General features: G+C 47.3%; 43 protein-coding genes and 1 pseudogene. 6 read left to right on the plus strand and 38 right to left on the minus strand.

The genetic code is table 11. From position 1 onward, the window contains the following. Nucleotides 1-356 (minus strand): hypothetical protein (locus J4G07_13070; protein MCE2414925.1); only part of this gene is annotated, 356 nt, incomplete at its 3' end. A gap of 74 nt (nucleotides 357-430) precedes the next feature. After that, entirely contained in the window at nucleotides 431-2,347 is a 1,917-nt protein-coding gene (locus J4G07_13075; protein MCE2414926.1) for a WD40 repeat domain-containing protein, read from the minus strand. Nucleotides 2,348-2,689: 342 nt separating this feature from the next. Here J4G07_13075 and J4G07_13080 point away from each other — a divergent pair, with 342 nt between their 5' ends. The 4 genes from J4G07_13080 to J4G07_13095 all read left to right on the plus strand — a co-directional run bounded on the left by J4G07_13080 (nucleotide 2,690) and on the right by J4G07_13095 (nucleotide 6,052). Beyond that, nucleotides 2,690-3,658 carry an amidohydrolase gene (locus tag J4G07_13080; protein ID MCE2414927.1) on the plus strand — a complete coding sequence of 323 codons (969 nt, stop codon included), beginning with the start codon at nucleotides 2,690-2,692 and terminating at the stop codon, nucleotides 3,656-3,658. Between the two features lie 27 nt (nucleotides 3,659-3,685). Further along, complete coding sequence (locus tag J4G07_13085; GenBank protein ID MCE2414928.1) at nucleotides 3,686-4,531, plus strand: phytanoyl-CoA dioxygenase family protein; 846 nt, start codon at nucleotides 3,686-3,688, stop codon at nucleotides 4,529-4,531. A gap of 102 nt (nucleotides 4,532-4,633) precedes the next feature. Beyond that, entirely contained in the window at nucleotides 4,634-5,512 is an 879-nt protein-coding gene (locus J4G07_13090; protein MCE2414929.1) for a phytanoyl-CoA dioxygenase family protein, read from the plus strand. 126 nt (nucleotides 5,513-5,638) lie between these two features. Then, nucleotides 5,639-6,052 (plus strand): DUF420 domain-containing protein, encoded by a 414-nt coding sequence (locus J4G07_13095; protein ID MCE2414930.1) that lies wholly within the window; start codon nucleotides 5,639-5,641, stop codon nucleotides 6,050-6,052. 35 nt (nucleotides 6,053-6,087) lie between these two features. On the opposite strand, the gene J4G07_13100 is transcribed toward J4G07_13095, so the two are convergent. The 12 genes and pseudogenes from J4G07_13100 to guaB form a co-directional block, all read right to left on the minus strand. Beyond that, nucleotides 6,088-6,945 (minus strand): phytanoyl-CoA dioxygenase family protein, encoded by an 858-nt coding sequence (locus tag J4G07_13100; GenBank protein ID MCE2414931.1) that lies wholly within the window; start codon nucleotides 6,943-6,945, stop codon nucleotides 6,088-6,090. A gap of 116 nt (nucleotides 6,946-7,061) precedes the next feature. Beyond that, nucleotides 7,062-7,283: pseudogene (locus J4G07_13105) on the minus strand (PIN domain nuclease). Nucleotides 7,284-7,603: 320 nt separating this feature from the next. Beyond that, entirely contained in the window at nucleotides 7,604-7,834 is a 231-nt protein-coding gene (locus J4G07_13110) for a hypothetical protein (protein ID MCE2414932.1), read from the minus strand. A gap of 16 nt (nucleotides 7,835-7,850) precedes the next feature. Beyond that, entirely contained in the window at nucleotides 7,851-8,393 is a 543-nt protein-coding gene (locus tag J4G07_13115; GenBank protein ID MCE2414933.1) for a hypothetical protein, read from the minus strand. Nucleotides 8,394-8,477: 84 nt separating this feature from the next. Further along, nucleotides 8,478-8,726 carry a hypothetical protein gene (locus J4G07_13120; GenBank protein MCE2414934.1) on the minus strand — a complete coding sequence of 83 codons (249 nt, stop codon included), beginning with the start codon at nucleotides 8,724-8,726 and terminating at the stop codon, nucleotides 8,478-8,480. Beyond that, a complete protein-coding gene (locus tag J4G07_13125) occupies nucleotides 8,713-9,063 on the minus strand; it encodes a hypothetical protein (protein ID MCE2414935.1) in 351 nt (116 codons plus the stop codon). The genes J4G07_13120 and J4G07_13125 overlap by 14 nt, the downstream gene beginning before the upstream one ends. A 6-nt stretch (nucleotides 9,064-9,069) precedes the next feature. Then, complete coding sequence (locus J4G07_13130; protein ID MCE2414936.1) at nucleotides 9,070-10,176, minus strand: XdhC family protein; 1,107 nt, start codon at nucleotides 10,174-10,176, stop codon at nucleotides 9,070-9,072. An 83-nt stretch (nucleotides 10,177-10,259) separates the two neighbouring features. Then, on the minus strand, nucleotides 10,260-11,171 hold the full coding sequence (locus J4G07_13135) for a hypothetical protein (GenBank protein MCE2414937.1): 912 nt from the start codon (nucleotides 11,169-11,171) through the stop codon (nucleotides 10,260-10,262). Between the two features lie 26 nt (nucleotides 11,172-11,197). Next, nucleotides 11,198-13,924 (minus strand): hypothetical protein, encoded by a 2,727-nt coding sequence (locus J4G07_13140; GenBank protein ID MCE2414938.1) that lies wholly within the window; start codon nucleotides 13,922-13,924, stop codon nucleotides 11,198-11,200. A 443-nt stretch (nucleotides 13,925-14,367) separates the two neighbouring features. After that, a complete protein-coding gene (locus tag J4G07_13145; GenBank protein MCE2414939.1) occupies nucleotides 14,368-14,982 on the minus strand; it encodes a transcriptional regulator in 615 nt (204 codons plus the stop codon). Between the two features lie 149 nt (nucleotides 14,983-15,131). Continuing rightward, a complete protein-coding gene (locus J4G07_13150) occupies nucleotides 15,132-15,692 on the minus strand; it encodes an NADH-quinone oxidoreductase subunit I (protein MCE2414940.1) in 561 nt (186 codons plus the stop codon). A gap of 178 nt (nucleotides 15,693-15,870) precedes the next feature. Continuing rightward, nucleotides 15,871-17,370 carry an IMP dehydrogenase gene (guaB, locus tag J4G07_13155; protein MCE2414941.1) on the minus strand — a complete coding sequence of 500 codons (1,500 nt, stop codon included), beginning with the start codon at nucleotides 17,368-17,370 and terminating at the stop codon, nucleotides 15,871-15,873. A 472-nt stretch (nucleotides 17,371-17,842) separates the two neighbouring features. Between guaB and J4G07_13160 the strand changes: the two genes are divergently transcribed. Both J4G07_13160 and J4G07_13165 read left to right on the plus strand, forming a co-directional pair. Then, complete coding sequence (locus J4G07_13160; protein ID MCE2414942.1) at nucleotides 17,843-18,109, plus strand: helix-turn-helix domain-containing protein; 267 nt, start codon at nucleotides 17,843-17,845, stop codon at nucleotides 18,107-18,109. Between the two features lie 404 nt (nucleotides 18,110-18,513). After that, nucleotides 18,514-19,557, plus strand: coding sequence for a Gfo/Idh/MocA family oxidoreductase (locus tag J4G07_13165; protein ID MCE2414943.1), 1,044 nt, complete (start codon nucleotides 18,514-18,516; stop codon nucleotides 19,555-19,557). Here J4G07_13165 and J4G07_13170 read toward each other — a convergent pair whose 3' ends face one another. The 24 genes from J4G07_13170 to J4G07_13285 all read right to left on the minus strand — a co-directional run bounded on the left by J4G07_13170 (nucleotide 19,558) and on the right by J4G07_13285 (nucleotide 40,690). Beyond that, nucleotides 19,558-20,142: a hypothetical protein gene (locus tag J4G07_13170; GenBank protein MCE2414944.1), complete on the minus strand. Its 585-nt coding sequence runs from the start codon at nucleotides 20,140-20,142 to the stop codon at nucleotides 19,558-19,560. Further along, a complete protein-coding gene (locus J4G07_13175) occupies nucleotides 20,124-20,768 on the minus strand; it encodes a threonylcarbamoyl-AMP synthase (protein MCE2414945.1) in 645 nt (214 codons plus the stop codon). The genes J4G07_13170 and J4G07_13175 overlap by 19 nt, the downstream gene beginning before the upstream one ends. A 109-nt stretch (nucleotides 20,769-20,877) precedes the next feature. Continuing rightward, the gene (gene tsaD, locus J4G07_13180; GenBank protein ID MCE2414946.1) at nucleotides 20,878-21,966 is read right to left on the minus strand and encodes a tRNA (adenosine(37)-N6)-threonylcarbamoyltransferase complex transferase subunit TsaD; all 1,089 of its coding nucleotides are present in this window, start codon (nucleotides 21,964-21,966) and stop codon (nucleotides 20,878-20,880) included. Then, the gene (locus J4G07_13185) at nucleotides 21,963-22,202 is read right to left on the minus strand and encodes a DUF2283 domain-containing protein (GenBank protein ID MCE2414947.1); all 240 of its coding nucleotides are present in this window, start codon (nucleotides 22,200-22,202) and stop codon (nucleotides 21,963-21,965) included. Before J4G07_13185 ends, tsaD begins: the two co-directional genes overlap by 4 nt. Before the next feature lie 11 nt (nucleotides 22,203-22,213). Next, nucleotides 22,214-23,476, minus strand: coding sequence for a DNA-processing protein DprA (gene dprA, locus J4G07_13190; GenBank protein ID MCE2414948.1), 1,263 nt, complete (start codon nucleotides 23,474-23,476; stop codon nucleotides 22,214-22,216). Nucleotides 23,477-23,611: 135 nt separating this feature from the next. Next, nucleotides 23,612-24,199 (minus strand): hypothetical protein, encoded by a 588-nt coding sequence (locus J4G07_13195; protein ID MCE2414949.1) that lies wholly within the window; start codon nucleotides 24,197-24,199, stop codon nucleotides 23,612-23,614. Between the two features lie 104 nt (nucleotides 24,200-24,303). Then, complete coding sequence (locus J4G07_13200) at nucleotides 24,304-24,942, minus strand: hypothetical protein (protein MCE2414950.1); 639 nt, start codon at nucleotides 24,940-24,942, stop codon at nucleotides 24,304-24,306. An 11-nt stretch (nucleotides 24,943-24,953) separates the two neighbouring features. Continuing rightward, nucleotides 24,954-26,369, minus strand: coding sequence for a cysteine--tRNA ligase (cysS, locus tag J4G07_13205; protein MCE2414951.1), 1,416 nt, complete (start codon nucleotides 26,367-26,369; stop codon nucleotides 24,954-24,956). Nucleotides 26,370-26,555: 186 nt separating this feature from the next. Beyond that, nucleotides 26,556-27,029: a 2-C-methyl-D-erythritol 2,4-cyclodiphosphate synthase gene (locus J4G07_13210; GenBank protein MCE2414952.1), complete on the minus strand. Its 474-nt coding sequence runs from the start codon at nucleotides 27,027-27,029 to the stop codon at nucleotides 26,556-26,558. A gap of 194 nt (nucleotides 27,030-27,223) precedes the next feature. After that, the gene (gene ispD / locus J4G07_13215; protein MCE2414953.1) at nucleotides 27,224-27,925 is read right to left on the minus strand and encodes a 2-C-methyl-D-erythritol 4-phosphate cytidylyltransferase; all 702 of its coding nucleotides are present in this window, start codon (nucleotides 27,923-27,925) and stop codon (nucleotides 27,224-27,226) included. Beyond that, nucleotides 27,885-28,913: a PIN domain-containing protein gene (locus J4G07_13220; GenBank protein MCE2414954.1), complete on the minus strand. Its 1,029-nt coding sequence runs from the start codon at nucleotides 28,911-28,913 to the stop codon at nucleotides 27,885-27,887. Before J4G07_13220 ends, ispD begins: the two co-directional genes overlap by 41 nt. A gap of 375 nt (nucleotides 28,914-29,288) precedes the next feature. Continuing rightward, complete coding sequence (gene radA / locus J4G07_13225) at nucleotides 29,289-30,650, minus strand: DNA repair protein RadA (protein MCE2414955.1); 1,362 nt, start codon at nucleotides 30,648-30,650, stop codon at nucleotides 29,289-29,291. 161 nt (nucleotides 30,651-30,811) lie between these two features. After that, nucleotides 30,812-32,374 carry an MCE family protein gene (locus tag J4G07_13230; protein MCE2414956.1) on the minus strand — a complete coding sequence of 521 codons (1,563 nt, stop codon included), beginning with the start codon at nucleotides 32,372-32,374 and terminating at the stop codon, nucleotides 30,812-30,814. Nucleotide 32,375: 1 nt separating this feature from the next. Then, a complete protein-coding gene (locus tag J4G07_13235; GenBank protein ID MCE2414957.1) occupies nucleotides 32,376-33,155 on the minus strand; it encodes an ABC transporter ATP-binding protein in 780 nt (259 codons plus the stop codon). Between the two features lie 150 nt (nucleotides 33,156-33,305). Further along, entirely contained in the window at nucleotides 33,306-34,130 is an 825-nt protein-coding gene (locus J4G07_13240) for an ABC transporter permease (GenBank protein ID MCE2414958.1), read from the minus strand. A 134-nt stretch (nucleotides 34,131-34,264) separates the two neighbouring features. Beyond that, complete coding sequence (dnaB, locus tag J4G07_13245) at nucleotides 34,265-35,596, minus strand: replicative DNA helicase (protein MCE2414959.1); 1,332 nt, start codon at nucleotides 35,594-35,596, stop codon at nucleotides 34,265-34,267. A 2-nt stretch (nucleotides 35,597-35,598) separates the two neighbouring features. After that, nucleotides 35,599-36,045 (minus strand): 50S ribosomal protein L9, encoded by a 447-nt coding sequence (gene rplI / locus J4G07_13250; GenBank protein ID MCE2414960.1) that lies wholly within the window; start codon nucleotides 36,043-36,045, stop codon nucleotides 35,599-35,601. 221 nt (nucleotides 36,046-36,266) lie between these two features. Beyond that, nucleotides 36,267-36,467: a 30S ribosomal protein S18 gene (gene rpsR, locus J4G07_13255; GenBank protein MCE2414961.1), complete on the minus strand. Its 201-nt coding sequence runs from the start codon at nucleotides 36,465-36,467 to the stop codon at nucleotides 36,267-36,269. 164 nt (nucleotides 36,468-36,631) lie between these two features. Further along, nucleotides 36,632-37,105, minus strand: coding sequence for a single-stranded DNA-binding protein (locus tag J4G07_13260; GenBank protein ID MCE2414962.1), 474 nt, complete (start codon nucleotides 37,103-37,105; stop codon nucleotides 36,632-36,634). Nucleotides 37,106-37,189: 84 nt separating this feature from the next. After that, entirely contained in the window at nucleotides 37,190-37,642 is a 453-nt protein-coding gene (gene rpsF, locus J4G07_13265; GenBank protein ID MCE2414963.1) for a 30S ribosomal protein S6, read from the minus strand. A 428-nt stretch (nucleotides 37,643-38,070) separates the two neighbouring features. Further along, on the minus strand, nucleotides 38,071-38,934 hold the full coding sequence (locus tag J4G07_13270; GenBank protein MCE2414964.1) for a methyltransferase domain-containing protein: 864 nt from the start codon (nucleotides 38,932-38,934) through the stop codon (nucleotides 38,071-38,073). Between the two features lie 12 nt (nucleotides 38,935-38,946). After that, a complete protein-coding gene (locus J4G07_13275; protein MCE2414965.1) occupies nucleotides 38,947-39,783 on the minus strand; it encodes a class I SAM-dependent methyltransferase in 837 nt (278 codons plus the stop codon). Nucleotides 39,784-39,859: 76 nt separating this feature from the next. Then, nucleotides 39,860-40,300, minus strand: coding sequence for an ABC transporter substrate-binding protein (locus J4G07_13280; GenBank protein ID MCE2414966.1), 441 nt, complete (start codon nucleotides 40,298-40,300; stop codon nucleotides 39,860-39,862). A gap of 216 nt (nucleotides 40,301-40,516) precedes the next feature. Then, a complete protein-coding gene (locus J4G07_13285) occupies nucleotides 40,517-40,690 on the minus strand; it encodes a transposase (protein ID MCE2414967.1) in 174 nt (57 codons plus the stop codon). Nucleotides 40,691-40,692 lie beyond the last annotated feature (2 nt).

The raw sequence follows: 40,692 nt of genomic DNA on the forward strand, positions 1-40,692 counted from the left end.
TGTGGGCAGCCACAAGGGACTGCCCCTACAGGGAAAATCCCTTCAACCCAACTTACAATACTATCAAACTCAACTTGACGCAGCACTAGTGCTCGTTCCAAATCCAGAGCGTCTACAACAGTCAAATCTTCAATCGCTTGTAACCTATCTGCTGCTTGGATTCTGTCACCAATTGATATTTCAGCAATAACAATATCTGATAAGATGAATTCAAAACGGTTATCATGCCAAAATTCATGGGTAATCTTTTGCCATTCTGCGGTCTTAGGGTGCCGACTCGGTTTAGAAACCAGATAACTCGGAATCGTTGCGTCAATGTAAACTCGGTAAGTCGTTTCTTGAGAATCAGTTGTCATATTCTATAGGATAACACAAACTATTTTGAAAGGCAAGAAGTTTCAAAGCAATGCTCTACATATCTGGTTAAGGATTATCGAACGGGATGGATTTTATGCCAATCCCACAGCAGAATTGTACCGTCAGCACTCCAACTGGTGAGCGTTCTGCGATCAGGTGAAAATGCTAACACATTTATTGCCTCTGTATGTCCTGTGAGTGTTGCGAGGTGGAAAGTAGTGGTGGTATCCCACAACTGCAACTTGCCATCAATGTTCCCGCTTGCCAACGTTTGGCCGTCTGGTGAGAATGCCAATGCCTGTATCCGAGCGTCTTCCTCTCGGAAAGTTCGTAATCTACGATCCCGCCCCACATCCCACAACGTGAGGTCATCCCATCCACCACTCGCAAGTAGAGCACCGTCTGGAGAAAAGGCGATCGCCTCCACATTGAAATGACCCGAAACGAAGGTGGACACCAACTTACCATCCCTCACATTCCATAGCCGAATTGTGTTACGCAGCCCGACAGTCGCGAGGATTGTGTTATCTGGCGAAAACGTTCCTATTTTGGAAATTTCTCCATCAATTTTAAGGGTTGCCTGCAACTCGCCGCTTTTTACATCCGCCCACCATATTTCATGGCGGATCCCCGCTCCGATGAGGACAGTCCCGTCCGGTGAAAATATCAAAGTCCTGGGAGCCGCCATGCTTATACGACGAATCAACGAAGGTTTTCCAGTTCCTACATCCCACAAACGGATTGTATCATCCGAGTGTCCACTGACAAGCACCTGACCCTCCGGCGAAAACGCCAAGGCTGTCGGTGCCCAAACACTTTTATAGCGAATGGGCACACCTCCCCGTGTCTGAATATCCCACAAATAGATCGTATCGTCGGCACTCCCACTGGCAAGCATCCGACTGTCTGGTGAAAACGCTAACACAGTTCCAACCCGCTTATGTGCGATGGCTGGAAACCGTTGATCGCCATTCGTGATATTCCAAAATCGGATGACTCCATTCCGACTCACAGTCGTAAGTGTTTTGCCATCCCGCGAGAATGCGAGCGCACTTACCCACCCGGGATGCTCTATCGGAAAAATATTTTTTGGAACCATAGAAATACCAATTTCATCCGCCTCTAACCGCTCAACTGCATCTATATCCAACCACTCCACTGCATCTGTATCTCCGCCTATAGCAAGTTTGGTCCCATCGGGTGAGAACGCCAACGCATCGACCGACCAGTTATGCGAATGGTGTGTAAGCCGCACTTTACCGGTCTTTATCTCCCATACCAGAAGCTCGGGCCACTCAATCCCGCCACTGGCAATCATTTTCCCGTCCGGCGAAAACGCCAATTCAGTGATAAACGTGTTAACATCCTTATGTTCACGGAAGGTCTTCCAGGGTTCGTTGGTTTCTGGATCCCATAGACGCACCGTTCTGTCCGAACTTCCACTCGCAAGGGTTCTTCCATCGGGTGAAAACGCCACGATGTTGACAGTATCCGTGTGTCCACTGAGACGGCTACGCAGCTTACCCGTCTCTGGATTCCATAAGCCAATCGTTTTATCAGAACTCCCACTGGCGAGGGTTTTACCATCGGGTGAAAACGCCACGGAAAGAATCTCCCGTGTATGCACGGAAGAAAAATGTCTAATTTCACCTGTATCTATACGCTGTAGCCAAATCGTCCCTATACTACTGCCACCCACAAGTGTCTTGCCATCCGGTGTGAACGCGATTGCAGAAACATCAAACGGTGTTGCAGGCTCCAAAGCGGTTTCCCGACCCGTAGCAGCCTCATAAAGCCAAACACCCATACGACTTGCGATTGCGATTCGAGTGCCATCGGGTGTGATCGCTATGTCGCTGATTGCACCTTTATCCATACCGAATCTGTCTTTGGCACCGAAAGGTAGTTGCTGCTGGCCATCGGCAATTTGATATCCTACAATGAGCATCAATAGACAGATGCATACAATGAAACGCTTTCGGTTCGGCATGTTTCTTCCTCCGCACTACGTCCGAATGCTAATTGGAAATTAGATATTACATTTACATGATAACGCAAAACGCCTTGAAGCACCAAATTTTTCCACAACAGAATATCTGAATTAGGATTCATAGTAAAGCCTATAGCAACCTATACACATTAGGGTTGGCGAGGTTAGGAAACCTCGCCAGCGAGGAGGGAGGCCACCAAATCCTCTGTGTTCACATATTTTCAAACTTTACTACAAATGAAAAAATAACGGGACTGTTGGCTAAAAAGAGTCCTTGATAAAAAAGGGTTAGATATGGCATACTAAAAAACATAGAAAAATAAAATATCTTTGACCCAAAAAATGCGAATCGATTGTCAGAGCCACATATTTCCAAACACCTATACCGAAATCCTCGCGCAGAATCCACACCCACCGCAAGTTATCCGTCGCGGGAACGAGGCTGTCGTTACGTACGGCGATGTCCAAACATTTCGTCTACAAGACGAAGCCTACGATCCGAAACGAAAACTCAAGGATATGGATGAGGCGGGGGTCGATATGGCACTGCTCAGTACCAATATACCGCCCCCCTGTATGCTCGCGCCTGAATTAGGAAACAAGGGTGCGCAAGCGATCAACGATGCCATTGCCGAACTCGTGGATACATATCCACATCGATTCGCAGGACTGGCATGCCTTCCATGGCAAAATATAGATGAAGCCATCACAGAAATGGATAGAGTGAAAGAACTCGGTTTTCGCGGGATCATGCTCTATTCCCATATCGGCGGAAAACCTGTTGATGCACCGCAATTTGAACCCGTCTATACGCATGCTGAAACATTACGAATGCCGATTGTGATGCATCCTACCGTCCCAACGTGGGGTGAGGCAATCAAAGACCACTGGATGATCGGGATGATGGGGTTACAGGTGGATAACAGTTTCGCACTGTTGCGACTGATTCTGAGTGGAATTCTCGAACGGCACTCCGATCTGCAAATCGTGATGCCGCACGTTGGCGGCATTCTCCCCTATATGAGCGGTAGGATCAATCATCAGACGGAAGTATTGGGAAGAGCCAGAGAGAACATCACACAACCACCGAGTGCGTATCTGCAACGCATTTATCTGGACACTGTGTCGCCATCGGTGCAAGCACTGCAGTACGCATATCAATATTCCGGCGCGGACCGTCTGCTCTTCGGGACAGATCATCCGTGGGTGGATATGCCACGATTCGTCGGTTTAATTGAGGAGATGTCGATCTCTGAAGCAGATAAAACTCGAATTTTCAGTGAAAACGCCATAAAATTGTTCGATTTGTAGTAAAATACGAGAGACTGAGAAGCAATCTTGAAAATATGGAAAGATGTGAAAGAGAAGAGGATTGACAACATGCCACATGAACTGACTGATGCCGAAAAGTTTTTCTTTGAAAATAACGGTTACCTCGTCTTGGATAATTTCCTTGCTCCGTCACACGTTGAAACGCTCAGGAGTGCTCTCGCTGAAGTCATTGAGCAGCGACGGGAATGCGAAGAGAAAGGGTTAACCGAAACCGGTATGACACACATCCACGGCGAGAAAAGCACTCGTATCTTCTATATCCTCGGTGACCATCCAGCGTTTTTGGAACTCTTAGATTGGCAACCGATCCTGCCGTATGTCACGGGGCTGCTGAATAAAATGCCACACCACCACGCTTCAGATGCCATTGTCGAGCACGCTTCGGATTTAATGGAACGTTCGATGGGTTGGCACATCGATGGGCACGATGAAGGCTATCGTAACCTACGTCCGATCCCGTTTTTGCAACTCAAAATCGGCTATTACCTGACCGATATGACAGAAGGTGGACAGGGGAATCTGTGGCTCATACCGGGGAGCCATACAGCAATGTATGATCCGAGCCACGAAGATCTACGACACCCTTACGAATATCCGGGTGCGTTGGAGATCTGTGCCCCGCCAGGGAGTGCGATTCTCTTCCATAATGCCGTTTGGCACTCCGCTGGCATCTTCACAAAATCGGAGGGTTCTCGCGAAATGCTCTATTACGCTTATGAACATCCGTGGATGATCGCCTCACAAGAACATTGGGGGTATCCCAAAGACTTTTACAACAAGGAACTCTCACCGGAACAGCGGAAGTTCTTCCACGGATTTGTCTTCGATCCACCAGAACAGCGATGGGGATAGTGCCATAAGGGAAACCTGCAAACCAAGCCTTACAATACAACTCGGAGGTCACGCGATCACGATCATCGTGACGGCGCGCCTCCGTGCAAGGAGGACGCAATCATGCGTTTAACCGAATCTCAAGTTTCCTTCTTTCACGACAACGGATATCTACTACTCGAAGATGCACTTGATGAAAACGACCTGGGTCCCGTCATTGGCGAATATAAGGGGATTATCGCGGAACGTGCCGAGAAGTTGCACGCGGAAGGGAAGGTTACAGATACGCACACCGATAAATCCTTCACGGAACGGTTGCTTCATCTCGCGAACGAGGCACCGGAGATAACGGCAGATTTGGACATCATGCGGGCACGCGGCGAAGCGACGTTCAACTTCCTCAAGAACCCGAAAATCCTTGACATCGCGGAGTCTTTCGTCGGTTCGGAAATTATCTGCAATCCGATCCAACATATTCGTGCCGTCCTGCCGAAAAAGAGTTCACAGCGGGCACCGACACCTTGGCATCAGGACGCAGGCGTATGCTGGCCCGACACCGATCCCTACTTTATGTTAACTGTTTGGGTTCCGATTGTAGACGCGACACTGGAAAACGGGTGCCTACAGGTTATGCCGGGCAGCCATAAGATGGGACTTTACAAGCACGACTGGTCGTCAGCTGGACTCGCCGTCCCACCGGAACATCAACCCGATAACCTCACACCGAAACCTCTACCGATTCGGGCGGGTGGTGTAATTCTGTTCCATAACTACACGCTCCACAGCGCGAAACCGAATGAATCGGAGAGCATCCGATGGAGTTTCGATTTGCGGTATCACGATGTCTATCAACCAACAGGAAGACCCTTCTATCCAGCATTTCTGATGCGGAGTCGTTTGCGACCGGAAGCCGGTAACACGAAATATGAAACGTGGTGTCAACGATGGGAATTTGCGTTAGAGAATTCTAAGGGAGCGCAAGCCTACCGGTGGCCCCGGTAGACAGAAAGAGAATAGCAACGAAACCGTAGCACGTAATGAAATGGAGTGCGACTCGAACATGAAGAACCTAAGAGACAGGCAACCGATACTTATTCGCAAGGTAAAATTAAAAAAGGGGAAAATGTGATTGAGATCTCAGATTTGCCGACGGTCAATGCGACGCTGAACACAATCAGCGGTATCCTACTGACGATCGGATATGTGCAAATCCGACAACGAAGAATTACGGCACACAAAAACTGTATGCTCGCGGCTTTTGGTGTGTCCGTTCTTTTTCTGGTTTGCTATGTTATCTATCACTACCACGCTGGATCGAAGCCGTTTACAAAGCAAGGATGGATTCGTCCGGTCTACTTTACCATTCTGATCACGCACATTATTTTGGCGTTCGTCATAGTTCCCTTGGCGTTGCGGACCCTCTACTTGGCATGGCGTGAGCGGTTCGAGAATCACCGACGTATCGCAAAGATTACTTTCCCAATTTGGCTATACGTCTCAGTAACAGGTGTGATTATCTATCTCATGCTTTATCAGTTATAGGGCGGAATATGATTCGCCCTATTTGCTCCTTTTTTCTATGAATCAAAGGGACGGAACCCGCGTAACATCAAACCTCGATCACTATTGGATTTCTTCGCTTCTTCAGCGGCGGCGGCACGTTTTTCTGCCTCTGCGCGGTTCGTCGTGGTCGTCCCACCGATAATCACGAAATCATCTGTTCGACGGTAGCGGTTGATGAAAATCGGACGGGGTTTATCCGACATATTCTGCTTGGAACCGTGCACTGTCTTGACATTAAAGAAGATCGAATCACCGGCTTTGCCAGAAACGGGGAGCGCACTCTCCCAGGGCCATTCATCCTCCTCCAAACCGAGGTGTGAGAAGGTATCAATATGTTTGAGTTGTCCGAGTTTGTGTGAACCCGGCACAACATGTAACGCCCCATTCACCAAGTCCGTATCCACAACATAACTCAAAATACCGACGGGTCCCTGATAGCGATGTTCAAAATAGGCAGAATCCTGATGCAGGTGCTTTGGATGCCCGCCAACCGGCTCTTTATAGAGGCACTGTCCGTTCCCAAAGATCTCCACATTCGGTCCTAAGATCGCCTCTACGATATTGACTGTCGTTTCATCGAGAGCGGATTGGAAGAACGCCGCGCTCGTCTGATAGCCTATAGACAGGACCATCATCTGTTTGTCGCGTTCGTAGCCTTCTGGTGCTGGCAGGAATAGTGTGCCGTTGGGGGTGCGCCATCCTTCGACGATCCGTTCTGCTTTGTCAAGCAAGGATATGGATTCCGCCGCGGCAGCCTCAATGTCCTGATGGAGTGCCTCAATATAGGGTGCCATCAGACCGCGCACGACAAGACACCCGTGTTCCTCAAAGATGTCTGCGGCTTTTTGGACATCTAAGGCATCCACAGACATCTCAATATCTTCAACTGTTACCTTAGGTTCTGGGTTCACGAAATATTCTCCTTAATTTATTTTTTATTCAGTTTGGCTATAACCTTGAACATCCCACATTTACTGAGGACATATATCTAAACCGTTGCTGGATCAACAGCAATAATTCCTTCGGGTGCGTAACGATTAAAGTCTGCTGTATTGAAAGTCAAGATATGTGTCAGGTCATGAACAATCATTGCCGCAACCAAGCGTGCATCGTGAACTTGAACACCTGACACATCATAATCCACAACAAGCCGTCTCCATACGCGGTACACAGCCGGCGAATCCGGCAGCATAGGAAAAAGTAGTTCCAATTCTTGCAAGAGTCGGTTTGTTTCAAGTAGCGTGCGTCCAAAACCATTTATGGTAAACTATAGAATTAATTGTACACGCTGCACCGGCGAGGTTAGAAACCTCGCCTACTCGGGGAGGGGAGAATGTCTGCTTATTTTTCTGGTTTACCATAGATTTGCAGGCCGAGTTGAAGCGTTCCAAAATTCTGCCAGATTTTGCAATGTAGTCTGTAGTTGATGACCTGCTGCCTCTAATTTACGCACCACATTCTGAGCGATTTGATAACTTGGATCCGCATGATGTGAAAATCGCAACAAAACATTGGTATCAACCAGATAAATCATAATTTTGGATGATTTTCATATATGCTTTCGCGACTCATCGCGTAATCAGATAATGGCTGGGCGTCCGGTCCGTCAAATTTCATAGATAGATCGGCTAATCTCTGTAATGCGGCTTCAAATTCCTCATGTGATAAGTGCGAATCGTTATCTGCTAAGTCTCTATCGATATCGTCAGGGATTTCCAGAATCAAACGATCATTCGGGTAGATATAAACTGGAACTATCACTTATTTTATCTCCTTCTCATGATAAATCTGCGTCCGGGTCCGTTTTCTCATCTTGCTCTTTTTTCACAACCTCTTGCTCCCGTTTGCTGATAAAAACGTTCACTTCCTGTAAAACTTCTTGTTGAACTTCTTTTGGGAGTTGTTCTATTCGTCTTTCCAAGAAATCGGCACGCTGCCCGAGGCGATGCTTAGACAGCGGTTCTGTAAGAATTATAGGTTTATGAAAGCCAGTGATAATACGGTTTAAATCTTTTTGGATTTCTTTTGTAGCCTTGGCTATCTCGTAAAGTGGAGGGCTGCCAATTTGTGAGAAGCCTACACCTTCGCTAAAATCCAAGTGAAAAATCTGTTCACGTTTGTGGTCAGTTGTATCCTTATATGTAACAGTGATCTTAATCTGCGTTTGCTTTAATTCATCAAACTTACCTATCACACTTACCAGAAACTGCCCAATCTTCCCTCCAGATTCAAAATAGCGAATTCCACTCTTAAGAAAACCAATCTTCTCAAATGGTATGTCAAGACTTGGGACAGAAGCGGGATCTGTTGTGAACTTCACATCATGAGCTGCTCCGGTCCCCACATTCTCTATACATAGCATTACAAGATTCAGGACTTACGCAAAATCAAAGAATTAGGCTTATCATGACGCAATCGGTGCGGTTAGGAAACCGCACCTACCCGGAAGTGCGTAAGTCCTAACAAGATTAACAGATATCTCGTGAGGACGTAAGGAGATTGCAATTTCAGGTGTATCGTTAGCTTTCAGCAGTTGCCGCGTCAGATAAGCATAATAAGCAGTAATGCCCATGAGAAAAATCGTAGCAACTCCAATGATAGCACCATCATTTGTATTTAGCCAATGTATGACTTCCATTTTACTCTTTTTCACCCCATGATGGTTTCCTGCCTGTCAATTCTTCAAGATAACGCGCTGTTCGGTTTACCTCCGTTTTGAGGTTCCTATCCGATTTCTGTTTCGCAGCACCTTCATCTGCATACGTCACTCGGTAAATCCCTTTTTGGGTCTGCAGCAGGGTAAATTCACCTGGGATATTCCGGTTGACATACCGAAGCATATCATGTAGTAACCAATAAACATCAGTGGACGAATATCGTAGTGGATCACGGGTGGACTTTTCGCTAACACGGTCTAACGTCTGCTTTACAAAGTCTATAACTTCCGAAAGCGTATAGGTCTTGTCCTCTGTTATCTGAATGTCATTCATCTTTTATCACCCCACTATTTTAACGGTCGGCATTCGCGCCGGTTGGGCATCAAACGTGCCAACAGTATCAGCGACGTTACGGATCTGAATGAGCTGCGATGCGATGCTGACTGCGATCTCCGGTACTGTTTTCGAGTTAATATCGAGCCCGATGGGTGCGTACACCCGCTGAAGTCTGTCCTTGGAAATCCCTGCCTCCAGCAAATCGTCAAATATTAGTTTAATCTTGCGGCGACTGCCGATTAAACCGATGTAACCAGCATCCGATTCAACAACACTATGGAGTGCCGATTCATCGTGCTGATGCCCCCGGGTGACTATCACGACATACGTCAGTGGTGTGATCGGGTATTTTCGGAGTTCCGTTGCGATATCTCCGATGATAATTTCGTCCGCCTCTGGCAAGCGTTCAGCAGAGGCAAAGTCGGCGCGGTCGTCAACAATAGCAATGTCGAAATCCAACCAATTTCCAATATGACAGAGTGCTTGACCGACATGCCCTGCGCCTGCAATGAGCAACGTCGGTCTCGGTTGTAGTGGCTCTAAGAAGACCGAAGCCGTTTCGTTCTCCTGAAATAAGCCAGCTCTGTTCCGCGCAAGCACCTTCGCCGTCTCTTCTTCCACTGCCGTTTCTAAAGCCGGATCGCCTAACGTGCCGATGTGCTCACCTGTGTTCGCAAAAATCATCTTCATGCCAACATCAACGCCCTGCTTCTCACTCGCTACAACCGTTGCACAGACGAGTGGGATTTTTTCGGCGTTCAACGTTTGAAGTCGCTCAAACATCTCGGCTTCGTCGGGGGTCTTCGGCAAATCGATAAAGATCTTCATATTCCCGCCGCAGATAAGCCCATCGTCCCAACCGTAATCGCTATCCAATTGAAACTCAAGCAGCCGCGGCACACCGTCTTGCATGAGTCCGATCGCCTGTCGCCGCGCTTCAGCTTCAACGCAACCTCCGCCGAGCGTCCCAATGTTCCGCAAATCTGGAAGAATCAAAAGCTTCGAGCCGGGTTTTTGTGGAGTTGAGCCTTTCGTCTCTACAACCGTGCAATACGCTCCGACTTGAGAAGATTCAATGAGTTCTGGAATTTTTTGGTATATTTCTCTCATTTTTTAGTAGTCATCAGTCATCAGTTGTCAGAAGAATAGCCACCAGCAGTCAACAGAAGAAGCATCACACTGTCCACGAAAATTTATAGGGCTTGGTCTTCGGCACTTTGTCCAACCAATTGTCTAAACTGTTCGCGTTGTTGCTCGGTCAACTCAAGTGGGACAATAGCCGCGATACCATCGTGTCCGATTTGTGCAGGAACATTCAGGTAAACGGATGTTGTCCCCGCTGAAACATGTGTCCCGACACTCATGACTCGCCTTTTATCAAGCGCGATCGCCGAAACGACCTGCAAAATATGACTTATCAATGTCCATTCGCCACTCACGGTATACGGGGAACGCTGCGCAACGGCTCCACAGAGACTTTCAATACCAGTTTCGGAGATGAGTTGTGCAAGCGGAATGCCGTTCACTCGGCAGTATTGTGGAAGCGGATACGTCTCCTGATCACTTCCGATCGCCAGAGCCATCACGTCTTTCACAGAGACATCAACACGTTTTGCGATTTCAGAGGCTAAGTGTGCTGTAGCAGCCCCGTTTCCAAGCCCGATAATCTGTCCACCGCCGAGTGTCTGATGTATCCATGAGGAGATGTAATTCGTGGGTGATATGGCTACCAGAATTTTGGCATCCGAGGCATATTGCTGGATTCCAGTTACAAACCTTCGAGCGAGGGCGATACCTGTTGTCTTCGAGGCTTGAGGAGACCGAAAAATAGGTTGCCCCGTCGGTGGTAACAGAACAACGATGTCCGCACTCGCTAACCCCTCCAATGAATCGAAAACGGAAATCGCGGTGTCACTTGCGCTCAAAGCGTTTGCTTCCACCAGATCTCGGATGTCTGCCGGTGTGCCGTCTTTTGGATGAACAAATCTATTCTTGTTCGACGTCGCATCCGACACAAAGGCAAGTTCACGCGCCGTCTCCGATTGACACAAGCCCCAGGCAGTCGAGACGGCTAACTGACTGTTGCCTAATAAAGCTACTTTCATTTTTTAATAGTTTTCAGTTTTCAGTTTTACACTAAAAGGGTTTCAACGATTGCCTGAAATTGTTCCTCAATATATTGACGGTGGTTGTCCATTTCTGAATCTGCCGATAGTTTTGTAGATACCAGTTCATCGTAACGCTCAACGTATTCGAGCAAACTATCAACCTCTTTTTCATAACAGATCGCCGATGCAAGCACTTTTTCCTTCAGCAAAAGTGGGAGTTCGGACTCTGTAATCTGTGTCAACTCCCATCGCCACACCTTCTCGGAGATATAGGTAACAAACTGATTGAGTAGATCGCCTTTAAAATCATCGCTTTGGAGTGCTTTGACCTCCTGGATGAGTCCTAAGACGTGATTGAAGAGCTCATCTGGAAATTGCTGCCGCAATTCCATAAGCAATCTCCCGGTCGTCGATATCGGGAGTTGATTTTGCAGGAGGAACACCCGCAAATTTGGATAATCTTCGACGCTCTTACTATCCCCGAGCCATGTTTCATCTATCGCGGGTAAATCACTTACATCGAAACTGAGGACCTGCTGTTTGCGAATTTCTTCAAGGTTAATGGCACGCGGGTCAATACCGGCAGTCGCTAAAGTGGTGATAACTTCATCTTGGCGGTAGGGTCTGAGGAAAGTCATGAGTTCCTGAACTTTTTGCTGTTCTGCCTCAATCTCCGTAGCGTTGGCAGCACCGTTATTTCGCGATTGCCCACGCTTCCGCTTTTTCCCTTTTTGAGGGGCATTCGCGAGTCGACCTGCCCGTTTTGCCAAAGTATCATGATATCCGAGCAATTCCTCGTACAGTATTGCCAGTAGGGTATCCCCATGGACAGCGAGCATCGCCGCCGTTGTGACATTTGCCAATTCGTGTCCGGTCTTTGAGATAATCGCCCGGTTCAGGTTACGCTCTATCGACTTTCGGTCTTTCTCAGCTTGAATAATAAGTGCGCTTTCCAACATGAGGTTGATTAACCTTTTGGTCTGGTCGGGCACACTCAGGTTAATATCACAAGTCGGTTGAATACCGACAAGCAGCCGCTCACGGAGCCTACCATCAAGCACCAACGCCCACAAAGTTGCGTAATGCTGTTGCTCGTCAACGGATGAAGGCATATTCTGCAACCATTGCTTAATAGTCGGTAAATGCAGTTTTACATGATCAAGGATTTGCTCAACAGTTTTATCAGGAATCTCAAAACCAACGAAGTTGGTAGTCCCACTCCGATGCTGTGTCTGTTGACTCCGTCGCTGCGTTGGCTTCCCTGTTTTCGGTGCTAATAGGAGATTGACTAAGGGCTGAATAACGGTTTCAAAATCCTGCTTGTGTTGACTCGCGAAGTTCGCGAGTTCCAGCAATTCCAACCAGATAGTCGTCAAACGTTCAACTTGTGTGGGATGTAAAGTTGAACGCAGTGCAATACCCGCCATTTTCTCACGCACCGTCCCACGCGTCCATTGTGGCAAGTAAATCTCGTCTAAAAGTTCGTTATTCTCGCAAATCGAGAGATCTATCTGCTTGACAAGTTCGGTTTCAATGAAATCCTGTTCAAACACCAGATCATGAAACAATCCAGCAGCTCGATCGAGCACTTGATTCGCCAGTTTGTAGGAGGATTGTATGAGGTGATTCAGGGTTAACTGCTGATTATCCTGCAATTGCCAAAATTCTATCATAGGGTCAATATTCTCTTTGAGCACTTCGGTCTTCGCTGCTGTGATTGATGCTTCAAAATGCTCGGCGAGATATTCCGCATAGAATTCGACGAAAGCGAGCATAGTGTTCCTTAATTCACGGATTACCAGATCGTCCCATACCTTATTATGGACGCGTTGCCCAGGTCCAAGGACAAGGGCTCTCAAACGGGTTTCCACGCCCTGTTGAAATTGCGCCATGAGTTGATAGGCGTTCTGATTCGCTTTCACCGTATACGTTTCGATTTTCTTCGAGCTCTCGCTAATTGCGGTCTCAATTTCCTCATCGGGTGCGTTGAATGCAATAGGCACTAAGCGCAGCATCTCCGGTTCAAGAGGATCATAAACCGCTGCTGTGGCGAGCACTTGAATGGGATCAGACATTTCTTTAGTTGTCTCCGATGTCTCTGCATCTTGATCGTCAAATACATTAGACAGTCGAGTATGAAGCGTTAAACCGTACCCCAAATCAATTAGGTCGGGGTATTGCTTAATATGCGTTCTGATGACCACAAGAAGTAGATTGTAATCCCGTGCGAGTATTTGGTCGAAAAGTGCATCTTCATTGAGATGAACGCGATGAATATGGGTTTGTTCTGGAATGACAGCAGTCGCTGGGGGTATCACCTCAGTATCAGTACCATCAATATTTGCGAGTACGTATCCACCAGTTTTGACAGTACTGGGTATTGTCAAACGCGTTTTTAAAACATCTTGAGCGAGTTCGGAAAGCGTTAAGGATTTTCCCAAGTTTTGAACAGTAATATCTGAGACAATGCCATCGGCGAAATCCGTGATTTGGCGTGCATTTCGCTCCAATTCTTGTATGCTTCTGTGTACCCGGTCATAGTCGTCCTGTGTCTCGGCGGTGATCTTCGCCTCGTCAATCCAAGAAACCCATGCCCCTGGACGCGGTCGCATCTTTACAGTAAGCTTGCCATCTTCTGAGTCAAAACCGGGGAGAATGTCGCCCTCTGAGCTCTCTTTTGGTGTCCAAACGATCAGATGTTTATCTGACTTCACACCAAGTCCTAAGCCAAAGGTATCTCCCCAACTCATCCGCCCCTCAATACTGGATGTGATTTTATCAGTTAGCGCTAAAAGTGTTTCCGAACGAAAATTAAGTGATAATCCTTGCATTGGGTCGATTGATCGTATGCCTTTCAAATAAATTTAGGCAGATAAATGTGTGAATGACCGGTGAAAGCACAACAGTTCAATGTTAACCAAAACCGTCATGTCCGGTCTGTTAACAAATCTATAGGTTGACAGCAAATATAATACGAGGTGCACAATATTGTTTTTATCAGAGTAACCTCTAAAGTTGGAATAATTATAATCGTTGGCTATATTAATACAATCAGAACTTTAGACAGACGCCCCATCGTAGTTGGTATTTTTGCTTATGTCAACCGAAGTAATAACGAAAAATAAATAAATATTTCTGCTCCCGCCGTATCGGCTCAGCGAATGTGCTAAAGGTACAACAAGCTTTGACAAGGTTAGAGAATTTCGAGTCCCCATGCGTCCCAGCCTTCGTACCGTTTTCGTGCGAATAGTTCAATCTTACACTGCTGTGGAAACATTTTCTCAATCCGTTTACGCACTGCTTCGGGTTTTTCAGAGTGGCGTGTCCGTTTAACCTGAACGAGTTGTCTCATATTTCTTGCCCCCCGCGGTTGTGGAATGTTCCCACGTCTGAAAACGAGGCATAACTCGCATTGGCTCATTGTGTAGAAACCGGGATTCAGGCGTTGCTTATCCCAGACGAAAGCGACTGTTGCCCACCGAAATCCCCACGCCTTGCCAAGCTGAATCGCTTGATCGAGATGCGGAGAAGAACTCCACATAAAAAGCAGACAATCCTCTTCGCTAATTGAGGCAATATCCCATGTCTTCATTTCTGACACCGGCAGAGTGGGATAGTGTCGAACAGCACCGCCACTATCCTTGCCTCCACTTCCTGTGTGCTGAAGTTGTCCCTTGTAATCCCACGGCGGATCGGCGTATATGATGCTGTACTTCTTATCCGGGAAGGGAGGATTTTTAATTATACCTTGCGGAGAAACGACGTAAATTTGAATCTTTTGTGTGCGTTCCTTATATCCGCCCTCCATTTCATTATGGGCTACGTTCTTTTCTCAAAAAACGTACAGACTTTCAAAATCAGTCGAGACTGCCCAACACCTGCGCGCAACACTATCCTGCGAGCCTTTATAGGAAACTTGCACAAGGAGCGCAAGGCGAAAACCTAATCGTTAAAAAACTACTTCGCTTCAACACTAAGCCCATCTTGTGGAATGTCGTTGTTTGCGACGAGCATGTCCCGATCAAAGATGAAATCACTGCGGGAACTCCCAAGACTTTCTCCCTCTGTTTGACGTTCACGGAAGTATTGAGGGAGCGTTAACCCCGTCATCCGGATAGCGTCTTCAGGGCAAGCCTCAACACAATACCCACAAAATATGCAACGGAGCATATTAATCTCAAAGACATCAGGGAATTTCTCGCGCTGATAGCCTTCCTTGGTCTGCCAACCGTCTGGGGCAGGTGCAGCCTGAATTGTGATGCAATCGGCAGGACAGGCAGTTGCGCACAAGAAACATGCTACGCATTTGATTTCGTCTTTTTCTGTTACCGTCAGTTTGTGAATGCCACGGTAGCGATCGTTGCGTTCATCCACACTCCGAGGATCTTCAGGATACTGATATGTCAATTTTTTCTTCGGGATATGTTTCAGGGTCGTAAACAGTCCCTTAATCAACGCAGGGATATAGAGTCTATCCCAAAAAGACATTTCTTCGTTAAGTTTCATATTTCTAATCATTGCCTCCTGATTTTTTAATTTTTCCTTGCGGAGAACTTACGTGCGTTTAACCTCTCAGGTGCGTTCCTTAAATCCGCACGCCACTTCGTTACGTGCTACTCTCATGTCCTAAATGGTACAGACTCACCAACCCGGTTCTGAAGACTTTATTTATCAAACTCACGTTAATAAAAAATAGTTACGGAGAAAGGTTCGCTACCGTATAGTTCGGTGCTTCCTCCGTTATATCAATATCGTGGGGATGGCTTTCCCGGTAGCCGCTACTTGACATCCGTACAAATTGGCTATCCCTACGTAATGCCTCAATGTCAGCAGCACCACAATAGCCCATCGCCGAGCGGATGCCACCGACCAATTGATAAACAAAATTGCTGAGTTTTCCTTTATGTGGAACACGTCCTTCAATCCCACGTGGAACAAGTTTGGAAATATCTTCGTTGCTATCTTCTGAAAGTTGGGCACTTCGTTTTCGCAATGCCCCTAATGACCCCATGCCGCGGTGAATTTTATATGTTCTTCCTTGATAGATGACAGTATCGCCGGGGCTTTCGTCCGTTCCAGCCAACAAACTACCGATCATCACAGAACTCGCCCCCGCGCCAATGGCTTTCGCGATGTCCCCAGAATAACGAATACCACCATCGGCAATAATCGGCACCCCTGATTTATCGGCTTCCTTGGCACAATCGTAAATTGCTGTAATTTGCGGAATACTCACACCTGCGACGACGCGTGTCGTACAGATCGAACCAGGACCTACACCGACCTTTACAGCGTCCGCACCAGCATCAATGAGGCTTCGTGTCCCTTCAGGCGTAACGACATTTCCAGCGACAAGTTCAATATCTGAGAAATGAGACTTAATGTACTCTGTTGATCGAATTACGTTTTTAGAATGTCCATGTGCCGTATCCAATACGAGCACATCTACACCAACCGCCACTAACCGGTCAACGTTCTCCAAAGGTGTTGAAGGCAGAACCGCAGCACCAACCCTTAAACGTCCAGCACCATCCTTACAGGCATGCGGGAACATCTGGACTTTGTCAATATCTTTGATGGTAATCAGTCCACAGAGTCGAAAATCACCATCCACAATCGGCAATTTTTCTTTTCGAGACTTATGGAGTATCTCTTTGGCTTTATCGAGTGTAATTCCGGGGGATGCGGTAATCAACTCCTCACCGGGGGTCATTCGGGCGGTTACGGGGAGGTCGAGGTTATCTTCGTACTTGAGATCGCGGTTCGTGATGAGGCCGACGAGGCAGCCATCGTCTGTTACGATCGGGACACCCCCGATGCGGTAACGGGCTGTAACATCCAAAGCATCGCGAATGGTTTTATCTTGGGTTAACGTAATCGGTGCGGTAATCATCCCGCTTTCCGATCGTTTCACTCGGTCGACTTCAGACACCTGTTCATCAATAGGGCAGTTATAGTGAATTATTCCGATGCCTCCCTCCCGCGCAATTGCAATGGCAAGGGTAGATTCTGTGACAGTATCCATAGGTGAGCTACAGATAGGAATGTTCAGCCGGAGATTCCGTGTCAGTTGTGTACCCGTATCTACGTGATCTGGTAGCACATCCGATTCAGCCGGAATCAGCAAAACATCGTCGAAAGTTAACCCTTCTTTTGCAAATATCGGGGGGAAGACATCGGAAATCTTGGTCTCCATCAGAATCGTCTCCTTGATTGCGGTTGAGATGGATAGGATCGGTTCAGAAACGATACCGAGCAGCCTCGCTTATGGGGTTCCCACATCGCACATTTACTTGAAAAAGCACTATTCTCCAATTCCCACATATTATAGTATACGTTTTCTCTCACGTTAAAATATTTGTCGTGCCGTTGCGAAGCGGGTTCTGATCCTTTCCCAGACCAGCAGCTACCAAACGGACTTAGCATCTAATAACGGATTTGTGAAATGAAGCCAATATTCCCTTACCATTAATTATATAGAAAAATGAAAATTATATCAATCTATTTTTTTCAGATTCATTTGACTTTCAGATTTTCCTTGGCACTGGGTCCGAAATTGTGGTATAATGCGCGTATCAGGTTGGAAACCGACAGTGTTTAGCATTACCACTTGGTGATGTGTCTGCCTCCCACTCAACAGGGGATAAATACCTGATACCTGATAGACCATGAGATTAACATTTATATATCCTATTTATCCGACCCAGGAACAAGAAACAACATTAGAAAGATGGCTTGACCACTTGTGTGAACTTCAGAATTCTGCTCGCCACGATAGACTCGTTGCGTATGAGGCCGAAGGTCGTTTTGTGTCGATCTCTGACCAGCAGACCCTTCTCACCGCAGCGCGTGAGAAATATGATGACTTCCGCGAAGTTCCCCAAGATTTTCAGAATTTACTGCCTTCGGTAAACGTTGTAAAGAAAACGCTATAAAAAAAGGGTATCCTCGCCATAAAACGCGTGTGCGTTCTCTCACATGGAGCCTCCGAAAATATACCAAAGTCGTTCGTAAAAAGACGAAAGACACTGACAAACAGACGATACGTGTTCGCGAGAATCCGAAACGCTGCTTTAAACATACTCTTACGGGCGGAAACCTGCGCCCGTCGTGGAGAGCGGTGGGTTACCAACCTCACTGAAACGAGAAACTTATCGGTAGACCGATAGGAAACCTGTTAACACTCTTAACAAGTTTCCCAAGTCTTTAGGCTTGGGTACATTGACAAATCTATAACGTGATATAATACGTTTAATCACCCGTGTGCGCTTGGATTTCGCTAACATGTGCTTGAGAAGCAACACTCACCAACGCTTACGGGACACAAAGGAGCCGCAAAATGGATAATTTAAACGTTGGAATTGTCGGGCTTGGTTGGGTAGCCGGTGCGCATATCGAAGCCTTCAAAGCCGTTACAGGTTCGGATGTTACTGCCATCTGTTCGCGCCGAGAACACGATGAATCTGTATTGGCAGAGACCTACGGAACACCTCTTAAAGCTTATACCGATTTTGAAAAAATGCTCGCGGATCCGGATGTCCACATCATCGATATTTGCACGCCACATCCCTTCCATGCCGAACAAGCCATTGCTGCTGCACAAGCGGGCAAACATCTCATCATAGAAAAACCGATCTGCCTTACATACGAAGATGCGAAAGCTATCCGCGATGCTGTCAAAAACACAGGGGTCAATGTTTGTGTCTGCTTTGAGTGTCGATATAGTGCCCACTTCACGCTGATCCGCTCCGTGATTGACAACGGATTACTCGGGGAACTCCACTACGCCGAAGTCGATTATTACCACGGCATCGGACCCTGGTACGGACAATACGAATGGAACATCAAAAAAGACTTTGGCGGTAGCACCCTACTCACCGCCGGATGCCATGCCCTCGATGCCCTTCTCTTTTTCATGGATGGAAACGTCGAAGAAGTAACGAGTTACCAGACACAATCCACAGGTGCGGATTTTCAACCCTACGAATATAAAACAACAAGCGTCAGCCTCCTTAAGTTTGAAGGTGGCGGAAAAATCGGGAAAGTCACCTCCTGTGTCGATTGTTTACAACCTTATTACTTCCATATCCATCTCGTTGGAAGCGAAGGGAGTCTTCTCGACAACCGAATCTATTCGGCGAAACTTCACGGTATGGATAAGAGTAGATGGAGTACGCTTGAGACCTCACTCATTGATTCTGGCGATGTCAGCGACCATCCGTATGAACCACAATTCCAAGCGTTCATAGACAGCATCAGACGAAATGAACCGATGCCACTGACCGACTTTGACACGGCATTTGAAACACACCGCGTTGTCTTCGCTTCTGACATGTCGGCAGAAGCGGATGGCAGAACCGTTAAACTGTCCGAACTCGATTAATCACCATCGCATTGCTGCCTCGCGATAGAGTTGAATTTGTTCCATATTGCGAGGCACCGCTATATGGATAGACTTGCGTTTTCGATTGACATCCCTGAGTACAATCGGTGCGCGAAGCATGTTGGTCATTGTAACAATGCCGGAGCGATAAAAAACCCACATGCGCTGCTCGGTGTAAGGGTTCAACACGTACTCTGAAGTATGTTCTGATGGATGCCCCTCTACATCAACAAAGAGGTCGTGCTTCGGGTACTCGAGTTCAACGCTCGTATCATGTCCCTGTAAGAACAATTTTTCAGGTGGCGGTTTGGGTGAATATCCACTCAGTTTACATTTCCGAATTCGGATAGGCGCGCTTGATTTATTAATCAGGTGCAAAGAGACAACGATGGCAAGGCGATGGTTGTCGTCACGGTTGATAAACCACGTATCTTCTGGAATAATCTCTACTGTCAACCCCGGAATCTGTTTTATCCTGTTATAGACGATTGCCAATGCTACAAAACTGACGCAGCCGAGGAGCACCGACTGTCCGGTGGGTGTGGCTAAGAATTGCACCAGTTGCTTTAACGCTTGTTGTAGCACGCGAACTCCTTGGCGAGTGTTTCTTCTGAAATAACGCCGTGTCGCCGAACCAGTGGCGGCGACACGGAAATGTCGTAAACTGTAGAAGGGATGGGACCCGGTGTCTTCCCTCCATCAACGACCATATCAATTCGTGAGGTGAGTTCTTCACCAATTTCCGCAACGGAGGTGGCAGGCGGTTCTCCAGAGAGATTCGCGCTCGTTATAGCCATCGGTCCGCCAAACGCTTGGAGGATCTTCAATAGTAATGGATGATCTGGGATTCGGACCCCAACAGTATTCCCGCCAGCAGTTAACACTGGCAGCAGCCCTTTGCTTTCAATAACGATGGTCAAACCGCCGGGCCAAAACCGATCTGTGAGGTGAAAAAAGAAATCCGGTAGGTTTCGAGAGAAACGATGGATATCGGAAACAGAACTGAGAACGAGCGGAATCGGATTTCCATCCGGTCGTCCTTTTACTGTATACAATTTCTGCACGGCACTCGGATTAAAGGGGTCGGCTCCCAACCCATAGACTGTATCGGTGGGGATAGCGATAATACCGCCTGACTTTAGGTATTGGACGGCTTTTTTAATTTTTCCTTGCGGTTCAATCATTTGATTTGTAGGTTGATGTCTTTCCACGTAGAACTGAAGAAACACCCAAGTAAAAACCCTTCCAAATGTAAAGCAAAGACACATTATGCCATTTAAGGAAACCTAATTTCATCACGGGTTCAAGGCTTGTAGCGGATCAGACAAGGGATCCGTTCGGAGTCGCATTCAGAGAGAGTTCATCTCGGAGTCCTTGTTGATATTTCTGGTAAGCGATTCCCGCAATCATCGCGCCGTTATCGGTACACAGGTTCATCGGTGGATAGTAGACTTCCGCACCAATCTCTGCAGCGGCGACCTTTAGTGAAGCACGCAACTGACTATTTGCGGCAACGCCACCCGTCAAGGTTATCGCCGTGGCGTTAGTGGCTTTCGCGGCACGCATCAATTTGTAAACAAGCACATCCACGACAGCGGCTTGAAAACTGGCAGCAATATCTTCAACGGTTACCATATCAGGGTTTGTCGGCTCCACATTCTCTTGCCCATTTTCTACAAGTAGACCGGCTCGGCGTGCCTTCTCCACAAAATAGCGCACGGAGGTCTTAATACCGCTAAAACTGAATTGATAATCATCGGTATTCCGCATCGGTCTCGGAAATTTTATCGCTGAAGGGTCCCCTTTCCGCGCGAGGTCATCAATTATTTTTCCGCCGGGGAAACCGAGCCCGAGGTACTTTGCGACCTTATCGTAGACTTCGCCAGCGGCATCGTCTTGTGTACCGCCTAATACCTTGTATTGCCACCCCTCGTGAACCTCAACGAGCAACGTATGCCCACCAGAAACCGTGAGGCAGATATGCGGAAATGTCAGGGCATCATGCACCATACTTTTCGATAGCAAGTTTTGGCTTGCAAGCTGCGCCAAAAAGGGGGCATAGATATGTCCTTCAATGTGATTGATACCGAGCAGGGGCAGCTTGTGGCAATAGGCAAGACTTTTCGCCGCGGCAACTCCAACGAGCAATGCCCCGATTAAGCCCGGACGATTCGTTACGGCTATCGCTTCCAAGTCCTTGAATGTGACATCCGCTTCTGCCAACGACCGACTCACGATGTAGTTTATCGCTTCAATATGTTTGCGCGATGCGAGTTCCGGGACAACGCCACCGTATTCTTGGTGCACTTCAATCTGTGAAGCTACGACGTTGGAAAGCACCTCTCTACCATCAGCAACAACTGCGGCAGCGGTTTCGTCACATGAGGTATCAATACCAAGTATTCTCATGATTCTTCGTTTAACTGCAAACGGGCGGAAATCGGTAAATTAAAGAGTTCATCGCGCAGCAACCGCATGGAGAAAAATAAAACTTCAAGGTTTTCAACATCCCCTGTGTCTGGGTTAAAACGCGCGACGATTTCGTCAGCAAGCTCCTCGCTTTCCTGTTCTGGATACGGAGGGCAAGTGTTTACATACAAAATATCAGCATCTCTGTCATATTGAAAAGTCAGGTTTGTTCCCATTGTGAAATAAGTTATTGATTATTCTTAGTAAACTGTTTCCCCGGCAACTGTTGAATAACACCTTTAAGTTCCAACATTAAAAGCACACTTGACACCTGACCAATCGGTAATTGTGTCGTCCGAACAATGGTATCAATATGTGATGATGGCACTTCAATAGCATCGAAAATCGTCTTCTCATCTGGCGTTAAATCGGGTGGAGGTGGTGCAGAGACGGGTTGTCGCGCTTCAGGAGTCGGTTGCGGGAGCACAGGTTTCGTATCGTTTTTCTCAACAGAGAATGCTTGTGTCGGCACTGCCTCCATATCTGGCACTGGCGATGGTTCGGAGGTCAGGCGATCACGATCATCGTGATGGGGTGCCTCCGCTGATATTTGGGGCTGAATTTGGTTTAGGACGTGCGGCGGCAGTTCATTGAGCAGATCGTCTACAGTGTTGATGAGTTTCGCGCCTTCATTAATTAACTTATGGGTCCCAGTTGAAAGTTCAGAGAAAATCTCACCCGGCACAGCGAACACTTCTCTGTTCTGTTCAGCCGCGAGACGGGCGGTAATCAACGCGCCACTACGATTCGATGCCTCTACCACAACAGTTCCGAGCGTCAATCCACTAATGATGCGGTTACGACGTGGGAAGTTTCTCGGTTTCGGTTTGGCTGCCATTGGAAATTCGGAAACTAACGCGCCAGATGCTTCAATTTTCTCAGCGAGGTGGCTATTGGTAGCAGGATAAACGATGCTCAATCCGTTTCCCATGACCGCAATCGTCCTACCCCCTGCTTCAAGTGCGCCACGATGTGCTGAAGTATCAATACCTCTCGCCAAACCACTAACGACAGTTACGCTCCGCTGCGCGAGTTGGTAACTCAAACGGTAACTCACCTTTCGTCCGTAATCCTTCGCGTTTCGAGAACCGACGAGGGAAATGCTAAGTGCGTCCTCTGGAGTGAGTTCCCCTTTTACATATAGCACAAATGGTGGCGTGTCAATCTCCTTCAAGTGGGAGGGATATGCGGTATCATAAAGCGTTACGACGTGACAACCATATTTGTGTATTAATTCAAGCTCACGTTCTATTGAATACAAAACAGGCTTGTGAATTAAGAGGTCACAGACCGCTGGCGAAAGCCTATCTATTTCTCTGAGTTCGTCTGGTGCTGCCTGAATTGCTCGCGCAGTGCTACCAAAAACGTCACGTAAGACTTGAACGGTTTTGAGTCCTACACCTTGAATTAGATTTAAATGGATTAGACTGATTGTCTCGTTAGACAGCATATCTTCTGCCTTTTAATTGCAGTCGGCAGTCAGCAGTCGGCAGTCAGCAAGAGTTTTCTTGTTGCAGGCGATACGATAGTAACTGCCACATGCTCTACTGGCCGCTGACGGCTGATAGCCGATAGCCATTAACTACTATTCAGCTGTGCCTGCTTCCATTGGATCCGGTGGAAGCGCGTAATAGATTTCAATTTCCTGAATCTCTTTATATTCTTGCGCAGTGGGTGCCCCAGTTTCGCCACGGGTTGAGCGTTTCGCCCCACCGACGCGACGCGAATCCCAACGGCGCGGTACTTTGAGACGAAACCTTGTCGTCACAATCGGATTATTCAAGGTGAACTTGTACACAGGACGCATATTGTCCCGAACCTCTTTCATGGTAACCCATTCTTCCTCGTCATTCATGTACTGAACGGCGAAGTACTCCAGTTGCCCTGGCTCGGCTTTCACCACAACCTGCTGAATCGTCTGCGGTTGCCGCCATCTGAGAACAGCCTCTGTGTATTTATCCGACTCCATTTGAGATGCCTCATCCTTCCCGTCTTCGAGAATAGGACCTGTCGTCCCTATTGAGTAGATATTGTCGTCATGGTACTTTGAATCCTCGCTTGTCGCGTCAAGTGCGATGTTCTTGCTCAAGTTAAGGGATGGATTCGATGCGAGAATACAGCCCGACATCCCAATCACCACGCAAAGGGTCAGTATCAATAATCCAAAACGCATGTATTGCCTCCTTGTTGCGTAGAACGGCGCCTATGCCGTCCACTATGGTATGAAGTTGAAGCGGCATTATAGAAATAGCCACCTTGATGTCCTATCTTATGTTACTACAAATCAAGCAATTCATCAAGTTCTTTTTCACGCTTATCGGTCGCCTGCTCCTCTTCCACCTGTTCAGCGGTTTTATAACCGTAAAGTTCAATTTCTCGAATTTTTCCAACGGCACGCCGACTCCCGATATTCCAGCCTCTGCCGCCAGAACGTGCTCGTTCCTGTCGGCTCAAGAGAGCGTCATCTTTCGTGCCTAAAACGCGCAGCCGGATTCGATCTGTTGGAAACGGAATCAGCAGTGAAATTTTAATCGGATTCTGTTTGACACTCCTCACGTCCTTAATCAACTGCCAATCCGCATCAACCGCGATGCTACCTTTATCGGCGTAAATATCAAACTCACTTAAATTGTCCGAATGTATGACAATCCGACGGATAATCTTTTTTTCCGGCATCGTAATTACTACCTGTGAAGCGGGGTTCGCGCCAATAAATCCCTGCGAACCTGCGGGGAAAGTGGTTTCACCGATAGTGTTCAATTTGCCATCAATCATCTGTGGACTTGTCGCCGATACCCCTTCCAGGAGGGCATAATTTTCGCTCCACTCCTGTTCCGAGAACAGGGCGGCACATCCTGCCAAAATAACGCAAACCAAGCAGAACAGTGAAAATAACGCAATGGATCGATAAATCATGTTTTTACTCCTTATGAAATGATTCTCCAAGTAGCCCCCTCACGGGTGTCCTGGATTTCAATGTTGAGTTCTTTAAGTCTGTCCCGAATTTTATCAGATGTATCCCAGTCTTTGCGACTTCGAGCCTCCTGTCGAACCTCCAATAGCAGGTCAATGAGCTGGTCGCGTTGCTCCACGTTGCCGTCATCTTGGACATCCATATTGTAAATTCCGAGCACTTCACAGGTTTCAGTCAACACTTCGTAGGCTTGTGCGAAAACGGGGGCAGCTGCTCCATCAGAAGTCGCAAGCGACCTGTTGACTTCGGCAACAAGCGTGAAAATAGCACCGAGTGCTTGTGCGGTATTGAAGTCTGTATCCATTGCGTCTGTAAATTTCGACTTCATCGTCTGGATCGCGTCCTGAAGCGGTGAGGTCTCGGTTTCGCTCACATCAAACTGTCCGTTATACTTTTTCAACGCGTCCAAACAGTTGTTCAAACGCCTGAGCGCGCCTTCCGATTTTGCCAAACTCTCTGGATTGTAGTCGAGTGGGTGCCGGTAATGTGCCGAAATCAGGAAATGCCGAATCACTTCAGTGGGATAATGGTCGAGAGCGTCTCGTAGCAGGATAAAATTCTGTTCGGATTTGCCCATTCGTTTGCCATCAATTTTCAAAAAAGCAACGTGCATCCAGTAACGTGCGAAGGTGCGTCCTGTTGCCAATTCGCTCTGTGCTATCTCATTTTCGTGGTGCGGGAACTGTAAATCTTCGCCACCTGCGTGAATATCAATTGTCTCACCGAGGTGTTTCATCGCCATGGCAGAACATTCTATATGCCATCCGGGTCTGCCTTTACCCCAAGGGCTCTCCCAAGAAGGCTCACCCGGCTTCGCGGCTTTCCACATATCAAAATCCCGCGGATCCTCCTTCCGCTCATCAATTTCAACACGTGCCCCCGCGAGGAGATCCTCCGGTTTCCGATGGGACAGTTTCCCATATTCAGCAAATTGATTCACGCGATAATATACACTTCCATCAATGACATAAGCCGCACCTTTATCAACTAAGGTCTGAATTAGACTTATCATCTCCGGGATGTGTTCGGTTGCTTTCGGGTGAACATCTGCAGGATGGATACCGAGGCGTTGGGAATCCTCAAAGAATGCTTCGCCATTCTGATGTGCAAGTTGCTTGGCACTCACACCTAACTCTGCCGCACGATTGATAATCTTGTCATCAATATCCGTCAAATTTTGAACCAGTTTGACTTTGTACCCTCTATACACCAGATAGCGTCGAATAATATCTGTTATTAAAGCAGTCCGTGCGTTGCCCATATGAATATAATCGTAAACAGTCGGACCGCAACTGTAAATAGATACCTGCTCGGGATTTAGCGGGACAAAATCCTCTAATTGTCGGCTCAGCGAGTTATAAATCTTCATTTTTTAACTATGGGTTCCTGAACTGCCCTCTGTGCGGACCCGGAATGTAATACAAGGAACGGATTTAGTGCATTCCGAGACTAAATCCAGTCCATTTCCAGACGGAATCCCGCAGCCCTACGGTTTTGGGCAGGTTTTCGGTTAATTTCATACTGAGTTCGTTATCGGCGAGAAAAACAAAAACATCTACAACCGAGAAAGACAAGCGATAGCGTGAGCGACAATCGCTTTGCCCTCGCCGACAACGCCCAGTTCTTCCGCTGTGGTAGCCTTTACGTTCACCTCTTCTACGGCAATATCAAGCGTCTTGGCAAGTCTTGTGCGCATATCCAAAATGTAGGGTGCCAATTTCGGACGCTGTGCGATAACTGTACTATCTACATTTTCAATTTGGTAACCACATTTTCTGACCTTTGCCGCGGTCTCTGCGAGAAAAATAAGACTATCCATACCTTCATAACGATCATCTGTATCAGGAAAATGTGTGCCAATATCACCGAGTGCGGCTGCTCCTAAAATCGCATCTACGATCGCGTGGGTCAGGACATCTGCATCTGAATGCCCTAACAATCCCAAATGATATGATATCTCAACGCCACCGAGAATCAATTTTCTATCAGAGACCAATCGATGAACGTCGTAACCAATACCTATTCGCATTTTTTCTTATACATAGTTGTCAGTTGTCGGTTATCAGTTACCAAGTTGGGAAGTGTTCTAAAGTTAGGAAGTTGGGAAAGAGTGTTGCCAACTTTACAACTCCACAACTTCGCGACTTCAAACTGTTGCGGGGGTCCTGACGACTGACGATTTCCATTCTTCCGACATCTGATAACCGAAGACTGAAACCCATCTTACCAAAGGGTAGTATCTGAGAGCAACACTTCAGCGACTTGTAAATCAATGGGTGTCGTTATCTTTAGATTCGCGTAACTTCCGTTCACCAACTTAACAGGAAAGCCGAGTTGCTCAACAAGAGAGGCATCATCAGTCGCTGTAAGTTGGCGTGCTTGCGCGGCTTGATGCGCCTCCTTTAAAAGAGATTTCCGAAAGACTTGAGGGGTTTGCACCGCCCAAAGTTGATCACGCACGGGTGTTTCAACAATGAGATTGTCTTGGTTGGCGACTTTAATTGTATCCTTGACTGGCACCGCTGCAACAGCCGCGCCACACTCGTCTGCGGCGGTGAGACATGTGAAAATGATCTCATCTGTCACAAAAGGACGCACGCCGTCATGGACAATCACGAAATCAACATCTGCTGACAGGGCGCGTATACCGTTATAGACGGACATCTGACGAGTTTCTCCCCCCTCAACAAGTTCCTGTACCTTTGTAAATTGGTAAGGATGTAACACGGCATCGTGACACTGACGAAAATCATCTCGGTCAACAATGACGAAAATCGCATCCACAGCACTATTTTGCTCGAACTGTTGAATGGTATGTGTCAAAATCGGCTTTTGTGCCAATTTTAAGTAAGGTTTTTTCACCGAATGCGCCATCCGGGTCCCCTTACCAGCTGCGGGGATAAGAGCGCACACCTTTCTGTTCATCAGTGTCCACTTCATGTTCTTTTATTCTCGTGAAAATCATCTGACCTGCACTCGTGCGTAACATTTGTGTAACTTCAACGTTAAGCGCACTTCCGATGTAAGGCTTCCCATCTTCAACAATTACCATAGTGCCATCATCAAGATAGCCAACGCCCTGATTCGGTTCCTTGCCTTCTTTGAGGAGAAGTACTTGAATCACCTCACCGGCAATGACGACAGGACGGACAGCATTTGACAGTTCATTGATATTGAGGACTTTCACACTCTGCAATTCAGCGACTTTGTTGAGGTTCAAATCGTTTGTGATAATCGTTGCCCCTTGTTGTTGTGCGAGATGAACTAATTTTGCATCAACTTCCGGCAAATGCGGCACTTCTTCCTCTGAGATCTCAACATCAATCGCTGGGTTGTTCTGAAGTGCTCTGAGAATATCGAAACCGCGCCGCCCTTTATTTCTGCGGAGCGGTTCTGTTGAATCCGCAATATGTTGCAACTCATTGAGAACAAATCGTGGAATGACAAGCGTACCTTCGATAAATTTGGTTTGGCAAATCTCAAGAATTCTGCCATCAATAATAACACTTGTGTCTAAAATTTTGAAGTTACTTGCAGCGTGAACCGCGCGTGAATCGCCAGGACGGGTGGACTTGTTTGATTCGAGTAACTGGCTTAAATCCAAGGTCGTAGAGAGATAATAACCGCACATCATGCCCACGTACCCCAGACTGAGAACCATCACTATTTTTAGATTATCATCAAGTTGTGAAAGCAGAGGTAGTATGGCAATAGAAACTAACAGACCCACAGCAAGCCCCATCAGACTTGCAATGATACTACGCACACTGGGTGTACGCAGACAAATTTCTGCTCCAACAAGCAGAAGAGCAACAACAAATCCGACAATCGCTGCAATTGGGTCTCTGGAAATGATATAGCAGCTTGCCGCACTTGCAATTATGAAAAAGAGACGGATTCCCCAAATTTTCATCTTTTGTACTCCATTGTACGCAACGTATCACTCGAAAAATAGTGCTGTCACTTGTGGGCGCGGACTCTATTGAACGTGAGTTTGATAAAAGTATCACGTAGGGTTTCGCTACCATTATTGACACAGAAAGTGTCTTGAAAACGACACATCTCTCCACATTCTGCGATTTTTTCGGCGTATTTACGGCTCTACCTGGGGGAAACACCCAAGCAAAAACACCTACAGATTTATTTTCAAACTGGCGTTATTTATACTTATGAATACCTCTGTCTACCTGTATCTGCGCCCAGATAGATTCGCGACGGACTCTATAAACAAACCGACTTCACAACGCCCAAATTGAGGCTTTATAACCATCAACAACAGCGAATCGTATTACAGCAAAGCCCCGATACTGTCATATACGTCGCTAACACCTACAAGCTCAATCTCCTCGTCGATTTCCAAGCTTTTCCGGTTATATTCAGGGAAGATCACACGTCTGAAGCCTAACTTCGCGGCTTCTCGGATGCGTCTTTCAACATGTGTGACAGGACGAATTTCACCACCAAGCCCAACCTCCCCAATCACAACTGTCTTCCGATCCACAGGGAGATCGCGATGGCTTGAGGATATTGCCATCATCACGCCGAGGTCTATCCCGGGTTCATCAATGCGTAACCCACCGGTAATGTTAATAAAAACGTCAGAATCCCCGACGTTAATCCCGACCCTCTTATTAAGGACGGCAATGAGCAAAGCAATTCGGTGTCTGTCCACTCCGGCTGCTGTATTACGAGGGTTTCCATAATGTGTAGGCACGACGAGCGCCTGCACTTCCATGAGCAAAGGGCGGGTACCCTCTATACTTGAAACGACAACGGATCCTGAAACTTCTTCCTCCCTGTTGCTTAAAAAGAGTTCTGATGGGTTCATCACATCCACAAGCCCTGTGCTCTGCATCTCAAAGATACCAATCTCATTCGTGGAACCGAACCGATTTTTGATTGCTCGAAGGATACGGTAAATGTGGTGTTGTTCACCCTCAAAATAGAGCACAGTATCTACCATGTGTTCTAAAACACGAGGCCCCGCGAGAGCCCCTTCCTTTGTCACATGTCCAACGAGAAACACTGGGATATTTCGATTCTTTGCACAAATTAGGAGATGTCCGGCACACTCACGAATCTGAGTAACGCTCCCAGGTGCAGACGGGATACTTGACAAATAAACCGTCTGTATAGAATCAACGATGACAACTTTCGGTTCTCGCTCCTCAATATACTTTTCAATCTGCTCTAAATTGTTTTCGCACAGCACATAGAGTGTATCAGATGCAACGCCGAGCCGAGTCGCACGGAGCTTCGTCTGGCTCACAGACTCCTCACCGGAAACGTAAAGCACATCCCCATAGTTCCGACTTAATGCATCACTGGCTTGTAGTAATAATGTAGATTTGCCGATCCCAGGATCTCCGCCGATAAGGACTACGGAACCCGGTACAATCCCGCCACCGAGTACTCTATCAAACTCCGACATTCCCGTGAGGTGTCGTTCTACTTCGCTTGCTGTAACCTGCGAAATGGGTTCGGGTTCGCGAGACATTTGTCCGATATCACGATGTTTCGATGGCGTCGTGAGGGTTTCCACCTCTTCGGCGAAACTCTGCCAACTTCTACAAGTCGGACACCGTCCGAGCGTCTTCGGTGTTGTATACCCACATTCTTGACAGACAAATTTGCGTCGCTCTCGTGCCATTCTTTAATTTTACCTTGCGGAGGAACAACGTGCGTTTTGACTTTGAAGTGCGTTCCTTATACCCGTCTGCGCCGTTGTTGCAGGCTACGGTTTTTTAGTTATACCTTGAGGAACCTTTATGAGGCGACCCTCTTTACTGACTGCTGACTGCCATTTGCCAACTACCACTCACCACCAAAAAAGCGAAATCCTGTTGTCCAACGTCGTTCACGGGTCAAGTTCTCTACGCCCAATAGAAATTGTCCATACTGGAAGAACCGGAACGCCACTTCGGCGTTCAACTCTGGTTCCCTGCTTGTTAACCCTACACCTTCAACGCTGACACCGAAACGTCGGGACCACAACCACAAATCGAGTCCCGCGCCGACTCTGGAATGCATAAACCCAGCGCGCGCCCGAAGAAAATCTGTTACATCATGTGCATACTGAAACTCAAACCGAATCTTCTCGTCCCGAACACCCACCCCGAGTCTAAAGCGTGCATCAGATCCTTGAGAGAGCAAAATTGCCAACTCGTTGTAGAGTCGCTCTTCAAGGCTGAGATAACGGAGTTCATAATCCCAACCAAACTGGGGTAGATCAAAGCGCTGCAACTGCCTCTCAGTTCTTTGAGAAAGGTCCGTCACCGCACTCATGGTTTCATCGACATTTTGTAAGGTTCGGCGGACATCTTCAAGTGGTTCCGGTGTGTTCAGCAATTGGGCAACGGTCCCCTTCCCTTTGTTAAGCGTGTTCAGAAAACGATTGACGCTCGTTTCAAGTGCGGCGACCGAAGCAGTCGTTGCATTTAGATTTTCTAATATTGGTGCGATATTGGCTTCTCCTGTTTCAATAGCACGACTACTTTGCGAAACGAGGGCAGAAATCTGTGTTGCTAACGCGTCGAAATCCGATCGAAAAGCTTGTGTTATCTGCCGAAATTCTGATGTTGTTGCGCGAATATCGGTGAAAATAGTGTTGAACTTCGGTGAATTCTGATTCAGAAGCCTCAAGAGTTCACGCGTAATGTCACTTATTTGACTGCTCACCATCAGGGAATCGCCTTCCAACTGTGTGACGAGGTTATTTACCTTTACGAGGGTTCCCTGAAACCGTCTATCGTTCTCTAAGGCGAGTTGTGTTAAAGTTTGTACCGTTTCTTCAGAGTCAACGCTCAACTTCTCAATAGTTTTTCCAGTGAGTGCGACGACTTCTCGAATCTCTTTGATGGCGAGTTGAATCGCTTCTTGGTTGGCTTGGAGCACTTCATTCGCAGCTGTTGTGAGTTCAATAGCCTGTGTCATACCAGCACTTGTCTGCTCAAGGAGTTCCAAGGCATTTACAGGATCTTTTCCAACAATCGGCAAGTTCGCTGGCTTTAATATCGGGTTCCCAACCGGTCCATTGTCAAGAGCGATATAAATTTCACCGACAAACCCGTTCATAGAAATTCTGGCACTACAGTCCTCCCTCAACCACTCAAATGCGTTCTTGACTTTCGCTTTGATGTGTACATTATCAGTATCAGGACGAAGCTCAATAGCCGTTACTTTTCCAATTGGGACTCCATAGAGGTAAACCGCTGCCCCGACATAAAGCCCGTTAACAGAACGGAATTGAAACGTTAGTTCATCACCAGCAGTTGCCCAGGGCCAATTCTCAGCATTCGTAAGAAGGATTGTCAGAAAAACGATTGCGACCAGAACCATTACACCGACTTTTACGGAAGCTGTCCAAAAGTTCATGCTACCTCCCCAAATATTTTTTCAAAATGGGATTTTCCATGTTAAGAATCTGGTCGGGTGCTCCAAATAGGATGAACTGTTGCAAAATGGGATCGTCGATGTTGATAATTTCATCCGGTCTACCATAAGCGACCTGCTTACCTTCATGAATCATCGCCATCCGAGTCGCGACACTGAAGGCACTGTGCATATCATGTGTAACCACAACGGAAGTAACTTGTAACCTCTTATGGAGATCTTTAATAAGTTGATTGATTTCGGTACAGGTAACCGGGTCAAGACCGGTCGTGGGTTCATCGTACAGAATAACCTCTGGATCAAATGCCAGGGCGCGTGCGAGTCCAACCCGTTTTCGCATACCGCCACTCAATTCAGCGGGTCGCAAGTCTTGGACCCCCTTTAAATCAACAAGACCGAGTTTCTCATCAACGACCTCACGCATCTCTCGTTTGTCAAGATCTGTATGCTGATCGAGCATAAAAGCGACGTTCTCCGCCACAGTCATCGAATCAAAGAGTGCAGCAGACTGAAATAGCATTCCAATCTTTCGGCGGAGGATATTTATCTTTTTGCCTTTTAGGTTCGATATTTCGGTTCCATCAAACCAAATTTCACCGGAATCCGCAGCCATCAGTCCAGTAATAATTTTGAGGAGTACACTCTTACCACACCCACTTTGTCCCATAATCACAAGCGTCTCACCCCGCGGAATTTCAAGACTCAATCCATTTAAAACGCTGTTGCCGCCAAAATTTTTTGTAACATTCCTAATTGAAATCATTTTTTAATTTTACCTTGCGGAGGCACAGCGTGCGTTTGGACTTTGACGGACGTTGCTCATATCCGCCTGCGCCGGTGTTGCAGGCTACGGTTTTTACTTATACAATTGAGGAAACCTTTATCAGGCGAAACCCTCTTTACCAACAGCTAATTATACCATCCCCAAAATGTTAAAGAGTATATGATTCAAGACAAAATCTAAAACGAGAATTGCAATAAGAGAGATTACAGCAGAGCCAGTTGTCGCAATTCCAACCCCCTCTGCTCCACCCGCCGTCGAGATACTAAACCCCTTGTAGCAACCGACTGCAGCAATCGCCATTCCAAAAGAGGTTGCTTTAATCAAACTAATGAGAACGCTTCCAACAAAAAGATTCTTCTGTACTTCTAAGAGAAAAAAGGAGCCATTTACATCGAATAGCGTAACAACAGCGACAAAACCACCACCGATGCCTGCAAATGTCGAATAGATAGTAAGCGTCGGTAACATGATAGAACACGCGAGAAAACGCGGCACAACCAGATACTTGACAGGATTTGTGCCCATCACCTCCAGTGCGTCAATTTGCTCCGTAACCTTCATTGTTGAAAGCTCAGCAGTAATTGATGCCCCGATACGCCCGGCAAGCACAAATGCGGTAATCATCGGACCGAGCTCTTTCACGACTGAGACACAGACGAATCTCGCCACCGAGCCTTCCACTGCATAAGGTTTGAGCTGAATGTATCCCTGAACCCCCAAGACCATTCCCGTGAAAAATCCAGAAACAATGACAACTGTTAAAGAATTAAAGCCGATCAACAACAACTGCTTAACTAACAGATCAAACTGAAAGGGAGGACGGAAAATTTGGATAAGGGTTTGGAAAAAGAGTGTAAAGGCTCGCCCTATCTCGGCAAGCACGTTGTGCAACCGAACCTTAACCAAATCAGGGAAACCCCCACGGGCTTCTTGTAAAGTGGACTGCTGCTCCATATTCTCTATTGGAATCGTTATCAGTTATCAGTAAAAAGAGAGTTCTGATTTCGGCACAACACCCTTTACCTAAAAACTGAAAGGTTTTTTCGCAAGAAAAAACCGAACTGAAAGCGTAGCATGCTGACACCCATCTAACTGGGATTTTCAAAGCGCATCTCGTTTTTGGTAAAATAAAGAATCACTGTCCCAGTTGGCCCGTTACGCTGTTTCTTAACCATGATGTAGGCTTCAACCCTGTTTCCGACATCTTCATCTTCGTAATAATCATCCCTGTGTAAAAAGGCAACGAGATCGGCATCTTGCTCGATTGCCCCGGACTCCCGCAAATCTGAAAGTTGCGGACGTTTATCAGGACGGCGTTCAATCTCACGACTCAATTGCGAACAGGCGATAATTGGAACATTAAGCTCCCATGCGAGGATTTTCAAAGCGCGTGAAATTTCAGAGATCTCCTGTTCACGTGCGTGATATCTCCCCGTCCCTCTCAAAAGTTGCAGGTAATCAACAATAATGAGTGCGAGATTGCTGTGTTCACCTTTTAAGCGTCGTCCCTCGGCACGTAGACTTTGAACGGTAAGACCCCGATTATCGTTAATGAGGATGGGAGCTTTCCCCAATCGACTTGCCCCATCGCTCAAGGGTCTCCAGTCATCTTCACTGAAGTTCCCCGTTCGGAGCCGCGTAAAATCAATCCGAGATTCGGTGGCTAACATTCGCATCGCGATATCTTGGGAAGGCATCTCAAGACTAAAGATTGCGACTGGACGCTTTTGTTCAAGTGCAACGTTCTGTGCGATGTTCAGCACCAAGGTTGTTTTTCCCATACTCGGTCGCGCGGCAATAATAACAAGATTACCGGGCTGCAGCCCGGAGGTCATGTGGTCAAAATCCATAAAACCGGTTGGCACGCCTAAAAATCGACTTTTTTTATGATATAAACGCTCAATGGCGTCAAGACTCTGTGTGAGTAACGAATGGATAGCGACAAACCCGCGTTGGGTATCTGTCTGGCTCAGATCAAAGACGGCTTCCTGTGATTGATTCAGGACCTCAGCAATTCCGACACTTTCGTCGTACGCCATCTCGCGAATCTGAGTAGTTGCTTGAATTAACCGACGGCGCGTCGCTTTCTCATACAGGATATCTGCGTAAAACTCTGTACTCTCCGTCTCCACGATAGGCGCCTGTAGTTCGTATAAGTACTCCGTTCCGCCTGCGCGGTTCAATTGGTCACCCTTCTTGAGTTCATCAGCGACAAGAAGAGGATCTGCGTAACTCACGCGGTCATACACCGCAAGGATCGCTGAATAGATAAGCTGATGGTCTACAGTGAGAAATACATCAGAAGTCTGACCGAGCTTGGTTATTACTGGAGGAATAACCGATTTCTCGGTCATCATTGCGCCCAGAACCGCTTGTTCAGCTTCCTTGTCAGAGAGAGAATCAGCCAGTTGTGCCTGCATAATTACGCTTCGCGTTCAACAACAACGCGGAGTTCGACGACAACATCTGTATACAATTTGATCGGTACCATGAACACGCCGAGTTCACGAATCGGCTCTGCGAGTTCAAAGAACCGCCGTTCCAAATCGAATCCCTGCGTTCGCAAATTTTCTGCGATATCCATAGAGGTAACGGATCCGAAGAGACGGTCGTTTTCACCGGCACGTCTGCTGAGTGTACATGTAACACCTGTCATCTGTCCGGCAATTTCACGTGCGCGATCTTTATTCTTCGTCTCCTGATGATCGATTACCCGTTTCTGGTGATCTAAGTGTCGACGGTTTCGTTCCGTTGCATGGACGGCTAACTGCATGGGAAGCAGATAGTTACGTGCGTAGCCATCTGCGACATTCAGGACATCGCCCGGTAGACCGAGGCCTTCAACACTTTCCTTTAGAATAACTTCCATTTTTTAATTATACCTTGCGGAGAAACGACGCAAATTTGGATATTTCACGTACATTCCTGAGATCCGCCCTCCAAATGTAAAGCAAAGACAAATTATGCCTCGTATGTCTAAAGCAGGCATAATTCCATTACGGGCTAAGGTAAAAAAGTTTTGGGTTTGGATTTCCCTGCCCAAAAAAACCATACTTCATAGGGGAACCCATTGTAAGGGTCTGCCCACTTCTATCGCGTAAACGGCAATAGTGCCATATTACGGGCGCGCTTGACTGCCCGCGTTACCATTCGTTGCTGCTTCGCCGATAGCCCAGTGACCCGGCGACTCACAATCTTGCCACGTTCATTAATAAATTTTCGCAGCGTATCGATATCTTTGTAATCAAAAGATTCTATCTTATGATAGCGCTGCCTACGACGGAATGCCATATCGATTCTGTTCCTTTTTTTAAATAGCCGTCAGCAATCAACAGTCAGTCGTCAGCAAAGATAGCGTCGTCAACGCGGTCTTTGCTGATAGAGAACCGATGGTGTCGGATGGAAACCGATGGTTAATAGACTGATTGCTAATAGCCGACGGCTGATAACCACACTTAAAATGGAATGTCGTCCTCTGTCGAAGAAGGTGTGTCGCTCACATTGGGAGCTGGTGCGTCCTGATAGGATGCAGTCTGTTCTGATGCAGCTGCGGGTCGGGCATCGGTGTAACCACCACCCCCTGCCTCATTGTCATCACGCCGTCCAACAAACTGAAACCGCTGCAGACGGACTTTAAGACGGTTCCGCTTTGTGCCGTCTTCAGCTTCCCATGAATCATATCTGAGGGAACCTTCAAGAAAAATGGGGCTGCCTTTACTGAAATACTCACCCACTAACTCTGCCTGCCTATCCCATGCTTCCACATCAACAAAGCAGACATTTTCTTTCTGTTCACCGGTCTGCCGGTCAGTATACCGTTCACTCATAGCCAATCCAAAATTCGCGATGGCTGTTCCACTCGGAAGGAATTTCACTTCGGGATCCCGAGTCAGATTTCCCATCAGGATGACCTTGTTGTAACTTGCCATGATTTCTCCTTTGTATCGTAGGTTCAAACTTTGCGAGGTAGCCTACAAGCCAAAAGTTCGTTTAAAATTTGGATGACGCTTGTTTCAGGCAGACGCTGTTGTATCTTCAGCCTCGGCGTCATCATCTGTTGTATCTTCAGCCTCTGCATTATCATCCGATGTCATTTCTTTATCCGGTGTCGATTTCTCATCTGACGTTGATTCCTTGATCTCGGTTGCCTCAGCGGTGAGTTCGGCTTTCAACTTCTCAATATCATCCTCGTATTGAACGACCATATACCGCAAAATCGCTTCAATAACATGCAAGGATTGGTTTAATTCGGCAACAAAACTCGGTGCGCACTCAAAAATGTAGAGCACATAATAGCCTTCACTCCGTTTCCGGATAGGATAGGCGAGTCGTTTTTTTCCCCAGGGATCAACCTTCAGGAGTGTTCCGCCACCTTCGATGATGCCCTTTACTTGATTCGTAAGAGCCTCTGCTTCGTTTTCATCGTGGTCGGGTGTAATGATAAGCAGCAGTTCGTAAGGATTCAAATTTTCATGCCTCTCTTCGGACTGATGGCTCCACCGCTTTTTATACAAAAGCCGGGAGCAGAGATTAATATTAATTAAGTGAACCCCATCTATCCCTGTGAATCGCCTTTGAATGAGAAGGGCAATTACAAGTTAGATGGAATTCTATTCGTTAATTTTAGTTAATATAATTATACCACATTCCAATCCATATATCAACCCAAAATGCTATTTTTAGGGACATTGAGATTTTAAAGAATGCCTTGACTGAACTTCAAAATGTATTTGTTAATATAGGTTAAAGTCAATCACAATCACACAAGTTATATAATAGTATTAACGTCCACTTATGGTTTATAATACCATACTTTAACTTATAAACCAAAATGAAATCTGTCGAAAATTCCCAATTCACACGCGAAAACCTACTGGCAATGATAACAGAAAATTTAGGTTGGGAGCGTTGCATGAGCGGTTACATGCAACGGCAAGAAAAACGGACGTTGGGATGCGAGAACCTCTTCTCGAAGCCGTGTGGCTAATGTATCCACATCAACCTGTTCTGCCGTCGCAAGCCCGTATTTCTCCAAGAGCGGAAAGAGACTCTGAAAGATCGTTGCCATGTATCGGTACCCCGCCCAAGTTTTGGCGGCACCGATAGGCGATTCAAGATGCATCGTTGGTGGCGGCAAACCTGCGTCAACAAAAGCGCGATACAGCCCAATCCCCATGTCAAGATGTGCGCCTGAATGTTCAAACACATCCAAAATCCATCGAATCAGTTGGTTCATGAGCGGCGTATCGTGATGTAAAAACGCAGGATAGAGCGTGTATTCGGGTTCCTGAAACGCGGCAATCCCGCCGGGTTTTAAATGCGTTATGAGCTGCGCGAATGCATTCCTTGGATCCGCCATATACATTAACACAAACCGTCCAACAATAGCATCAAATTGAGTAGCGAAGGTAAGCAATCGTGCATCGCCTGCAATAAATTCTACGTTCCGCATCCCCGCCTCGGTCGCTCGTTGGCGCGCGGTGTCAAGGATCGAGGCATTGACATCTACACCCACAACCTGCCCTGTCGGTCCGACGAGTTCAGCGAGGGTGAGCGCAACATCACCCGCACCACTCCCGATTTCGAGGACTCGCATCCCTTCTGTTATACCAGCTCGCTTACAGAGACGTCGCGTGGATTCCCCATAGATTCTTGATTGCTCAATGAGGCGCGTTGTTTCGTGTGAGGTACGCCCCAACGTATAGGTGGCATCGCGATCTTCTGATGTATGTGAGTTCTCTAAATAATTTTGCGCCATGCGTGGAACCATCTATGCTGTGAGAGATGCGGACGCTGTGATATGCGGCGGCAACATAATCGGTCGTTTCGCTGCAGCGACTTCTGCCTGTATCCGCTCCGCCAACGTATCAACATCTAACTCTTCAGCCGTCGTAATTCCATAAGCCTCCAGTAGAGGGACAAGGCTCCGAAAACTGTTCGCAAGATATTCGTAACCGGGCCAGTTCACGGGACCCCCCATCGGTGCCTCAAAATGTAGCGTTGGTTCTGGCAACCCCGCATCGACAAAAGCCTGATAAAGTTCCATGCCCATGTCAAGATGTGCACCGGAACGCTCAAACACGGTGCGTCCCCACTTAATCAACTCGTTTGCCAAGGGTGTATCAGGATGCTCAGCCACGGTATAAGGTGCAAAATAGGCTTCCTGGAAGGCGACAATACCACATGGACCCAGGTGTGTCGCCAAATGTTTAAGTGCCTCCACTGGATCCGCCATATACATGAGGACAAGTCGCCCGACAACAGCATCAAAGTCGTTTGGAAGTTCAAGGGTTCGGGTATCACCTGCAATGAATTCAATGTTTGAAAAACCCGCTGCATCCGCTCGAGCTTGCGCTGTTTTGAGAATATCAGGGTTGAGATCTACGCCAACAACTGTGCCTTCGGGACCGACAAATTCGGCGAGCGCGAGTGCCACATCGCCGGCACCACTCCCCACATCAAGGACTTTCATCCCTTTCGCTATGCCGCTCCTGAGAAAAAAGCGCCGTGTCACATCTTCATAGAGTTGTGATTGCTCGATTAAGCGATCCGTTTCCTCTTGGCTGCGGCCCATTGTATATTCTGCGTCTCTGGATTGATTGCTCATTTCAATTACCTCTCTATAGACATACCGCTCCGCTGGAGCGGGAAGTCGCATGTGTAATATCTATAATTGCTAAGTATTATGGTGAAATAAATTGATGGAACTGTATCTCTCCATCTTTGACAGTGTTGATAACAAGGCTTTTGATTGCGTGCCGATTTTCATCAAAATGTGATAACAGTGTCGCACCGCTGTAGTCGCGAGTCGCTTCAATTTGATCCCGAATTGCCGCGGGCGTTGTATCAGTTGCTCGGCGCATCGCCTCAATGACAATAGTCGTAGAATCGTATCCAAGTGCGGCGGGTCCGTCGGGTGCGATCCCAAATCGTTCGGTATAGGCATCAACAAACTGATGTGCTGCTTCAGTTAATTGACCATCGTGTGAAAAGTGATTCGCGAAGAAACTGCCTTCAACCGCCATTCCACCGATCTCAACTAAGTCGGGTCGGTCCCAACCATCTCCGCCGAGAAAGGTAGCAGAAATACCGATATCGTCAGCCCTTGCTTGCTTAACCGCCAATGGGAACTCGGAACCTAAGCCCGGCAAAAGACAACATCAACGGCAGGCTGAACCGCCCCAATTGCCATTAACTGCTCAGTGATACCACCCAACGCCTAAAGGCGTGGGAAACCTCGGTTTCGTAGCGACTGCGGTTTTCTCAGAGAGTCCACCGTCTATTATTCCGTCTCCGCCGCACTCACGAAGGTGCGATCGAACGGACCTGATCGCGCATTGTTACGCGGGTACCCCAGCCTGCAAAATGTTGATAGCAGCGTTGAGGTCCCTATCGTGGTGTGAACCACAGTCAGGGCATATCCACTGCCTATCTTGGAGTGTTAGATTTTCGTTGGGATGTCCACAAGCCGAACACGGCTTTGTCGTAGGCGTCCAGCGACCTGCTTTCAACAATG

The organism is Candidatus Poribacteria bacterium (genome assembly GCA_021295715.1).
In the GTDB taxonomy this organism is placed as follows: Bacteria; Poribacteria; WGA-4E; order WGA-4E; family WGA-3G; genus WGA-3G.

Bases quoted from the DNA above. Each gene is read 5' to 3' on its own strand.
- J4G07_13220 (MCE2414954.1), bottom strand. From the start codon at position 28,913: ATGAAAATTTGGGGAATCCGTCTCTTTTTCATAATTGCAAGTGCGGCA.
- J4G07_13185 (MCE2414947.1), bottom strand. From the start codon at position 22,202: ATGGGAACAAACCTGACTTTTCAATATGACAGAGATGCTGATATTTTG.
- J4G07_13125 (MCE2414935.1), bottom strand. From the start codon at position 9,063: ATGAATGACATTCAGATAACAGAGGACAAGACCTATACGCTTTCGGAA.
- guaB (MCE2414941.1), bottom strand. From the start codon at position 17,370: ATGGAGACCAAGATTTCCGATGTCTTCCCCCCGATATTTGCAAAAGAA.
- dnaB (MCE2414959.1), bottom strand. From the start codon at position 35,596: ATGCAGGCACAACTGGCTGATTCTCTCTCTGACAAGGAAGCTGAACAA.
- J4G07_13240 (MCE2414958.1), bottom strand. From the start codon at position 34,130: ATGGAGCAGCAGTCCACTTTACAAGAAGCCCGTGGGGGTTTCCCTGAT.
- J4G07_13195 (MCE2414949.1), bottom strand. From the start codon at position 24,199: ATGCGTTTTGGATTATTGATACTGACCCTTTGCGTGGTGATTGGGATG.
- rpsR (MCE2414961.1), bottom strand. From the start codon at position 36,467: ATGGCATTCCGTCGTAGGCAGCGCTATCATAAGATAGAATCTTTTGAT.
- J4G07_13135 (MCE2414937.1), bottom strand. From the start codon at position 11,171: ATGAAAGTAGCTTTATTAGGCAACAGTCAGTTAGCCGTCTCGACTGCC.
- ispD (MCE2414953.1), bottom strand. From the start codon at position 27,925: ATGAACAGAAAGGTGTGCGCTCTTATCCCCGCAGCTGGTAAGGGGACC.
- J4G07_13160 (MCE2414942.1), top strand. From the start codon at position 17,843: ATGAGATTAACATTTATATATCCTATTTATCCGACCCAGGAACAAGAA.
- J4G07_13140 (MCE2414938.1), bottom strand. From the start codon at position 13,924: ATGAGTTGGGGAGATACCTTTGGCTTAGGACTTGGTGTGAAGTCAGAT.
- radA (MCE2414955.1), bottom strand. From the start codon at position 30,650: ATGGCACGAGAGCGACGCAAATTTGTCTGTCAAGAATGTGGGTATACA.
- J4G07_13100 (MCE2414931.1), bottom strand. From the start codon at position 6,945: ATGTCTGTGGATGCCTTAGATGTCCAAAAAGCCGCAGACATCTTTGAG.
- J4G07_13230 (MCE2414956.1), bottom strand. From the start codon at position 32,374: ATGAACTTTTGGACAGCTTCCGTAAAAGTCGGTGTAATGGTTCTGGTC.
- J4G07_13090 (MCE2414929.1), top strand. From the start codon at position 4,634: ATGCGTTTAACCGAATCTCAAGTTTCCTTCTTTCACGACAACGGATAT.
- J4G07_13275 (MCE2414965.1), bottom strand. From the start codon at position 39,783: ATGAGCAATCAATCCAGAGACGCAGAATATACAATGGGCCGCAGCCAA.
- dprA (MCE2414948.1), bottom strand. From the start codon at position 23,476: ATGCTGTCTAACGAGACAATCAGTCTAATCCATTTAAATCTAATTCAA.
- J4G07_13165 (MCE2414943.1), top strand. From the start codon at position 18,514: ATGGATAATTTAAACGTTGGAATTGTCGGGCTTGGTTGGGTAGCCGGT.
- J4G07_13130 (MCE2414936.1), bottom strand. From the start codon at position 10,176: ATGAGAGAAATATACCAAAAAATTCCAGAACTCATTGAATCTTCTCAA.
- cysS (MCE2414951.1), bottom strand. From the start codon at position 26,369: ATGAAGATTTATAACTCGCTGAGCCGACAATTAGAGGATTTTGTCCCG.
- J4G07_13260 (MCE2414962.1), bottom strand. From the start codon at position 37,105: ATGGCAAGTTACAACAAGGTCATCCTGATGGGAAATCTGACTCGGGAT.
- J4G07_13075 (MCE2414926.1), bottom strand. From the start codon at position 2,347: ATGCCGAACCGAAAGCGTTTCATTGTATGCATCTGTCTATTGATGCTC.
- tsaD (MCE2414946.1), bottom strand. From the start codon at position 21,966: ATGAGAATACTTGGTATTGATACCTCATGTGACGAAACCGCTGCCGCA.
- J4G07_13080 (MCE2414927.1), top strand. From the start codon at position 2,690: ATGCGAATCGATTGTCAGAGCCACATATTTCCAAACACCTATACCGAA.
- rplI (MCE2414960.1), bottom strand. From the start codon at position 36,045: ATGGAAGTTATTCTAAAGGAAAGTGTTGAAGGCCTCGGTCTACCGGGC.
- J4G07_13270 (MCE2414964.1), bottom strand. From the start codon at position 38,934: ATGGCGCAAAATTATTTAGAGAACTCACATACATCAGAAGATCGCGAT.
- J4G07_13235 (MCE2414957.1), bottom strand. From the start codon at position 33,155: ATGATTTCAATTAGGAATGTTACAAAAAATTTTGGCGGCAACAGCGTT.
- J4G07_13145 (MCE2414939.1), bottom strand. From the start codon at position 14,982: ATGGAGGGCGGATATAAGGAACGCACACAAAAGATTCAAATTTACGTC.
- J4G07_13200 (MCE2414950.1), bottom strand. From the start codon at position 24,942: ATGATTTATCGATCCATTGCGTTATTTTCACTGTTCTGCTTGGTTTGC.
- J4G07_13150 (MCE2414940.1), bottom strand. From the start codon at position 15,692: ATGATTAGAAATATGAAACTTAACGAAGAAATGTCTTTTTGGGATAGA.
- J4G07_13210 (MCE2414952.1), bottom strand. From the start codon at position 27,029: ATGCGAATAGGTATTGGTTACGACGTTCATCGATTGGTCTCTGATAGA.